Genomic DNA, 57,671 nt, shown 5'->3' on the forward strand with positions numbered 1-57,671 from the left:
GCTTTGCCAAGTGGAACTTGCTGCGTTATAAAAGAAGAAACAATCTATGTCTGTATCGTAAACGAGAAGTCCTTGTGCTGGAGAAAGTATGCCTAAACGCTGAATGGAATTCAATCGTGGGACCAACATTCCCTTTTCGGTAGACGACACATCCAGCACAGAACTTTGGTCGGGAGTTGTAGTTCCGATACCTACGTTATTGTCTTGGGCAAGGCTACCATAAGCATTGACCGTCAAGAATATTCCAAGTAGAATCTGCTTTTTCATGCCTAAATATTGAACTATTTTTTGGATTGTCTTCCAGTGTAGTAGAATCCTTCGGCAATGATGCACCTGAGCGATATCTCCAATCCACCTTGAAAAGTGGTTGCCTGACGAAGTTTGGACACATTCACATCATAGCTTACACCCATCCGCATGAAAAGGTACTCCACGCTTACAATCGGTGTAAGTGCATCGCCCCATCTATAAGTGAGACCCATGCTCATTGCGCCTCCTTTTATAAATCCCGTTACCCTTGCTGCATCTTTAAACAAAAAGCGATAGGATGCACCGAAAACAGCTTCAGTTGAAGGGCCTTGAAGTTGGAAAAGGAACATGGGAACGATGTAACTTCTTCCGCTTCCAACTCCCATCATGGCATCTGCATGAATCGTCCATCGCATATGAAGATGGTCGTCTTGCGACAGGTTGAATTTTTGGACAGGTCTATTCAGATGGAAAAGACCAGTTCCTGCACGTATTTGAAGATCGCGAAACGGCCCTGCACCGTCAGGCTTATTCAAATTCCAGGAAAATCCCAAGGATACATCTGGAGAAATGAACGAATTGAAAGAACTTACTTCGCCTGATCCAATTGTAGGGTCGTAATTATCTCCATCGTATTGACTGCCCCAGATGGCGTTGCTCATATCCACACCTCGGTATAGAATTCCACTTTGAATTCCAGCAGTGATGAACTGTTCCCTCGTCAGATTTAATGTGCTTGCGAGGCTGATAAGTGCAGATGTTGTGTGCAAACCGAGATCGCCCGCATCGTCCCTATAGGCCGCTAATCCCACGGCAAGACTGGCCTTCTTTTTCAATTTCTTTGGAGTGATACGATGATCATAATTCAGTCCAAAGGTTCTATAAGGCGCATCTACCGTTGCCCATTGATCTCGGTAGTTCACAATCACCCGCGCAGTCCCATCAAACACACCTGTCAAACCCGGATTTAGAAGCAGTGGCGTTTCGGTGAATTGCACAAAATGAACGTCTTGTCCACAAACGACCATCGTAACAAAAATGAGCAGATATGTGAAGAGAAATCTCATCTCAATAGTGTGACATTTCCTTTGGATACCAATTCGCCTCCAGCAGTAATGACATAGACAAACACCGCACTGTTCATAGCCTGACCTTTAAAAGTACCGTCCCAACCACGATCTATTTCGGTCGATTCGAACACACAATTTCCCCAGCGGTCGTAGATTTTCATCTCATAATCAAATGGTTCAGTTCCACGAGGTTTAAAAACATCGTTGCGACCATCCTGATTGGGAGAGAAGACATTTGGCACGAACAGATCTGTGGCCAACGCAGCTAGTGCAATTTCGGGTGTACTGAAATCCCAATCTGGCGTTTTGAAGGAAATCAACTCTGGGCCAGAACCGAGCAACGGACCGGCCAAGGTTCCAGTGTTTTCATGCCACAGATCTGATTCTAAGTGTGCCAACGTTTCAAAAAAACCATCTTCCGTTTCTTCATAAAAAACTGTTATTGCCCCTGCTGAAGAACCTTCAGTGCGCTGCATATCGTGGTAAAAAATCGGATTCACGTAGTACAATTCAGAACCCCGTTGTGTTGAATTGGGTGTCGGACCAGGAACGTATCGAACTTTAAAGGTGTTGTCACCACCATTCGGTGCAATGGTTATGGGCCTGATTTTGAAATTATTTATGGTACTACCGACAGGGAAAAAATAATCTTGTTGGCTATTGGTCTTCCTAGACAGACCTCCGCCTGCATTGGCACTCACAAAACCTTGATCGTGCAGCGCAAGAACGGTTGGAGCAGCGGTGTTTGTGTGATAGACGGTATTTGTTCCAGCAGAAAGTTCTCGATCGGTGAGGTCAAGCGTGCCACCGGTTGTGATATCTTGAAGCATGTATTTTATTCCCGTTCCAACCAACGTCAAATTATAGAAATTGAGTTGCTGTGAACCCCTTAGAAACTGGTCATCTCCATAAAGTTCAAATAGACTTTGACCAGGTTGCATTTGGCCATTATTCTCTATGTCGTTCTGCACGCGATAAATCCCAGAATTCGTTCCCCCTGCCAAAAGGCCATCGTTCAAGATACTTCCTTCAACTACCAACTCTCCAGCGTTTGACAGTTGTCCTGCGGCATTTTGCATTCCACCTTCAGCAAAGATTACCTGACAACCTGGGTTAATTCTGATGTCAGTTCCTTTATTGATCACAAACTCGGTCTGGCCACTCACAACGAATGGCAGAACGAACAGAATGATATGAAGCAGATGTTTCATCAGTTTATCCTTCTCCAAAAAATGACGGCAACGTTATCTGGTCGTGTTTCGCTAGCAGTTGTTCCAGTAGCCGCACCATTCACGCTAACATTCAATGCATGAGTATGGTCAGGCAATGTATGTTGATGATTTGGGCCGTTACTCGTAGGGCGCTGCTTGATCCAATGTCGGTGTGCATACAAATCTGTATTATGTGTATGAGAGCCGTCAGCGGTTATCGTGTGATTATGATTCATACAGTTATCACCTAAACGACCAAGGAAGTTTCCAACTGTTTCGTCTCCATTAAAGGTGCTTCCACAAGTGCTTCCGTTGTTTCCAGCTGATGACATGTTCCATGCGTCTCCATCTAAATTGTCATCATAAGGAATCCAAATATTACCTGAGTAGGGATTTGCCCCAGAAGTCGACCCACTATGATTGTGACTTCCTGCAGAAGAGCTTGCACGGCTGGTGTAGTCGGAAGCCGTTCCATTTACCCCGCCCCACCAGAATGAGCCATCAGAAATGGTATTTCCTTGACCGTCTCCATTTCCAGTTCCTGCTGAATACTGTCTCGAATCCTCAATACTCCACCAACCACCCCAATCGTGCGTATGGGCTCCAGATGCTGATGTATTCAACACTCCTGAACCGGCTGTAGAACCCGTGACAGAATGGGTGTGGTCTTGAAACGCGTCAGATTGCACCGCCCCTGTCAATGCACCAGCTGTAGAAACGTTTGCACCTCCACCTCTTGCTCGAATAAAGCTGCCGTTGGAAATGTCAACAAATACCCAAACCGTATTCGGATAGATAACGTTCGGGTCAGCAGCCTGAGACCACTGTATGTACGTAGATCCGATTGGAGGTGTATTGATATTCAACCATGCAAATCCGTTATATACCTCCATCGAACCAAGATCTGTATTCCACCGCATTGCACCTGTAGGGATTGTGCCGGTAGGTCGTTGCGCAGAAGTTCCCGCAGGCACGCCCAACGCATCTGTGGTGGCAATTTGAAATGATACCGTAGCAGTAGTCGTACCAACACCAATGTTGTTAGTATTTGGGTCGTTGTACAGATTGCTTGTCGCTTCCCATGTAGTTCCGTTATGCCTCAACGTTTGGCCAATGGTTCCTGAAGCAATTGATCCCGAAGGGCCAGTTACTCCGGTAGGACCAGCGGGGCCAGTATTTCCTTGTGAACCTGTCGGTCCAAGAAGTCCTTGTGGACCCTGAGGACCAGTAGAACCAGGCGATCCTTGAGCACCAGTTGGGCCTGCAGGACCGGTTGACCCATTCGGTCCGATCAAACCTTGTGGTCCAGTAGGGCCTACGACTCCTTGAGGACCTGCCGCTCCCTGTGGACCTGTTGCTCCGACACTTCCCGATGGCCCAATAGCTCCAGTTGATCCGGTCAAACCAATTGGACCCTGAGCGCCCACTGCTCCAGTAGAACCTTGTGGCCCTGCGGGTCCAGTGGCTCCTTGATTACCGGTTGGCCCTTGCGGTCCAATCGGACCTGTTGGACCCGGAAGTCCAGCACCCGTGGGGCCGACCGCTCCGGCAGGACCGGTTGCACCCACTGGGCCAGTTGGACCCTGAATTCCTGCGCCTGTTGGACCGGTTGCCCCAGTGAGGCCTATAGAGCCTGTCGCACCTGCTACTCCTGGGTTTCCTGTAGGGCCTTGCGGACCTGTTGGGCCAGCTAAACCAATCGGACCAGTTGCCCCTTGATTTCCAGTAACTCCCTGAGGACCTGTAGGGCCAGTCGGACCAGGTAATCCTGCTCCTGTCGGACCAATCAACCCTTGTGGGCCAGTTGCACCATCGATACCATTAGCTCCTGCGACCCCAGTCGGGCCTGTCGGGCCAGGTAATCCTGCTCCTGTCGGACCAATCAACCCCTGTGGGCCAGTTGCACCATCGATACCATTAGCTCCTGCGACTCCAGTCGGACCTATCGGTCCTGCGGCTCCTTGTGGACCAGTTGCGCCAGCAGGGCCAGCTGGTCCAATTGCGCCTGTGACACCGGGCGCACCATTCAATCCTGCAGCTCCTGCTGGACCGGCCGGTCCAGCTGGCCCAGCTGATCCAGGTGGGCCTTGCGGTCCTGTTACACCATTCACGCCTTGAGTGCCATTAACCCCGGGAGGGCCTTGTGGTCCGGTAGGTCCTGTTACTCCATCAACACCGATCGTTCCGGCAATGCCTTGCGGACCTGTAGGTCCTTGTGGACCTTGAGGGCCCATTGGACCAATTGCTTCCACCCAAACTGTTCCATCAAAATACCAGAATGACTGAGTACTTAAATCATAAACCAGCAACCCAGTTGCAGGAGAAGAAATCGCCAATTTTTCAGTGGTGGTCATTCTCGTGACCAAGAATCCCATATCGTTTGCTTGCAGCTCCAATAAGGCAGACGGGTCTGGGTTCAAAGTTCCTACACCCATGTTAGGTTGCTGTGCCTGAACTTCAGCGAGAAGAACCAAACTGAAGATGGTTGATATAACGTGTTTCAATTTCATTTTTGTTAGAATGCGCTTCCTCCACCTTGTGCTGATGCTGGGCGCTGGTCGTCAGTCATTTCAATTTTCACAAACAGTACATCCACGCTCCAATCTTCATCGCTTGGGCTTTCCAGATCTCCTTTAAACCACCATGTTCCTCCACTGGTATACATTCTCGACCTTGTAGAATGCGAATCTCCGTCATCGCCTGTTGGGTAAAACCCAGCAACCCAAGCAACATAATCCGTGGTAGAAACACCTGTATTCTTATTCGGATTATCGCAATTATTACAGTAGAATCGTCTTAGCATAAATGGTTTGGCTCCATCAACCCAAACATCTCCGCTAGATAAAACACGCATACGTTCAGTTGCCGAAGTATTGACATTCAGTGCTTGATTATCGGTTGTACCGAGGAAATTGTTGGTGGGGTTGGTTCCTCCATTTCCAGCTAACACCCAAGCTGCTTGTGTTGCGCTCAAAGTAGAAGACGGGTCTGTCACACTTAAGATGCCGTTTGCATCCATTGCAATAGCGGTGTTGAAGCTTGGAGGTCCCACCGGACCCGTGGGCCCCGCAATTCCAACAGGTCCTTGTGGTCCAGCCGAGCCGACAATCCCGACTGCTCCTTGAGGACCGGTAGCACCAATGGGACCCGCTGCACCAAGAACTCCAACAACTCCTTGTAAACCAACAGCACCGACTGGCCCCTGTGATCCGGTCGGGCCAGTAATTCCAACAACTCCAACAATACCTTGAGGGCCAGTAATTCCTAAATTTCCTTGCGGCCCTTGGGGTCCGGTGACACCAACTGGGCCAATCGGCCCTACAATATTCGAGGACAAGCCGGTAGGTCCTTGTGGTCCGATGGGTCCTGTAATCCCAACAATTCCGACTGGTCCTTGTGGACCCGTAGGACCAAATGGCTGAACCCATTGTATACCGTCAAAATACCAGAAACCAACCGTGGTCACATCAAATACAAGCAGTCCATTCGTTGGATTCGGAATCATCTGTCGCTGCGCGCTGGTCATTCTTGGAATAAGCACGCCTTTATCAACGGACGATAGTTCCAATTGAGCCGTTTGATCCGGTGTCAATGTTCCAATACCAACCCTCTGCTGCGCCATCGCTGGCATCAGCAAGAATAATAGAGCCGTTATGGAAATCAGCAGCTTCATCAAAATCCTGTTCCTCCTCCGTTTGATGACCCAGGGCGTTGGTCATCTACTATTTCCACCTTAATGAAAACGACATCTACACTCCAGTCTTCACTGTTCGCACCTTCGGTATCGCCCTTAAACCACCAAGTTCCACCATTTGCATACATTCTTGCCCGTGTACTTTCCGTATCGCTATTACTGGTTGGATAGAAACCACCGATCACCGCGATATAATCTGCTATGGACACTCCGGTATTTCGGTTCGGGTTATCGCAGCCATTGCAATAAAACCTTCGAATTTGAATGGGTTTGGCCCCATCAACCCAAACATCTCCATTGCCCAAAACACGCATTTTCTCTGTACTGTTGGTTCGGATTACCAAGGGTTGATTGTCTGTGGTTCCAATGAAATTAGTGGCTGGATTTGTGCCAGAATTTCCTGTGGTCAACCAACTTCCCGAAGTGGTGGTAAGCGTTCCACCATCGTCCGTCAGACTGTATGTTCCATCGGGATTAGAGGTAAATGAAAGATTATAGCTAGCGGAACCTGATGGTCCAACCGGGCCTTGAATCCCTTGCAGACCTGTAGGGCCAATCGGACCTTGAATTCCCTGCGGGCCAGTTGCACCAACCAACCCTTGCGGGCCGGTTGGCCCCTGCGACCCCTGTGCTCCTGTTGGCCCTTGGATTCCTTGAATTCCTGTTGGACCCTGTGGACCCTGAGACCCTTGCAATCCTTGTGGGCCGGTTGGTCCAATGGGTCCTTGAATGCCTTGAATTCCCGCTGGGCCTTGAAGGCCCTGAGGACCTGTTGGACCTGGAACAAAAGAATCAGCTCCCGGTGGTCCTACTGGACCTTGGATTCCCTGCGGACCTTGAGGACCTTGAGGGCCTGTCGGACCCGTTGGCCCCAAGGCCTCAATCCATTGCGTTCCGTCATAATACCAGAACGATTCAGTAGTGATGTCAAATATGAAAAGTCCTTGTGCAGGACTGGAAATGGCATTCTTCTGCGCAGATGTCAATCGGGGAAGCAGCACGCCTTTATCTGTGCTTTTCACCTCCAGAATAGCAGATGGATCAGGCGTTAGCGTTCCAATACCCATGTTGTCCTGCCCAAAAACGGAGCAAGAAATCATCAACCAAAAAAAGGTCAGTCGTAAAGTAAACTTCATAATCTCGGGGTTGAGAAGGCATGAAGGTAATAGAATGTCAACAGATTTCACGAAACTGATAACGCAAAATCAGGTTGATGGCTGCTTACCAATCAAGCAGCCAAGCGAAGATCAACGGAGCTACAATCGTAGCATCCGATTCAACGATGAATTTAGGTGTGTTAATATCCAATTTTCCCCAGGTGATCTTCTCGTTTGGAACGGCTCCAGAGTATGAACCGTAGCTCGTTGTGCTGTCAGAGATCTGGCAGAAATAACTCCAAAAAGGAATATCAGTCATTTCAAGATCTTGGTAAAGCATTGGTACTACACAGATTGGGAAATCGCCTGCAATTCCACCACCAATTTGGAAGAATCCAACTCCTTTCCCACTCGAATTTTGGATGTACCAATCTGAAAGCCACATCATGTATTCGATACCCGATTTGATAGTGGATGGGTTCAGCTCGCCTTTGTAGCAATAAGAAGCAAAGATGTTTCCCATCGTACTGTCTTCCCAACCTGGACAGATGATGGGTAGATTGCGTTCGGCAGCCGCCAGCATCCACGAATTCTTCGGGTCGATCTGGTAGTATTGTTCGAGGTCTCCGTTCAGAAGAATCTTGTACATGTATTCGTGCGGAAGGAATCGCTCACCCGCATCCTGCGCATCTTTCCACACTTTAAAAATGTGCTTTTGCAATCTGCGAAAAGCCTCTTCTTCTGGAATACACGTATCTGTAACTCTATTAAAGCCATTTTCTAAAAGGTCCCATTCGTCCTGCGGAGAAAGATCTCTGTAATGCGGAACGCGCTTGTAATGATCGTGCGCCACCAAGTTCATCAGGTCTTCTTCCAAATTGGCACCCGTACATGAAATGATGTCCACTTTTCCTTGGCGGATGATCTCTGCCAACGAGCGGCCCAATTCAGCTGTGCTCATCGCGCCAGCCAGTGTTATCATCATTTTTCCGCCTTCCGCCAAATGGGTTTCATAGCCTTTGGCTGCGTCCATCAATGCGGCTGCGTTGAAATGTCGGAAGTGCTCTTCTGCAAACTTGGAAATCGGTCCTTTCATAGTGGTTTCGAATTACGAATTGGGCGCGAATATCCGAAACGAAGTTCAGCGGAGCTAATTACGAATTGGGGAAAAATGAAAAAGGGTAAAACGAAAAACGTGTTAGAAACTTTCCTGATTAACATTTCAATGCGTTCCATCTTGAAACGGTAAAAGCCAACCTTTGCCTTGTGTCAACATTCACGTTCCTTTTGGTGCTTATCAGTGCGCTGCTGCATGCATCTTGGAACTTTATCGCCAAGAAGCACGCAGGCAATTACAGCATCATTTACCTCTCTTTCTTGGTCAGCTCCATCGCAACTGGACTTTTGTCTATTCCTTTTCTAGCCGATATGGAGTTAAACCCAACGCTGATCACGCTTTTGGTGACCAGCGGTGTGCTGCATGCGATCTACGGTTTCGTGCTCACTTTTACGTATAAGAATGGCGACATCAGCACACTTTATCCGATTGTGAGAGGAAGCGGAATTGCTGGTTCGGTATTGCTTTCGCTGATCATCTTACACGAATTCCTAAATGGCATTTCCGCCTTCGGTGTTCTTTTGGTGATGACAGGAATTGGCGTCCTTTCGTACAAAAGGAACCGCGCAGCCACATCGCCAAAAGGCATTTTCCTCGCTTTGGTCTGCGGAGGGTTCATCATGAGCTACACCATCATCGATAAATTACTGGTTGCTGATATTCACCCGATTCCCGTTTTGGCAGCATCGCAGATCATTTCCACTTTTCTGTTTTTTCCATACGTGCTTACGCAACACAAAACCGAAATGCGTTTGACATTGAGAACGCTGATGAAGCCCGTTCTACTCATCAGCGTTATTGCCACGAGCAGCTACTTGATCATCCTGTATGCCATGCAGATTGCAGATATCAGTCGGATTGCAGCTGTGCGCGAAGCTTCGGTGGTTTTTGGCGCTTTTGCCGGTTACATGATCCTGAAAGAGACCTTCAGCAAAACCCGATTGATCGGTGTCGTTCTTGTGATGATCGGAATTATCTTGGTCAAACTTTGAAGTTTGGAAAAACGGAATGACCTCCGCTAACTCCTTTCGAGGAGAGGAATTTGGCGTAATTTCGAACTTCCGATCAGTAAGCAATCATATCCAATGAGATACATTTTTCTTTTCTCCTTTTTCATTTTCTCGCTGAACCTAGAGGCTCAAAACTGCCGAGGACAGATCAACCCTCGGATGTTCCAAACACAATTGCAACAACTTCGCGGTTTGCCGCAGGAATCTGCCCGATTCAGGACAGCCATGCAGCAATTCGAACCGTTCTGCCTAAGCAGTGCACAGGTTTTTCAGGTATGTCAGATTTTGGGGCAAGATCCTTATCGAATCGATTTTGCCTTTAGCAGCTACCAACGAGTTATCGACCCTGAGAATTTCTATGATGTTTATGATGCCTTGCAATTGTTCAGCAGCGCTTTTCGATTACACGATCTGATCGGAGGCATTGGCATTGAGTTGGTTCCCATTCCTCAGCCCGTTCCAGAACCGCAAGCAGTGCCCATTCCGCAGCCAATTTGTGAGGTTACCCCGCAAGATATGGCCGAAATAAAAGAGCTGATCAAAGCGGCCACCTTCAAAGATTCGATGGAGAAACAGGCCAAGATGATGGTGAAATCGAAGCAATGTTTCCGTGCCGACCAGATCGTTGAATTGCTTGGTGTTTTCACTTATGATGATTCGAAACTGATGGTGGCCAAATATGCGTTCGATTATTGCATCGACACGCAGAATTACTACCGCGTGGTGAACGCGTTTACCTTCAAAAGCTATCAGGACGACCTGACTAAGTTTATTGCGGAAAGGAATTGACCGCAAAAGCTCGAGCCCTGATTCCGCCATTCTTCGTTAGTTTACATGTTCAAATTTTCAGATGGATATTCAAAAACTTCGAGCATCAAAAAACGAATTGGCTGTGCGTGTCGTGGGTGAGGAAACTGTGCTTGTTCCCTTAAAAGGAAATGTGGCCGACCTGAACGAAATGTTTACGCTGAATGAAGTGGGTTCCTTTATTTGGGAATCGCTCGACACGTGCAACACCACCGAAGAAGTGGTTGCAAGCGTAGTGGCTGAATTCGACATTGATGACGAAACCGCAACGAGCGATGTGTTGCAGTTTCTGAACAACTTAAGCGAATACCTCATCAACGACTAAATTCCTGTGGAAGTTCAGATTGCCAATTTCCTTATCCGTATCAACCCAATGGAAGGAGCCATTGTCCAATTGGATGAAGGTTACGAGCCATTTGCTGTAAACGAGCCAAATCGCTTGGCCGACCTGACCGTGAATGCCTTTCCGTATTTGAGCGAAACGCTAGAGTTGCCAGACACGCATCTTTATCGGGCGTTTATGCCAACGGGCGAACTTTGGAGTGTGGCACGTTACGCGAGCGGTTATTGTTTCCGCGTGTACGACCCAGATGAACCGGGAAAGCTTCAGCAGATCTGTACCACCGATTCTGATTTCAAGCATTGGAACGTTTACATCGCTCCAGAAAACGAAACCGGAACGGTCATCTTTCCTCTCAAATATCCGCTCGGGCCATTGTTGATGTATTACCTGACGGTGAACAGCGATTCGATCATGATCCACTGTTCTGGGACTTGCGAAAACGGAACCGGGCGCATTTTCACGGGTGTTTCCGGAAAAGGGAAAAGCACCATGGCGCGCATTTGGTTTGATGCTGGTGCCGAAGTGCTGAATGACGACCGATTGATCATCCGCAAAGAAGCTGATGGCTATTATCTGTACAACACGCCCATGTTTTATGCCGATGAACCTCGGTCGTGTAAACTGAGCGCAGCCTATATCATCCATCACGCTCCCGAAAATCAGGCGTCTGAACTAGGTGGAGCACAAGCTGTAGCGGCTTTGGCGGCCAATTGTATTCAGCATGGTTATAGCAAAACCTTGCTCGAACATCACCTCCATTTTCTAAGCGAACTGGCTGAACATATCTCAACTGTTTCTCTGGGATTTGTGCCTAACGAAACGGTCATTACCGCAATTCATGATCATGAACTCCGACACGCATAAAGCGCTCGGTTTAGAGGAAGCCAAGGAAATTGGCGATCAATTGCTCTCGTCCGGTGTGCTTGTGCGTTTTCGTCTTGATGGCGTAAGTATGTTCCCTTTTCTACGTGCTGGAGATGTGGCTCAGGTGATGAAAACTCCTTTCAACGAACTCAAACCTGGGGAAATCATTGTGTTTGAACAAGAAGGAAGGTGGTTGGCGCATCGCTTGGTCAAAATCGTTTTCACAAATAAAGTAAGGTCAATTATTGCGCAAGGAGATAGCGTTCTACGGCCTGATAAATTGATAGGTGAAGGCAACTACCTTGGAACTCTGAAAACAGTTGAACGGAACGGCCGCGTCCGATCGCTTGAATCTAGCTATTCCCGTTTTTACGCCAGTTTGATGGTTTTTCTGCGACCACTTCCGCAAGTTTTTTGCCGCATACTGGTTCGCTTGCGGTCTTATAGCAAACGCTTGGCTCGGTTACTTTTTGGCCGCAATTCTCCCAATTAGCGCCAATGCCAATTTATAGCTGAGTTGCATTGGTCGATAGATGTACCATGGCCACAACCACTGACCTTCTGGCAAACGGTAAAGCGAACGCATGAATGTTGCGTCTGGAAAAATGATTCCAAACACAACTGCAATTCGTTCGGTTGATGAATCCAAACTCGTAATCCTTCGCTGTATTGTGGTCATTCGAGCTTCATGATAAACCGCTCGATCAGCATGCCTTCCAGTATAATGGTTCACAAATCGTTGATCTGCTTCATAAAAATCAAATTGTCCAAGACTAAATTCAGCAGGCAATACTACGTGCCAATATTTCTGACAGACAAACAGAACCTGCGACACAGGCTCAGCACAATCATACTTCATACACAGATCGCCAAAATACTTCCAATCAAATTCAGGATGCTGAAGAAGGAATTCCCGTATGTCGCAAAAGCTCAACAGCTTCATATCCGGTCCGAAAAGATGCTTGTGTAAATGAAGACACAGATGCTGCGCAAGCAACTCGGGAGAAAATTGATGGATGTAAAAACCTAAGAAATCCTCCGGTTCGGTCTTAGTCCAAAGTTCAATTGAGGTAATTTTCGCGCCCTGATTTCCATCGTAAAGATGTGTGTGTAACTCAATCTGCATACCATTCTTCACCAACGTACAAGGATGGGCTTTGGCGAAGTGCTCAGCCTCGGTCTTCGAATAGCCTTGCGCCCACTTTGCATCCCAACCACGCTGCTGCATTAATTCGCAAACTCGTTGAAGATGCTCTTTCTTAATCAGCACATCAATATCGCTAAGGTGCCTCAAACTCAGGTTACGATAAACCTTCTCGCTCAGGTAAATTCCTTTGAGCGGTACTACTGGAATCTGAGCTTCATTTAGCAGATCGAGCATCTCCAAAAAAACCTGCTGCAATCGCATGTTCCGAACCAGCACCTGATTCTGAAGGTTCGAAAATTTGCTAAGAACGCCAGGTGGAACCAACGCTTTGGTTGATTCTTCTGAAAGCGTCTGAAAAAGTATGGGGGCAATGTGGCTTCCGATGGCACGCGTGACCAACAGATTCCAATCGTTTATTTCGGCACAGCAACGCGCAACTGTTTTGCGTTCGTCTTCGCTTAGTTGCAGCTTGCTGCCTAAAAAAATAAGTTGATCAACGGCCGTTATCTCCACTTCGAAATATAGCACATAAACCCTAGTTGGGCGGCCAACAGAAGTTTCAAATCGAGAATGACGGAATTTCTAAGAATTGGCCTGAATGTAATCGGCCATGGTTTTGATGGAATAGAACACGCTCTTTCCTTCTTCTGGATCCGCGATCTGAATGTTGAACTCTTTGTTCAGAAGCACAATCAGCTCCAAGGCGTCAATGGAATCCAAGCCAATTCCATCATCACCGAACAATGGATCGTTGGCATCAATATCTGCCGGAGTAAGGTCTTCCAGATTGAGGGTTTCAATGATCTGAACTTTCAACTTTTCAATCAATTCTGCTGCCATTGCTTGTTGTGTATTCTGATGCGAATTTGTTTAAATAAATCTAATCCCCCGCCTTGTTCCTCGGCACCCCAATTAAAAGTGGGAACCACTTACGCTTTTGTTCCTTGATTTTCCTGACTCAAGAATATCTTCATTTCACAGCTTGCTATCACATTTCTACCACACTGAACCGAAGCTTCTACCACTTGCATGCCCATTACTTCGTGCATTACCGTTACATTGGTTTTCAGCACCGAACCAACTGAAGGCAAGTCCTGTACAAGGAAGTTTTTTAGTGCGCCTATAAAGCCGATGGGTGGTTCTTTCATCTCTCCACCAACTTGTATTTGTTGCGAGAAATGATAACCAGACCGCAAAGCCGAAGTTTGAGCGATATTCTCCATTAATCCTGAAGGCAACAATTTTCCGTCACGAACAAAAAGATGTCCTTCTTCTACATGAAATTCGGAGATGGAGATGTTTTCCGAATGAGAGATCAAGCCATGAACGACTACGATCGGTGCTCGTTGCGGGATGAACTTCAGAACGTCTTCTCGGCCAACGAGCATGTTTTCAGCAAACAGTTAGAAGCGCGTAAGCGTAGGAGAAACGGGCACTTTCAGGCACCATAAGAAGCAATTTTTGCCCTTTCTGAAGCTTTCCAGAATTAAACAGTTGCTCAAGCATGATGTATATGGAAGCAGAACCAACGTTGCCAACCTCTACAAGATTGGTGTACCACTTATCCTCCGTTATTTCCATACCATCTGACACCAATTGATCGTAAACCTGCTTACGAAAGAAGTTTGAAGAAAGATGAGGAAGGAAATAATCTACCGATGAAACATCCAGGTTTCTGCGCTTTGCAATTTCTGTCAGGTACTTTCCGCCCAAAGGAACGATGGTGCTTCCAAGCAATTTCACATCCTGTTTCATGGCAAACACAGAATGATCCAGCCATTCTGTAGGTTCAAATTCTTTCCAAGATCTGACCGAACCATCTTCGCGTTTATCAGAAGCCGAATACATGCACGTTTCGTACTCATGTGCGTAGGATCTGCTCTCAATCCACTCTATTTTCAAGGAAATTCCATTCTCGTTCGGCTTGTCTTGCATGAGGGCTGCACCAGAACCATCTGAAAGCATCCAGCGCAGAAAATCCTTTTCAAAACCGATGAATGGATTGCTTTCCAATTCTGATTCTGAACGCGATTCTGCTTCAAAGTTCCGCGCCATCATCATTGGCGAAATGAGCTCAGAACCGGCAGATACCGCATTGCTGGTTTCCCCAGCTTTTATGCTCAGATAACCGAATTTCATGGCGTGAATTCCAGAGCAGCACGCACCAGATGGTGACATGATCTCCATTTGGCTGTTCAACAAACCATGAACCATAGCGGTGTGCGATGGAAGCGTCTGATCAGAAGCAGATGTTCCACAAGACAACAATTCAATCTCTGATTCTGGAATGCCAAGGGCACGAACCGCCTCTACCACCATTTCTGCATTGGTATGCGTCAGCGTTCCGTCTGCTTTCAGTGAATAATACCTTGATCGGATGCCATTATTACGCAGCACGATCCTGCGTGCTCGAGATGGTTTTCCACCTATCATGCCCAAATGCGACTCCATTTCATCGTTAGAAACAGGTTCGTTCGGCAAAAACTTGGCTAATGCTGTAATGTAGACTTCCTTCAACTTCGCAATCTAAATGGGGCGGCTAAAAAGCCGCGCAAAGGTATGTTTGGTGAACGTTAAATTCAAATAAGTAGATTCTCGTAAAAATGTTCACTCATTAAGCGAATTCTGTTTGTAGTAACGAATCTCGGCAGACAATTCTTTTCGCTTAATGACAGAAATCAAGAATGAAGAAATTGTTGTGATGGGAGAAAGGATGAAAGCCCCAATGGGCAACAGATAGGACAGCAGACTGACGCGGCCCATTCGAGCCCTGTCGTAAAACCCGCCTTTCTTACTCAGAAAACCGGCATACATACCAAAAAGCTTGGTGGCTCTTTTTTCAAGAATCACCAATGATGGATTAATCTCCACGGCACCAAGCGCGTTCAGTTCTTGCTGCATGTCGGATAGATCATTGCTCTTCAAGCGATTCAAAATCACCTTGCCAAATCGGCTGCTTTTTTCAATGTCATCTTGAATTATACCAGCGCGTGGAAATCCCCAGAAAGGGTCTTTCTTTCCATAAAACATCCACCTTATAATAGTAATGATGCTGACCAGGTTTTTGTTCCTATCTATGAGAACGATGTTTCCGATGAGGTCGGCTTGCAGATTCTTTAGATGTCGTTTCACCTTTTCTTGAGCCAATACCCACATGTTGCGCGACCCCAAGAGCGTGATCACCTTTTTACCATTGAATATCCGTTGCGCGGCTGGATGTTGCAGTAAACTTGAAATTGGAATGCTCGGATTGAGATACCAAACGGTGTAAGCAAGAACAACGAGGTCGTAATTCTTTGAGTCGTCCACTTCTATCGGTTTCAATTTAAACGGAGTTCCATAGACAGATTCGGGAAATGCATTAAAAAACTCCAAGCGGGTCCAAGGAAAAGGAAACGTGTGTTCCGTTTCAACTTTGACGAAATCCACTTCTGTTAATGGGTCGCTTACCAACGGAGAAAGACAATTTTTGGCAATCTCTTGCAATTGTCCGGTCTGCGAATAATAGAGTACGAGAATCTTCATTTTCTACAGCAACAATGATATTCACTTTTTATGGTTTACGGCCAAATTGGTCGCTCATCAAATTAAGCATGTCGTTTGTCGGTTAATGGAAACAGTAAAAGCAAACCACCGTTAAGAAATCCAGAACGCATCGAAACAATAGAAAAATATAAAGATCATGGAAACAGGAACAGCCACTAAACGATTGACAGCTTCAGAGCAGCGATTTGCAAACGAAATTCGCGTGATGCTACAAATGTCACTCACCGAGCTTTTGTTGGTGGAAAAAACAAGAATGCCGATTGGTATTTGAGCCTAAATCGGAAAAAGGAACTGTGTAAAAACGGCCAGAGACGATTCTCTGGCCGTTTTTTGTTCCCAAAAAATGTTGTTTGATAATTAGAATTGGCTTTGGAACATATTGGTTTTATATCTTTGGCCTACACTTAAACAAAAATCAACTCCAGTAAAATGAAAAAAACTCTACTTTCTATTTTGACTTTGGGATTTGCATTGGGCGTTAACGCTCAGATGTACAATCCATCTGCATCTGCTCTTCCAGCAGGAACAAAAGATGTTGCTTACGCAGGTCAAGTGATCAACTTCACCGTACCAGCAGTATCTACTGTTGATGGTGCAACTGTTGGCGCTGCTGTTGCTGCTGCATTTCCACAAGCTGCTGCCTTCACTGGTTTCCTTGCTGGTCAGAACTTTCCGTTGAACGTTTCTTCAACTACACTAAGCGTTTCTGGCCTTCCTGCAGGAGTAACTGCAACTTGCGATGCAACTCCATGTACTTACGTTGCTAATGCTGCTGGAAGCATCACTTTGGCTGGAACTCCAACTGCAGCAGGTATGTTCACAATTGACATCACTACACTGACTTCTGGAGAAGCTGACCTTTCACAATTTGCAGGTCAATTGGCAACTTTCGGAATTCCTTCTTCATTTGCTATTCCACAACCGATTCCAGGAGCTTTGGATGAAACTGGATACACAATGAATGTGGCTGATCCGAACGGGATTGAAGAAAACAATGAGGTTTTCTCATTAGGTCTTTACCCAAACCCAACTGATGGTCTTGCTACATTGAACATCAATTCTTCAGTTGCTGGAATGACTACTATTGAAGTTTATTCTATCACTGGTGCATTGGTTCAAACAAGCACCAAAGCAATCCGTTTGGGTGCCAACCGTTTGAATCTGGATCTTACTGGTGTTCCTGCTGGAATCTATTTGGTAAAAGCTGACATCAATGGTCACCAAGCTTTGATCAGAACTCAAAAGAAATAATCTGAACACATTCAGGTGTAAAAAGGCGGTGAAATTTCACCGCCTTTTTTATTTCCCTCAGATCAACACATCACTCGGCCACTAAGTATTATTTTTACCCACCATGTTTCTGAGATACGGTTTCATATTGCTTTTGGTGCTTGCGTCTGTTCGCTTTTCATTCGCACAGATCAATTGTCCGCCACATCTTCCACTGACGCTTTTGGGAAACACTTCTTATTGTGTTGGTTCTCCAGGTTCCGAACTGAGCATCGAACAGAGTTATGTCGGTTACGAGTGGCTTCCAACATCAGAGGTCAGTCAAAATGTGCTCCTCACTGCCGGTAGCTATCAGGTTGTGGTAACTCATTATACAGGTTGCACAGATACATTGGCATTTGTGGTTGAACAGGTTTCCAATCCACCTCAGCCTACCATAGATGTAAGTGGGCCAACCGAATTCTGCGAAGGCGGCAGCGTCACACTTTCAGTACCTGTGTGGTATCCATATTATGAATGGAGTACTGGGTCTGTGAGTGAAGAGATCACCGTATTTGAAAGCGGAACCTTTATCGTTTCCATTGAAGATTGGATCGGTTGCGTTAGTTCGTCCAACTCGGTCCAGATAATTGTGAATCCGCTTCCAGTTGCTGCGTTTTCGCCAAACTTGGAGATGTATGACATTCAATTCAACAATCTTTCACTGAATGCAACTGATTACGAGTGGAATTTTGGTGATGGCACTTTCAGTACCGATTTTGAACCAACACATTCTTACACTTCAGGCGGAACACTCCCGATGTGGTTGGTAGCAAACAACGATTGTGGCAGCGACACAGCATTTTTAAATCTTGAAAGTGTCGGTATTAATGCGGCAGTCAATCAAACGGATTTCAGCATTTACCCGAATCCGAACAACGGACAATTCTTTATTCAGATGAATTCAGATATTGGTGATGATCTTGTGCTTTCCGTTTACAACTGCGTAGGGCAAACTGTTTATACTCGGTCAATTCAAAATGCCGCTGGAATAATTACTGTCGATTCCAAGCAATTTCAATCAGGTGTTTATATGGTACAGATTGAAACCACAAAAGGTATTCACGCTGAGAGATTCATTGTCCAGAATTGATCATGGTTTGGTCAAATTGGTTCCAAATTATCTGGCATGAAGAACCTTTTACAACGACTCTTTCTAAGCTTTAGCCTTTTATTGCCGTGTCCAATTTCGTAGTTGTTGGAGAAGCCGAAGTTGATAGGATAATTGAAGTTGTCTTTCGCACTGCCAACATCAATTATTCAGAGTATTCAAGGGATTCAGTCACAAGAAGAATTCAGCGGGTCGTTGACCGCACTTCGTGTGTAAACGTTGATGAGCTCATTTTCAAAATTGAAAATGAAGCCGAGTACTTGGCATTTTTCCTGAACGAAATGACAGTGAACGTCACGGAAATGTTCCGCGACCCCAGTTTTTTTACTGTGATCCAAAATCACGTTATTCCTAAACTGTCCAAAAAGAATCCATTAAACATTTGGCATGCGGGCTGCAGCAGCGGAGAAGAAGTTTATTCGCTAGCCATTATGCTACATCAAGCAAACCTGCTCGAACGTTCAGACATTACTGCTACCGACATAAACCGGACTGTTTTAAAGCAAGCAGCTGCGGGAAAATACTCAACCGCCTCATTGGTTTCATTTCAACACAATTACGATCAGATTGACGGCAGTCATCCTCTTTCCGATTACTATTCTAAAGCAAATGGGAATGCCATTTTCAACGACTTCCTGAAAAATCGTTTGACTTTTCTTGAACACGACCTAGAGCAAGCGAAAATCATTGGAAAATTCGACCTTATAATGTGCAGAAACACGTTAATATATTTTCAAAAATCTCTTCAATCAAAAGTTATCCACTTGTTCAAAGAAAGTTTAACATCTGGCGGATACTTGTGCCTCGGCTCGAAGGAAAGTCTGATTTTTTCGGATGACCGATACGCCTTCGAAGTGGTTGATGCCAAGGAGAAAATCTACCGAAAAATCTAGGTCAACACTCATGGTTTGTATTCAAAATGAGTTCGGTAAAGTGAAAATCCTGTCCGCCAATTTGTCAAAACAAATGCTCCAAACACTCACTTTTGTCGTCATGTTGCATAATCGTAAAAATTGTACTTTAACCCCTTGATTTCAACCATGATTCAACCAGTCATAACATTGACTTTCCTAATCAACTTACTGACATGAAGCGAGCTTTACGCGAACTACTCTCATTCGGACTTCCACTAATTACGATACTTCTTCTTTCTACGGAAGGCCAAGCGCAGTGTCCCGTGGTCATCGATTCCATAGTCACAACCGATGTAACGTGCAGCGGGGCCAACGATGGTCAGATATGCATTTACGTGTCTGGTGGATTTCCCGATTACACCTACCAATTGTTCAATGGTCCATTGGTTCTTTCCTCAGGTCAACAAACGGCAACTAGCTATTGTTTCACTGGGCTTGGGTCCGGTGTTACAAACTATCAGGTAATTGTAGTTGGAGAAGATGGATCTGGAGGAAGCTGTCAGGCCGCCATCACATTTACTGTAATCAATGACCCACCACCGTTTAGCATTACGGTAAGCACAACAAATGACAGTTGTCCGGACGGGAACGTAGGAACAGCTGTGGTTGATGTAACCGGAGGTGTTGGCCCTTATACTTATTCATGGCTTCCATTTCCTGGCTCAACAGATTCAATTTTCGGATTAAATGGTGGCTCGTACAGTGTAGAAGTATCTGACGCTAATGGCTGTTCGCAAAGTGAACCATTCACCATTACTTCTCCTGCTGATTGGTCTGGTACGCTGACGCCAGATAACCCGATTTGCTTTGGCGGAACAGACGGACAAATAACTTCTTCAGGAATTACTGGAGGAACGCCTCCGTATACATTCTCATGGACAGGTACAGCGCAAACAACTGAAGACATAACTGGGCTTGCGGCCGGTCCATACACGCTTACCGTCACAGATGCTATCGGTTGTACGCATACCTTTCCAACAGTTGTTATTGTCGAACCTACTGAGATTTCAATCACTGAAACGCATCAAGACGTTTCATGTAACGGTTTGGTTGATGGATCAATCAACATCTCTGTTTCAGGTGGTGCTGGTGGATATACTTATTTGTGGTCTCCAGGCGGGGGTACATCTCAAGACACGTCTGGCTTGGCTCCAGGAACCTACACAGTGGTTGTTACCGATGCTGCTGGTTGCCAAAATTCTTTGGCTGTTGACATTTTAAATCCTGTGGTTCTAGTTCTGAATCCAGCAAGTACTGATGCTTCTTGCGGTGGGCTGTGTGATGGTTCCGTAAGCGTGTCTCCAACTGGAGGAACCTTGCCTTATACCTTCAGTTGGTCTCCAAATATCACCAACGGCCCAAGTTCTGTTTCAGTATGTGCTGGAACATATGACGTTGTTGTTACCGACAACAATGGTTGTCAGGAAACCGCATCTTTTACAATCACTGACAATCAGCTTCAGCTTAGCGTTGTTTCTACAGACATCAGTTGTAATGGATCTTGCGATGGAACTGCCACGGCAACTGTCACCGGAAACAACTCTCCATTTACTTATGATTGGCAGCCAGCCGGTGGAAATGCTTCTTCGGCCTCTAACCTGTGCGCGGGAAACTATACACTTACTGTAACAGACGGAACTGGTTGTTCAGTTGTCGAAAATTTCACCATCGTTGACGCTGACCCTATCGTTATCTCTCTTGCAGTTACGGATGTGAGTTGCGAGGGTGGTTCTGATGGTGCCATCGACCTTACCGTTTCCGGTGGCGTTGGCCCATACACCTACCAGTGGTATCCATTGGGTCAGACAACGGAGGATATAAATGGTCTTCCAGCCGGAGATTATTCGGTAGTGGTAACAGATGCAAATGGTTGTACGTCTAGTGCAGTAACGCTTGGTGGTGCCTTTACTGGAGGCACCTTGGCTTTGCCTGATGGAACTGGAGCTACTTACAATACAACCATTGCCATTACCGGATTCCCTTCAACAGGAACATTGACGGACATCAACGACTTCCAAGGAGTTTGTCTCACAATGGAGCATAGTTGGTTGAGCGATTTGGACATTGAACTTAGCTGTCCGAATGGGCAAACAGTTCTCCTTGAGGGTTCATTCCCAACTGGACAGACTGGCGCAAGCGTTTTCTTGGGTGATGCGAACGATAACGACAACGTCACACCTGTGAATGGCGTAGGTTTCCAATACTGCTGGACCAACACGCCAACCTATGGAACCATGGAATTTGAGGCTGGCATTGGCAACACGGTGACTGTGAGTCAAGGTCAAGCATTACCTGCTGGCGTTTATTCTTCAGTTGACCCACTTTCCGGTTTATTGGGCTGTCCACTTAACGGAGATTGGACAATTACGATTACCGACAACTTCGCTATTGATAATGGATTCATTTTCGACTGGAACATTGGCCTTAGCGGTGGTGGAAGCAACGATTCATTGGCAACAGTTAACGAACCTGGCCCAATTACAATTAACAGCAATGTCACCGAAGCTAATTGTGGTTCATGCGATGGTGCCGTGACAATTACTCCTGTTGGAGGCGCTGCACCATACACGTACCTATGGAACACTGGAGCCACTACGGCCACCATCACAAACCTATGCGCAGGTGTTTATAATGTCATTGTAACCGATGCGAATGGATGTACCGCGAACTTCTTCGTGCCTGTTGACCACATTGACGGTCCAACTGGAGCGAACACGGTTATCGTTGATGCTTCCTGTTTTGGTTCTTGCGATGGCGAGGCTACAGTAACGGGAATTGGTGGAACTGCTCCTTATACGTATCAATGGGTACCTGGAGGTTACAACACAAGTAACGTGACTGGATTATGTGCAGGAACGTATTTCGTTCAAATTCAGGATGCGTTGAATTGTATTTACACCGAACCAGTGACCATTGGCGAACCTGCGGAGATTCTCATAGGTCAAACGGTCATTAACTCAATTTGCGGCCAGTGCAACGGTCAGATCCAACTGACGCCTATTTCTGGCGTTGCACCTTTTACTTATTCTTGGTCGCCATCTGTTGGAACAGGAACGAATGCAACAGCTCTTTGTGCTGGGGTCTACAACATCACGGTTACTGACGGAACGGGCTGTTCTGAAGTTGTAACCTCGCTTGTTAACGACATTCCTTCAGCTACGATTACCATGACCGGGACTGATCCACTTTGTAACGACTCTTGTAATGGTCAGGTAATTGCAACACCAACTGGAGGCACTGCTCCGTTCAGCTACCTGTGGGATGACCCTTCTAACCAGACGGATTCAATTGCTACAGGATTATGCGAAGGACTTTATACTGTTACCCTGACAGATGCCAACGGTTGCGTTGCTGTTAATCAATTATCGCTCGTTCAGCCTGCTCCAATAGGACTTTCTATTCTTATCATTGATAACGGAACCTGCGCTGGAAATTGTGATGGCGCCATCACTGTTATTCCTTCTGGCGGAACCATTCCTTTCACCTATTTGTGGGACGATCCTTCCACACAGACAACTGCCACAGCTTCCAACCTATGTGCTGGCATTTACACCGTTGAGGTAACCGATGCTAATGGATGTACCGACATCACAACAGGTACTGTTAATAATCCTGTAGGATTTACAGCTAGTGCAGTTGGAACCGATGCAAGCTGCAACGGCACTTGCGATGGCGAGGCAACAGTATCTATCGTTGGTGGAACTGCTCCGTTCAGCTACCTGTGGGATGACCCATCTGGACAAACAACAGCTACTGCTGTTGGTCTATGTGCCGGTTCATACACGGTTACGGTAACAGATGCAAACAATTGCGATTTCATTGCACCAGTGACCATTGCCGAACCAGACCCTATCATCATTACGTTCTCAGGAATTGTTGATCTTCAATGTGACGGAATATGTATTGGAGAAGCAACAGCTGATGTAACGGGCGGTACAGGTCCATACACATATCTATGGGATGATGCTTTAGCTCAAACTACAGCAACAGCAACAGGCTTATGTGCAAGCACCTATACGGTAACAGTTACAGACGCTAATGGATGTGTGGCTTCTCAAAGCGTTACTATTTCGGGACCGAACGGACTTTCTTCAAGTGTTACAAGTTCTACCAACGCGCTTTGCTTTAGCCAGTGTAACGGTTCTGCTACAGTTACGCCAACTGGCGGTACTGCACCATATACGTACCAGTGGAACGACCCAAGTAACCAGACCACTGCTACGGCAACTGGCCTTTGTGCTGGGACTTACAGCGTGGTGGTTACAGATGCCAACGGATGTATCTCTACGTCAACAGTCATTATCACAGAACCTCAATTACTTGTAGCCAACACTACCGCCAATGACGTTAGTTGTTTTGGTGAGTGTGATGGTACTACTAGTGTATTCGTTACGGGAGGTACTCCTCCGTACACATATCAATGGAATGATCCAAATAACCAAACTACGGTAACTGCTACAGGCCTTTGTGCTGGAACCTATACCATTTCGGTAACTGGAAGTAACGGTTGTGTGGCAACTGCTACAGAGACCATCTTTCAACCACCAACTCCTGTTGCTATCGATACGGTAGTTACAGACGCTACCTGCGGTGTTTGCAATGGCGAAATAGAAGTGATTCCTAATGGTGGTGTTCCTCCTTACACGGTTCTTTGGGGAGATGGTCAAACAACAACAACTGTTACTGGTCTTTGTCCTGGTATTCATACCGTGGATGTGACCGATGCTACTGGGTGTACGCAGAATTTTGACATTGCAGTAAGCAACACAAGTGGACCTACAGGCGCTACAGTAGCAAGCACAGATGCTTCTTGTTTTGGTGTTTGCGATGGCGAAGCTGCAGTGACACCGATAGGTGGTGTTCCTCCTTATACCTACCTATGGGTTCCTGGTGGACAAACGACTTCTTCTGTTACAGGTCTGTGTGCCGGATCGTACAACGTTCAGATCAGCGACTCTTTGGGCTGTATCTATACCCAGCTTGTAATCATAAATGAGCCGCCACAGATAAACGGTAACGCCAATACAACTCAAGCTACCTGCGGTCAGTGTAATGGTGAAATTGCCCTTTCAACAACAGGTGGAGATGGTGGACCTTATACCTATGTATGGTCTCCTAACGTATCTGTGAATGAAACGGCATCTGCTCTTTGTGCAGGCATCTATGCAGTTACTATCACTGATGGAAGTGGCTGCGAAACAGTAGAAACCATTCCAGTAAGCAACATTGATGGACCGGTGGTAACCGTTTCATCTACCGATGCAACTTGCGATGGAACATGTGACGGAACGGCTTCTGTTCTGATCAACGGAGGTACTGCGCCATTTACCATTCTTTGGGACGATCCGAGTGCGCAGACCAATGCCTTGGCCACAGGCCTTTGTGCTGGCACCTATAACGTAACAGTAACGGATGCTAACGGATGCCAATCTACTCAACAAGTGGTGATAGATGCTCCAGACCCGATCTCGTTAAGCCTTCAATTGGTTACAGATGCTACCTGTCCGGGCGCATGTGATGGAACAGGAACCATTATCGCTTCTGGTGGAACCTTACCATACACCTATTCTTGGTCTCCAAGTGGAGGCACAGCTTCAACTGCTACCGGTCTTTGCGCAGGTTCTTACACAGTTATTGTGACAGACGCCAATGGTTGCACAGCTACAGAAACAGTTGTTGTGGATGAACCACCTGTCATTGTTATCAACACGAACACCTTGGATCCAACATGTTCTGGTCTTTGCGATGGTGAAGCATACGCTGATGCCACTGGCGGTTCTGGCGGATTCACTTATCAGTGGAACGACCTTGCCAATACAACTAACGATACCGTTGTAGGGCTTTGTGCAGGAACTTACACCGTAGTTGTAACTGATCTTGCTGGTTGTACGGAATCGACAGATGTGACGATCAACGATCCAGCTCCTATCACCGTAACAATTACTCCAGAGTCGGTTACGTGCTTTGGAAATTGTGATGGTTCTGCTGTAGCAGTGGCCGTGGGCGGAAATGCTCCATACACATATCAATGGAACGACCCTGCTTCTACTGTAAATGATACTGTGACAGGCCTTTGTGCAGGAATTTACGGATTGGTTGTAACGGATTCACTTGGATGTACTACCACGTCTTCAACAGTTATCACTGAGCCATTCCCTCTCACATTGCTTGACTCCGTTCAGAATATCACTTGCGGTGGTTCTTGCGATGGAATTGCAGGAGTGCTTGTACAAGGAGGAACGGGTCCGTACGACTACCAATGGAATGACCCAAGTAATCAGACCACACCGCTCATTTTTGGTCTGTGTGCTGGAACCTACCAAGTGGTGGTGACCGATGCCAATGGTTGCTCTGACTCTACCAGTGTAACCATCATTGAACCAGCAGAGCTTGATGCACAGGTTTCTGTTCAGAACCCAACATGTGGTGGTGTTTGCGATGGTGAAGCTACGGTTACACCAATTGGTGGAACAGGACCATTCACTGTGCTTTGGTTGCCAGGACTTGAGTCTACTAACACCATCACTGGTCTTTGTGCAGGCTCATACACGGTTATCGTGGTAGATGCTTCTGGATGTTCTGACACGACTACCATTAACTTGACTGAACCACCGGTACTTACTGCCGATATCACCTCCACTACACAAGTACTTTGTGCTTCTGGATGTATTGGTGAGGCAACAGTAACAGCTGCTGGAGGAACGCCTCCATTCACATATGCTTGGAACACGAGCCCAGTACAGACAACAAGTACTGCAACGGGACTATGTGTTGGTATCTGGGCAGTGACAGTGACGGATGATATAGGTTGTTCAGCAAATGCTGTTGCGGTTATTTCCGATTCGGCTGCGTTAACTGCAACTATTCCTATCTCTACGCAAGTAACCTGCAACGGTGCATGCGATGGAACAGCTACTGTGTTTGCTAATGGCGGTGTAGGTCCTTACTCTTATTCTTGGGACGATCCGAACTTCCAATCTACCCAGACCATCACTGGTCTTTGTCCTGGAGTGTATACCGTTACAGTAACCGATTCTCAATCTCCAGCTTGTACTACACAGGCTACGGTCATTATTGTAGAACCATTGACCTTGACCCTTACTGCTACAGCAACAGATGTAAGCTGCGGCACCGACTGCGATGGCGTTGGAACAGCTATTCCACTCGGTGGAACTCCTCCTTACGTAGTTACATGGAACGACCCAAGCGGACTAGGCACCAACCTTTGTGTTGGAACTTACACAGCTACTGTAACCGATGCTAATGGTTGTACGGCACTTGCAAGCGCCACGGTAAATGGTCTACCAGCAATTGTTTCGAATGCAACAAGCGTTGCTTCTAGCTGTAGCAATATTGCTGATGGTTCCATCAACCTAACGGTTGTAGGAGGTGTACCAGGCTACAGTTTCGACTGGAGCCCTGGTGGTGCAAACACAGAAGACCTGAATAACGTGATATTCGGTGCTTACACAGTAGTAATTACGGATGCAACTGGTTGTTCTATTACGGCCACTTACAGCGTGGGTACGCTAGTAAACATAAACGCTGATGCTGGTCCGGATGATACGGTTTGCGTGGCAACACCGATCGTGCTGAACGGTTTTGGTGGCGGAACGTACCTGTGGAGTCCATCCACTACATTGAGTGACCCAACGATCTCCGATCCGACTGCCACTCCTTCTGATACCACCACCTACTATTTGACGGTGTCCATCGGAGCATGTACAGATGTGGATTCGGTTACCATCTACACCTACGGAATTCCTCCTGTTGATGGTGGAAACGATGTACAGATTCCAACGGGTGGTTCTATCGGTCTGAACGCCAATGGTGTTGTTACTGGTTGGACCTACAGCTGGGAACCTGCTGATTTCTTGGATAACCCAGACATCACCAACCCTACGGCTAGTCCAGATGAGACAACCATGTTCTACGTAACAGTGGTGGATGCCAATGGATGTTCTAGCACTGACTCAGTGCTGGTTGAAGTCTTACCTGGAATCGTATTCCCTGACGGTATATCGCCTAATGGTGATGGTATCAACGATACTTGGATCATCGACAACATTGAACTATTCCAAGATGCGATTGTGGAAGTTTACAACCGATGGGGACAACAGTTGTTCCAATCAGCGCCCGGATATCCTATTCCATGGGACGGACGCTTCAAAGGAAAAGACCTTCCTGTAGGCACCTATTATTACGTAATCCATTCAGTGAATTTTGCTGAGCCATTCACAGGGCCTATCACTATAATTAGATGATGATGAAGAGACTTCTATACATATCAACCCTTTTTCTGGGCTTGTCGTTCTCGTCTTACGGACAGCAGATACCGCAGTACAGCCAGTACATGCTGAACGACTATATCCTGAATCCGGCAACTACCGGACAGTATGACTATTGGGAAGTGAAATCGAATAATCGCCTTAATTGGATAGGCATTACCGATGCTCCTCGAACCTTCATACTTTCTGCTCACGGGCCCTTCAAGAAGTATAATATGGGCATGGGCGGTTCGGTGTTTGCCGACATTACCGGGCCAACCAGCCGTGTAGGGTTCTACCTATCGTATGCCTATCACCTAAAACTTTCCAAATCATTGAAATTGGGGATGGGATTGAGCTTCGGACTTTTACAGTATCGTATTGATGGTACCAAGGTTACGCTTCGTGAGAACGGTGACCCAGTATTCCCGAACCAAGTAATGACGGTGTATACGGCAGATGCAACCTTTGGTCTGAATCTGAAACACAAGAACTTCAACTTCGGTATCTCATTACCACAATTGATCGGCAACAACCTTAAGTTCTTGGAGAACCAAACAGATCCGCAAAGCAAATTGGCCAGACATTACATGGCCATGGGTGGTTATACTTTCCATGTGGGCGATTTTGGCATCATGCCAAACCTCTTGGTGAAATACGTTTATCCAGCTCCTGTGCAGCTTGATTTTGGACTGAAGTTAGATTGGAGAGACCAGTTTTGGCTTGGGGCTTCATACCGCCACAAGGATGCCGTATCTTTTATGGGAGGAGTTACCGTGAAGGATTATCTTGTGATTGCCTACAGCTACGATATGACCACCTCTAACTTGCGCAACTATTCAAGCGGTTCGCATGAATTGATGATCGGTGTACGTTTCAGACCATGGAAGAAAGTGGCCACCGAAAGCACGGAAGCCGCTCCTGCTGGAGAGAGCGAATAATTAAATTACTCATGATATTTAAAAGGCTCACTTAATCGTGAGCCTTTTCATTTTGAAGCAATTAACATTCTTTGATATGTTGGAGCAAATGTTCCGACCTTTGGGCCGTTCGTCTACCAACCAACACAGACCGGATTGTCCATCTTAAAAAAGCTAGCAGGTCAGACAGCCATTTATGGAATAAGCTCCATAGTGGCGCGGTTCTTCAATTACCTGGTGGTTCCACTTCACACCGCAGTGTTTGTGCCGCAGCAATACGGCATCATTACCGAGATGTACGCCTATGTGGCCTTCCTCATTGTGCTGCTCACCTATGGAATGGAAACGGCCTACTTCCGTTTTTCCACCAAAGAAGGGTTTACGCCTAATGGTATCTTCTCCACGGTGCTCAGCTCCTTGGTAAGCAGCACGGGCCTCTTCATTCTTATGGCCATCATGTTTGCCCAGCCCATTGCCGACTGGCTCCTATATCCCGACAATAAGGAATACGTGGTGTGGTTCGCCATCATCGTGGGGCTCGATGCGGTTTCGTCCATTCCACTGGCGCGACTACGTACCGAGAACAAGGCCAAGACCTTTGCAGGCATCAACATTGCCAATGTGCTGGTATACGTGGGTTTGAACCTCTTTTACCTCAGCTATTGCCTGCCCTTGGTGGCCTCAGGTGGCGGAAACTGGCTTACCGATACCTTCTACTACCCAAGCACAGGCGTAGGCTATGTGTTCATTGCCAACCTTATTGCCAGTATCGTCAAGTTCCTACTGCTGGCCCCAACCATGTTGCGCGGACTCACCAAGCCGCAGCTCACCCTGCTCAAACCCATGCTCATCTATTCGCTGCCTTTGTTGGTGGCAGGTTTGGCAGGCATGATGAACGAAATGTTCGACCGTGTGATGCTGAAACGCCTACTCTATCCCATTTTGGGCGAGGATGGCGCCATGTACCAACTAGGCATCTATGGTGCCTGCTACAAGCTCTCCATCGTTATCAGCCTCATGATTCAGGCCTTCCGCTATGCGGCCGAACCTTTCTTTTTCTCGCAGGAGAAAGAAGAAGGAAGCCGTGCCCTCTATGCCAAGATCATGACCTTCTTTGTATGGGTGCTGGCCGGAACTTTCCTGATGGTGATGCTCTACATCGACCTTTTCAAGCACTTTATTCCGAATGAGGAATACTGGGTGGGCCTTAAAGTCGTTCCTATCCTTCTCATGGCAAACATCTTCCTCGGCATCTATTACAATCAGTCGGTGTGGTACAAACTCAGCGAAAAGACATCCTTTGGCGCGGGTCTCGCCATCTTCGGGGCCATCATTACCCTGGTACTCAACATGCTTTTTATACCCAAATACGGCTACATGGCATCGGCCTGGGCCACCTTTGCCTGTTACGGTTCCATGATGGTGGTGTCTTACCTGTTGGGCAAAAAATACTACCCGGTTCCTTACGAAGTGGGCAAGGTGGCCGCCATGATCGGAGGCTCGGTGCTCCTCTATTGGGCAAGTGCAACGCTGCACGTGTCCGAAATGCCTTACGGCTTCCTGCTCAATGGGCTTTTCCTCTTGACCTATGCCGCATTTTCGCTGGTCTTACTCCGCCCCAATTTTAAGTAGTTTTGCAGCGCTTTTTGAGAACAGAGAAGGGAATGGAAGTACTGATCATTAATGCTTCAGACCACGCACTGCCGCACTACGAAACGGAGCTTTCGGCAGGTATGGACCTGCGCGCCAACATTGCAGAAGACATTGAACTGAAAAGCCTTGAGCGCGCACTCATACCAACGGGTCTTTTTATCGCATTGCCTAAGGGAACAGAAGCGCAGATCCGCCCACGAAGCGGTCTCGCCTACAAGCACGGGCTAACGGTGCTTAATTCTCCGGGAACCATCGATGCCGATTACCGTGGCGAAGTAAAAGTGCTGCTCGTAAACCTTTCCAATGAAGCCTTTGTTGTGAAGAACGGAGAGCGCATTGCGCAGATGGTAGTTGCCAAGCACGAACAGGTGCAATGGTCAGAAGTAACAACATTGGATGAGACCGTGCGTGGTGCCGGAGGATTCGGACATACTGGAAAGCATTGAGTAGATTCCTTCACATAGCATTGATCATCCTGCTGACGATTTCCGTCAGCGCTGCTTTTGGGCAGCGTAAGAAGAAGAAGAAGGAAAAGGAGCTGAGCTATGATGACAACCGAAAGATAACCGAGCTCTTCATAGACGCCAACAAGCAGAAGATGTTGGGCAATTATGAAGATGCAGCTGCGCTCTACCACGATTGCATCAAGATATCTGCAGATCATGCGGCCTCTTACTACGAACTGGCCAACCTACTCACCACCAGCGACCACGTGGCCGAGGCCCTGCCCTTCGCACAACGGGCAATGGAACTGGACCCCGCGAACGAATGGTACGCGCTTTTTACCGCCAACATCTTACTTGGGGTGAACGATTATCAATCGGCTGCCAAGATCTACGAGGATCTTACCGAACGCTATCCGACCAAGGTCGATTACCGCTACGAACTGGCCACTTCTTACCTCTACCTCAATAAATTGCAACCTGCCATTGATGCCTACAATAAGATTGAGGAGCAAATGGGTGTGAATGAGGAGATTTCGGTTCAGAAAGAAAAGATCTACCTGCAAATGGACCGCTTAGATGATGCGGTGAAGGAACTTGAGAAGCTGATTGAGAATTTCCCAGGAGAGCAACGCTATTTGGGCATGTTGGCAGAGGTGTATACAGCCAACGACATGCTCGATAAGGCTTTTGATGTCTACGAACGGATGTCGAAGAACAATCCAGAAGACCCGATCCTGCATCTCAACCTTGCAGAATATCATCGAAAGAAAAAAGACTACGAAGCTTCGTTTATTGAACTGAAAAAAGCCTTTGCAAGTCCCAGTCTAAACATCGACAACAAGATTCAGGTGATGATGTCGTACTACAACCTCACCGAAGGAGATGATAAACTGCTGTCTCAAGCTTACGAACTGTTGGATCTGCTTACCACCGCCCATCCAACCGATGCGAAAGCCTTTGCTATGAAGGCCGATTTCCTGCTGCGCGATGGTAGACTGAAAGAATCGCGCGATTCGTTTTACGAAACCGTCAAATTGGACAGTAGCCGGTTCATGGTTTGGAGTCAGCTGATAAACACCAGCTACGAACTCCGCGATTTTACTGCCATGGAGGCCGACAGTAAAGTGGCCATGGAGCTTTTCCCGAATCAGGGTTCGCTTTATCTGATGAACGGTATTGCCAATAATGCCTTGAAGGATTACAACCAAGCCGCTGCTGCGCTCTCTGTAGGCGAGGTTTTCACCCGATCAGACACGTACTTGAACGTTCAACTGCTATCCGTGCTTGCCGATGTATACAATAACATGAAGCAGTACAACGAGTCGGATGATGCCTTCGAAAAGGCCATCAAGAAAGACCCGAACAATCCGCTTATCCTGAACAACTACAGCTACTTCCTTTCGCTGCGCAACGAGAACTTGCAACGAGCAGAGGAAATGTCGAAGAAATCGAATCTCCTACAACCACGCCAAGCTTCTTACGAAGACACCTACGCATGGATCCTGTATCAGCAAGGAAAGTTCGAATCGGCTTTGGAGTGGATCCTAAAGGCCATGGAGCATGGCGGTAGTCAAAGCGGTGTGATCATTGAGCATTATGCCGACATCCTATATAAGATGGGCGAGACAACGAAAGCGATGGAAGAATGGAAACGAGCCTTGGAATTGGGCGACCACAGCGATGAGCTGCTAGACAAGATTGAAGGAAAAAAACTTCCATGATGATGAATTCGTTCCGATCATTGATCCTTTTTGGGCTGTTGCTAAGCTTCGCGCTAAGCAGCTGCAAAACCTTCCAACCCCTTGCTGGAAGTTCAGCGCTCCCTGCCTTAGATGCTGAGGCCATACTCGATTCAACTTTCCGCAAAAGTCAGTTCAACTACCTCAGCGCAAAGATCAACGTAACCTATCAGACAGAGAACGACACGAAGAACTTTTCCGTTCGGGCAAGGCTCAAGAAAGACAGCGTGATCTGGTTGTCCGTTACTCCGGCCATGGGCATCGAGGTGTTCCGTCTTTGTCTCACACCCGATTCAGTCAAAATGCTGAACCGGATGGATCAGAAATTCATTACCAGTACCTTTGAAGAAGCAAACGAACTGCTGAAACTGAAAGAGGATTTCAGCGTCATTCAATCGGTCCTTACAGGCGCGTTCACCAAGGTCTATGATATGAGCGATTACGCTTCATCCATCGTTGGAGACCATTATGTGCTAGCGGCCAATCCATCGGAAGTAAATCCCGAAAAGGCTGCTTCTCCTATAGAACATATCAGCGATATCTCTCCGCAGAATTGGCGCGTAACCAAAACCTTTTTGAACAGCGAGGCTACCGGAGATCAAATAGTGGCCACCTATGGAGGATTTGAGCCGGTGGGTACCATGATGTTTCCAACCGAAATGCAATTCAACCTTCAAGGAAAAGGAAAGCTGAGCATTGAGCTGAAATGGTCGAAGGTGGAAGAAAGTGATTCCCTCAAGTTCCCATTCAACATCCCAAACAAGTACGTTGCGTATTAGTCGCTACATAGCCGCGTTGGTTTTTGTGCTGATGGGCCATTGGGCCATCGCGCAGAACAAGACCGAACTCGAACAACAGAAAAAACAGCTGTTGAAAGACATTGAGTTCACCAATAAGCTGCTGAACGAAACAGAGGCGAACAAGAAAGCCACGCTCAACGAGTTGAATCTGCTAAGCACCAAGATCAACAAGCGGCAGCAACTCATCAATACCATTCTTCGCGAAGTAGATTTTATCGAAGCGCAGATAGACGAGACCAAAGGCGTAGTAAAATCGTTGGAAGACGACCTGAAACGATTGAAGGACGAGTACGCCCAGATGCTCTATCATGCCTACAAGAATCAGAGTCAGTACGACCGTCTGATGTTCATTCTTTCTTCGGAAGATTTCAATCAGGCCTACAAGCGCGTCAAGTATTTTCAGCAGTATGCCAAGCACCGCCAGCAGCAAGTAGAAGCAATTGATGCTACGCGCAAAGCCTTGGAGTCGCGCACAGAGGAACTGGCCGATAAGAAGTTGAAAATGGCCTATCTGGTAGAGGACAAGGAGAAAGAGAAGATCCAACTCTCTACCGAAAAGGAAGAGCAGGACAAAATGGTCATATCGCTTAAGCAGAAGGAAGGTCAACTCCGAAAAGACCTGAAGGTGAAAGAGCGTGATGCCAAGAAACTGGAAAGCGCCATTGCGCGGATCATTGAAGAGGAGATTCGTAAAGCAAAAGCAAAAGCGGCAAAAGACAATACCACAACTACCACCAAGTCGGGGTTTGCGCTTACCCCAAAGGAATTGGAGCTTTCGGGCCAATTCAGTGGCGATATCGGCAAACTACCTTGGCCTTCAGAACGCGGAATCATCACTTCAACATTCGGAGAGCATGCGCACCCAACCCTGCGGGACATTAAGATCGAGAACAACGGTATTGACATTACCACCGACAAGGACACGAAAGCGCGCGCTGTATACGAAGGAACTGTTTCGGCTGTTGTATCCATACCTGGTGCACACAAAGCGGTTATTCTGCGGCATGGCGAATTCCTGAGCGTATACGCTAACTTAGAAGATGTGCTGGTGAAAATGGGCGATAAAGTGAGCGTTAAGCAGGATCTTGGTTCGGTAGTTACCAGCCGCGAAGACGGAAAGACCATTCTCCACTTTGAGATATGGAAAGGCGCTATGAAACTCGATCCTTCCAAATGGATCGTGAGTAAAAAATAAATACCTTTGACCACATGAAAATCGGCTCCATTCTTCTCTCTTTTGTAGGCCCACAGGAAGTCATCATCATCCTGATCATTGTTCTTCTTCTGTTCGGAGGGAAAAAAATTCCTGAACTGATGAAAGGTCTTGGAAAAGGCATCAAGGAATTCAAGGATGCTTCTAAGGGTGAAGAGAACGACAGAATTTCTGAAAAGAAAGATTAAGCCCTGACCATTTATTGAATGGCCAATATTGCTTCCTATCATCAAGCGCTTAAAAACGGTTCAACCACAGTAAGAAAAACGGTTGAGGCTTTTTTGGCACAAATTGCCCAAACCAGCGAACTGAATGCATATTTGGCTGTATATGCCGATGATGCCTTGGCCGCTGCCGATGCCGTTGACAAAAAGATCGCTTCCGGAACAGCCGGACGTTTGGCGGGAGTTGTAGTGGGAATTAAGGACAACATCTGTTACGAAGGTCATGGCGTGCAAGGCGCTAGCAAGATCCTCACAGGCTTCGAATCGCTTTATAGTGCCACTGCGGTGGAAAAACTATTGGCTGCAGATGCCATTATCATAGGTAGACTGAACTGCGATGAGTTTGCGATGGGAAGTTCGAACGAGAACTCCGCATTCGGAAACGTATTGAACCCGATCGATCGATCAAGGGTACCTGGTGGGTCTTCTGGTGGTTCGGCTGTGGCTGTAGCTGCCGATCTGTGTCATGTATCTCTTGGTTCTGAAACGGGTGGTTCGGTGCGGCAACCTGCTTCTTTTTGTGGCATTGTGGGTGTGAAGCCTACCTATGGTCGTGTTTCGCGGCATGGACTGTTGGCCTTTGCCTCCAGCTTTGATCAAATAGGCGTTTTCGGCAAAACGGTGGAAGATGCTTCGTTGGTTTTGGAAGTCATATCGGGCAATGATGGTTTTGACAGTACTGCATCTAGTAAAGCGGTGCCTAGCTTTGAGCCGAAACCCCTTAGCACCAAGAAATTCGCGTATCTGAAAGAGTGTTTGGAAAGCGATGCGATTGACGCAAGCATCAAAGTGCGGTTTTTGGCCGTGGTGGATAAACTGAAAGCCCAAGGGCACACGGTGGATGCAGTGGATTTTCCGATTCTGGACTATTTGATACCAACCTATTACGTTCTTACTATGGCCGAAGCCTCTTCGAACCTATCGCGCTATGATGGTATGCGCTACGGATACCGAAGCGAGAAGGCAACAGACCTCGAAAGCACCTACAAACTATCTCGATCGGAAGGTTTTGGAACCGAAGTGAAGCGCAGGATCATGTTGGGGACCTTCGTGCTTTCTGCCGGATACTACGATGCCTACTACGGCAAGGCGCAGAAGGTGAGAAGACTGCTGAAGAACACTACGGAACAATTGTTTGCCTATTATGATCTGTTATTATCTCCTACCACGCCTGACGTGGCCTTCAAATTCGGAGAGAACACAGACGACCCGATAAAGATGTACCTCGAAGACATTTACACGGTATTTGCCAACTTGGTAGGAATTCCGGCCATATCTGTGCCGGTGGGTGAGAAGGACGGCCTTCCTTTTGGAATTCAGTTAATGGCCAATCGCTTTGAGGAACCGCAGATGTTTGCTGGAGCAAAACAGATAATGGAGGACTGGGCTGTTTGATGTTCCGTCTTTTTGGACTGTTACCATAATTACCAGAAGCTTTATTTGATCGTATGATGCGCCCCGGGCCGGCCGTGCGTTAAGGATGGAAGCGGCATCCTTTTTCCCTTTGCTCTGCCTTGGACTGCACTCAGGCTTTGGGCGTGCACTGGAGCTATGCCTTGGACCGCCACCGATGTTTGAAGGGAAAAAGATAGAGCGGACAGCCTGACCCCGCTTGCGTAGCCTGCGGAGCAAAGCAGGGGGAACGCCCAACTAGTAATTCAGACACGATGGTTGATAGCTTCTTGTGCCAACTGCCCGTTGGCTGTGCATGTTAAATAATTTTGTAGGATATTGCCCGTTAAGATCAAGGATACGAAAGGATGATGTGGAGAAGTTTGAATATGTTAATGCTGATGCTGGTTTCGGCTGTTGCGTTGGCGACCGATCCGGACACATCGAAGGTGAAGTTGCTGAAGGATGATCCTATTTTGGTGATGCTGGATAGCATGGCATTATCGAAATGGCTTAAAACGAGCAAGTTTACCACTGACGTGAAGGTGCTGAACAAACGTAAATGGAAGGAAGGTGAGGTACCTACCTTCACAAAGGAGCATTATGTGGCTGCGCTGAAGGAACTGGACAAGGCAAGCCCGTTTGATCTGGTGTACAACGAATCGGTAAAGGCCTATATTGATGCTTACTTGGTGAAGCATAGGGAAAAGGTATCGCAGATGCTGGGTTTGACCGAGCTCTATTTTCCAATATTTGAGGAAACGCTTGACCGATACGACCTACCGATTGAACTGAAGTACCTGGCGGTGATCGAATCGGCCTTGAATCCGAATGCGAGGTCCAAATCGGGCGCTACGGGTCTGTGGCAGTTCATGTATAGGACGGGAAAGATCTATAATCTTAACTCCACTTCGTATGTGGATGACCGCTGCGACCCTTACAAATCGACCGAGGCGGCCTGCCAGTATTTCCGTTTTCTGTACGACATGTTCGGAGACTGGCAGATGGTGCTGGCGGCTTACAATGGTGGCCCCGGAACCTTACTAAAGGCCATAAGAAGGGCCGGTGGCAAGCGCGATTACTGGGAAGTGCGCCCATTTTTGACCAAAGAGACGCAGGGCTACGTGCCGGCATTCATAGCGGTGAATTATGTAATGACCCACGCCTCGGACCACAACCTCTATCCGATAAAACCCGACTTCTTCCACTTTGAATTGGACACCGTGGTCGTGCACAAGCAGACCAATTTGGCCACGGTGGCCTCTGTTTTGCAAATGCCCTTGGAGCAGATCCGGTTCTTGAACCCGATATTCAAAAACACCACCATCCCCGAAACGAAAGAAGGCATTGCGCTGATCTTGCCTAAGCAGAAAGCAGGGCTTTTCATATCAAACCAGAAATCACTTTACGACCTGAACGCTCCGAAGGTGAATGAGGCTTACGCCAACCAAGGCGAGATCATGCAGGAAGTGCGAAAAACGCATAAGGTAAGCCGAGGCGAAACGCTGAGCGGCATTGCGGCACGCTACCGTGTGCGCGTAGATGACCTAAGGGATTGGAACGGGATTCGGGACAATATGATCAGAGAAGGACAGAACCTAGTGGTGTATTCCCGTTCGGCCAATGCCACTTCTACCAGCACAACCACCGTTTCTGAAGCGTCTGATAAGGAACCGAGATACCACATGGTGAAGGCAGGCGATACCCTTTGGGATATTGCCAAGAAAAACGGGATCACGGTAGAAAAGCTGAAAGAGCTGAACAATATTGACGGCCATTTTACGCTAAAGATCGGAACCCGACTAAAAATAGGCTGATATGTATACCCCATCAGGCAGTGGCGCTAAGGCGCTCGTTCAGAAAAACCCCTATCGGAACCCTTTGGTCTGGCTTTTTCTTGTTCTGACAATGGTGGCCTGCAACATGCCTGATATGCCTCTACCGGGAATAACGGGTAAGGCAGGAGAACTGGTGGTGGTAATGGCTGAACAGCAATGGAAGGGCGCTGCAGGAGATACTGCTTTTGCGGTTTTGAACCAACATGTGTACGGACTACCTCAGCCAGAACAGATGTTCAATGTGGTGCACGTGAAGACAGATGCCTTCACCAAGATATTCCAAACACATAGGAACATTGTAGTGGCCAATATTGATAAGAAGTTAAAAGCACAGATAGAACTGAAGAACGATGTATGGGCAGCACCGCAAGTGGTGATTGAGATCTCTGCTCCTGATGCAGCTTCGTTCATTTCCATTTTTGAGGCCAACGCCTCCAAGATAGTTGGACATGTGCTGAAGGCCGAGGATGCTCGCATCCTTAAGAGCTATAAGGCCCAGCTGAACACGGAAGTGGTGAATGCGTTGGCAACCAAAACAGGACTGAAGCTCAGCATTCCCAAAGGTTATGATCTGGTACGCGATGAGGAAGACTTCTCTTGGATACGTTACGAAACAAAGGATGTGACGCAAAGCATACTCGTATATTCTGAACCATACACGGAAGTGAACACCTTTACGGCCGAAGGAATGATAGCGGTAATGGACCGCTATGCCCAACGCTATATTCCGGGGCCGGAAGAAGGCTCTTTCATGACCACCTACATGGAGTATCCGCCACTGATGACAGAAACCGCCATCAACGGACGTTATGCCACACAGCTAAAGGGACTTTGGAGAGTGGAAGGTGCCCTTATGGGTGGGCCTTTCATCTGCTACGCGTTTCTGGATGCCGCTGAGAAAAAGGTGTATTACGTACACGGTTTCGTGTTTGCCCCCGGAAAGAACAAACGCAACTACCTCCGCCAGGTGGATGCCATTCTGAACAGCGCCAAAGAAGGCTGATAGGAAAAAACATCTGTTTGTTTCTCCGTTGTCCTTTTATATCAGGTCAACATATAACTTTAAGGCTTTCTAACCAAACCTTACTGTAATACCATGAAACACATTTTACTTTCTTTTTCTGCCCTCCTTATTGCTGCCAGTAGTTGGGCGCAGTGTACCATTGACCCCCAGTATGCCAATGCTGCCCCTGGGCTTTATCCACAAGGTCCGTTGGGCCCATCGTGCGATCTTATTGCACAGAAGACCATTGTCAGTCTGACCGATACCCTTATCGATACCGGAGTACTTGGTGTGTTGACGGCCTACATCGATCAATTAAAGGTTGACTCTGTATACGGTCTTCCGGCTGGCCTAGATCTGCATACAGATATTGAGACCGCAGCGCCTCCATATAACTGGGGAACCTACGTGAACCAAGGAACGGTGCCTAACCAGACTTCTGCCACAGGTTGTGCCTACATCGCTGGTTCTCAAGGTGCTTGGGATGCTGCCATTGGTGGTGGACCGAACAACGATGGCGAATATCCATTGGTTTTCGTTATTGATGCACGTATCCATTCTACAAATAATGGAACTGCCAATCTTGTGATAGGCGTACCAGCTTGGGTAAGTGCTGTAAGCCCTAACTTCGGAGGTGGCCGTTTCTATATTCTTGATACCTTGGTTGTAGCTTCAAACTTCGCAGATATCAGCACCAGCATTTCTGGAAGTTCCAATGTTGACCCTTCTACCCAATACACCTATTCTGTTGCTCAGGATGCGAACCATACTTACGATTGGAATGTGACCAACGGTACCATCGTTTCCGGACAAGGAACCAATTCTATTGAAGTAACTTGGAACGGAAGCGGAAGCGTTGAGGTAGACGTTACAGAAGGTGCTGCTTGCTCAGGATCTGATGCATTGAGCGTAACTGCCAATCCTACAGGAATGGACGAGGTTGCCGGCATCAATGCAAGCGTTTACCCTAACCCAAGCAACGGCATTTTCACCCTTCGATTGGAAACTACCGATGCCATCCATATCCGTATCATGGATGTATCGGGTAAGGTGGTGCGCACGGAGAAATTGGCCGGTAGCACGCTTTACACCATCGACATGCAAGATGCCCGTATCGGTGTTTATGTAATGGAAATTGAAACGGCAGAAGGAAGAACCTTCAAAAAGCTCATCAAGAACTAAGCGGCCTAGCTGTTTGTATAAGAAAGGCCGCTCTTAGGAGCGGTCTTTTTTGTTGCGTTCAATAGGGCTTAAATCAGCACAGTGAATATGGTCATTGACAATTAAAAGCGTACTGTATTAATGAAGAAGAAATGTTGCTGGGGTTTTGTTAGTTTAGTTGCCTATACAAACATTATATATCTCCCTCTCTGTAATCAACAAACCCTAAATAATATGAAGTACCTTCCTTTCATTGCCGCAGTAGCTGTAACGCTCAGCTCCTGCACACTCACCAAACGGACTGCTTACCAACAGGCAGTTGCCCCTACCGCCATGATTCAGGCTCCGCTTATTGCAGAACTGGCTGTAGACCCGACAAAAAAGGTAAGTGCCACCTACATGGCACATAAAGTGAACGAAGAACAGGCCAAGAGTTCAGCATTGTATGCTGCCATGGACCAAAATGGCTGTGATGTAATTGTGCAACCAGTGTTCGAACTCAAGATCGGGAAGAAAAGCATTGAGGCCACGGTAAAAGGCATGTGCGGTAAGTATACTGTAATGCGCAAACCTACCTTGGAGGATGTGACTTTGCTTCAGGAACTGAATGATGCCATGCCGATGTTCGATTCGAGTATCCGTGTAATTGAAAAACGTGAGTCCATCTTTCGGAAATAGCCTGCATTTGTGCTAGATGGAGGTTTCTGAACAAAGAAACCTGCATTACATACACCGTTTAAAAGAACCCCGCCTCCCAGCGGGGTTTTTTCATCCCTTTAAGCGCAATTCCTTCCCTGCTACCATGCCCCAAGACATGGATTTGAACTCCCCTTTTATCCATTTATCGCTCAGATCGTTGTAATGCTTGCTGGCCACTTGGCCGGAGTTGCCAGGGGCAAACATATTGAGGCTCTGTGACAGATCGCTCATATCCACGATCTGCCTGTAGCTAGGGCAAACGAGCTGGCCCGCATATCCACGTTCGCGGAAGAAGGCCGTTTGGTGTACGGTATCCGTATCGCCACCTATGGGCAGTGGCCCCACGTTAAAGACCTTATCAAAAGGCTTTTTCTGTCCTACTGGATGTTCGAAAAGCAACTGATGCAGCTTGCCCCATTGCCACTGGTGCTGGTAAGTGCCCAATTGCGCTTGCAACCATTGCACACTGGCGGTCAGTGCGCGCTGTAGCAGGGCCTTCCGTCCGCCCGCTTCCTTCATCCACAGCGAATCTTCATCATCAAGCAGGCGCATCAGCATGTTCAGGTCGTGCCCATACATTTCGGTAATGCCCGATAGCAGCGGATGGAAGGGTTTGCCCACCATATCATACATCAGTTCCTTGCCTAAAGGCTGTAGCAACAGCAACTCCACCACCTTGCTGCGCAGCACTTGGTAAATGGTGCCGCCAACCGTATCGGTACTCAACTGGCCGTCCCATTGCAGGTACGTTTGCAGTGCCTGTGTCTCTGCGGCCGAGTTTCCGACCACATCATGCCAGTAGGCTTGGAACTGAACGCCCGGATCCGAATAAAGATCCATCATAAAGCGGCCCATGTCCTGCTTGGTGTATGGGCGGTCTTCAGCCAATAGTTCTCCTACGCGCTTAGCCCGCGAACCGCTCATCCACGCATTGCCCAGAAAGTAGGGATAGTCGTCTGTAACGATCTTGTGGTTGCAAGAGATGACCCTTCCGCTTGCGGGATTGAGGCAATGCGGCATTTCCTCGAAGGGAACCGTGCCTTTCCACTCATCCTCGCCCGTAAAACCATTGTATGGCAGCATGGTCTTTTCCCTCGCCCGTATCGGCACCTTGCCCGTTACCCAATAACCGATGTTTTCGTGTACATCGGCATAGACAATATTGAGCGCAGGCGATGTAAGATGGCTTACGCCATGCACAAAGTCGTTCCAACCCGTGGCCTTGTTTATCTCAAACCATCCACGGAACAAAGGGCCTGCCTCAAAGCACGAGGAAGCAAGCGCCACCCGTTTTTCGGGATAGTCGGTCACATCCGAAATGATGGGTCCATGGTGCGTTTCCACCACTTTCTCTATTACAGCCTTTCCTCCTTTTATATGGATCACCTCTTCGGTAATGGTGGCCTTGCGTTCTTCGTTTCCGAAACGGTAAGTGTCTTCGGATGTGAATTCTTCCACAAAAAGGTCCTGTATATCGGTGTAGGCAAGGGTAATTCCCCACGCAATGTGCCGATTGTGGCCTATCAAAACCAAGGGCAGACTGGGAATGGAAACTCCGCTGACCTCCGTTTCGGGGCAATGCAGATGGATCTCGTACCAGATGCTTGGCATAAGCATGGGCAGATGCGGATCATTACATAGGTAGGGCTTGCCGGTGTCCGTAAGCTTGCCCGAAACGGCCCAAGCATTGCTGCCACCCACCTGATTCAGGTAAGGACCATTGATGGCCTCGAAGGCACCATTCACATTCAGCGCATACATCTCATTGCCGTTGGGCAGACCTACCGGATTCCCGATAGGGTAACGTGGGTCTATCTCCTTGGCCTTTTCGGACCCAACTTTGGCTACCAACTTGGCGCGGGCCAGTTCACCTTGCCAAGCAAAACTCATCTGCCAGCTCATCATCCTCGAAAAAGAAAGGAGATGGTTGCGTGTCCATTTCTCGGGTTTGGCCCGCAGCATCGAGAACTCTATCGGAAGCTTCTGGTAGCCGCTTTCGATGTAGGTATTGATGCCCAGCAGGTAGGCATCTAGCAATGTAGCGATCTCTTCGTCCAAGAATTCCTCATCCTTTTTGGCTATACGATGAAAGCCGAAGGTCCGAACGGCCCGGTCCGTGTCCACAGCCTCTACACCCACCAACTCCGCTAATCGGCCAGTGGCCAAGCTGCGGTTCAGCTCCATCTGAAACAATCGGTCCTGCGCATGCACCACGCCTTGCGCAAAGGCGAGGTCGTGAAGGTTATCTGCATAAATGTGCGGCACTCCATGTTCGTCTCGAACTACCTTAACCTCCGCTTTAAGTCCCTTCAGCGTCAGTGTTCCCTCCACTTTGGGCAGTCTGCGCTTAGACAGGCCGTTTATCAGTTGCTTTAATACCGTTGTGATCATGTGCTGAAAGTACGTTTCCCGCTTAAGCTGTGAAAATTTAATACTGACCGCTTGGTCATTCTAAAAAAATACCATTCCTTTGACTGACCAAACGGTCAATCATCCATCCGACCATGCAAATAGCAACATCCGAAGCAACAGAAGGGGCTTCCATTGAACTGGAAGCACTCCGCCACATTACCGTAAGGGAAGAAAACAATGGTTTTGTGGTTTCCCTTACCGATGATATGGGTTTTGAAACCGTAAGAGGATACGGCAACTCGCCCACCGAAGCCTTGAACGACCTACACCGTAACTTGATCTAATGTCTCCACGCTCTCCAGAACAATTTGCCGAACTCCGCGAAGAACGTAAGCGGCAAATATTGGATGCAGCCCTGCAGGTTTTTGCGCACGACAGCTACCACGGTGCTTCCATGGCGGCCGTGGCCAAGCAGGCCAAGGTATCGAAGGGCTTGATCTACAATTATTTCGAGAGCAAGGAGGAAGTCCTTAAAACCATCATCATCGATCTGTTTGAAGAATTGATGAACCTACTGGAAATAAACCCCGATGTGCCGCTGACCCGCGATGGCTTCATTAAAGTAATTGAACTGAGCATCAATGAGGTGATCAAAAACCCGCAGCGCTGGAAACTGTACATGTCGCTGTCGTTTCAGCCCGATGTATTGCCCATTCTGCTGTCGGAAATGATGCCCAAACTGCAACCTTTCATGATCATGATGAGCAATTACTTTATTTCCAAAGGCCATAAGGACCCCATGGCCATGATGAGGTATTATTCAGCGGTGTTGGATGGCGTTCAGATGCACCTGCTTATGGACCCAGACAATTTTCCGATTGAAAAAGTGAAACAGATGATGATCGAACAATTCGCGTAATAGAACACAGATGGCTCGGATTGAATGGATAAACACAGATCTTAACTACAACTATGATGAACATCAACGAAAATAGATCACAGGTTCTCGCTACTACAAGGAGTACCGACAAACAAGCCGCAGCCCTTCCCCCTTCTAAAGGGGGTGCCGAGGAACGAGGCGGGGGATTCATTTCCTCCAACACCAACACCAACAAACAAGGCGGGGGATTCATCTCCACCCCATTCCAAACTCCATTTACCGCACTAGCACCCCTTCTGCGCCCTTTCCTTATGCTTCTTTTCCTTTTTCCCCTTTTCTCCTCTGGCCAAACTGCCTTAGAGATCATTAAAAAGGCCGATGAGCTCACCCGAGGTGCTTCCTCCGAAGGCGAAATGACCATCAAGATCGTCCGCCCCAAGTGGGAACGCGAAATGAAGATGAAAACATGGTCGTTGGGCACCGATTATTCCATGATGCTGATAACTGCCCCGGCCAAGGAACAAGGAACCGTGATGCTAAAGCGCCAGAAAGAGGTATGGAACTGGGTTCCATCCATCGAGCGCACCGTTAAACTTCCTCCGAGCATGATGATGCAAAGCTGGATGGGCACCGACCTGACCAACGATGACCTTGTACGCCAGTCTTCGGTGGTTATCGACTACACGCACCAGATCGTGAAGGACAGTACCATTGATGGGCGCCTTTGCTGGAAGCTGAAACTGACCGCCAAGCCCGATGCTCCGGTGGTTTGGGGACATATCATGGTGTGGGTAGATAAGCAGTATTACATCCAGCTGCGCACCGAGTTCTACGATGAGGATGGCTTCCTCGTCAACATCTTCAATGCCTACGATGTGAAACAAATGGGCGGCCGCACCATGGCCACACGCATGGAAATGATACCTGTAGACAAACCGGGCAACAAGACCATCCTTATTACCAATGCCATCAAGTTCGACACAGGCGTTAAAGAGGATTTTTTCAATACCAACCAGATGAAGAAGATGAAATGAGGGTTTAGGTGTTAGGTATTAGGACTTAGCTTTTAGCCCATGCCAACACAAAAACATATTAGAGAGCTATGAGAAACTTTAGAGAATTACTGGTTTGGCAAAAAGCCATGGAGATAGGGGTCAAAACCTATCAATTGACACGTTCTTTCCCTCCAGAAGAGAAATTTGGTCTGGTTTCTCAACTCAACCGAGCTGCGGTTTCTATCTCTTCAAACATTGCGGAAGGTGCATCTCGCGGGACAGATAAGGATTTCAAGAGATTCCTCGAAATAGCTATCGGTTCAGCTTTCGAAATGGAAAGTCAGATCATCCTTTGCGAGAAACTACAGATGGTGGATACGATTCAATCGGCAGAGTTACTCAAGGAACTCAACGACATACAACGAATGCTTTCCGTTTTCATCAAAAAGTTAAGCCCTAGTAGCTAAAAGCTAACTCCTAATACCTAACACCTAAATGCTACTAAAACTTGCCTGGCGCAACATATGGAGGAACAAACGAAGAACCGCAATTACCATTGCTTCGGTGTTCTTTGCCGTGTTCTTTGCTGTATTCATGCGCAGCATGCAGCTGGGTATTTACGGTAAAATGATCGATAGCGTGGTACGCTTTTATGCCGGACACGTGCAGGTGCACGGAAAGGGCTATTGGGACGATCAGACCATGGACAATGCCTTCTCATTGGATGACCCAGCGCTAGATAAGATAAAGGAGAACAAGCATGTGCTGATTGCTGCCAAACGCTTGGAGGGTTTTGCGCTGTCATCGAAGGGTGACGTGACCAAAGGCGTACTCATGCTGGGCGTTCAGGCAGATGTGGAAGATCAGCTGATGGGCCTTTCAGAAAAGATACAGGCTGGGGCGCTCTTTAAGGAAGATGACAAGTCCGTTATTGTAGGAGAAAAGCTGGCCGACTACTATAAACTCAGCATTGGCGATACCTTGGTGTTCATCTCGCAAGGTTATCACGGATCCAGCGCTGCGGCCAAGTATCCGGTGGCGGCCATCGTCAAGTTTACGGCTTCCATCCTCAACGAAAAGGCGGTTTTGTTCCCATTGAAGGAGGCCCAATACTTCTTCAGTGCCGAAAACATGGCCACTTCCATTGCCACCATCATCGATAACCCTAATCGGATGAAGAAGGTGAAGAAGCAGATCACAGCCGACATCGATTCCGCCAAGTATGAGGGGCTCGATTGGGAAGAGGCCATGCCCGAACTGGTGCAGGCCATCCAAGCAGACAGTGCCGGAGGGCAGATCATGCTGATGATACTCTACATGGTGGTCTCCTTCGGCATTTTCGGAACGATGCTGATGCTCATGCAGGAACGGACCTACGAATTCGGGGTGCTACTATCCATCGGAATGACACGATTCAAGCTTTGGGCCGTTGTTTTCTTGGAAGGATTGATCACCACCATTCTTGGAGCCATCTTGGGCGTGCTCGGAGTCTATCCCTTGGTGCTCTATTTCTTCAATCACCCTTACGAACTGACGGGAAAGGCGGCTCAGGCCATTGCGCAAGATGGTTGGGACCCCGTGCTCCCAGCCTCGCTCGACCCAAGCATTGCCATTACTCACATGCTCATCGTCATTCTCGTATCATTATTAATTACACTTTATCCAGCATGGATCATTTACAAGCTAAAACCCGTTGAGGCTAGAAGAAATTGAATAAAGCGATGAGCTATGAGCATTGAGCCACGAGCGATTAAACAAATGAAAGAAAGTATACATATACACAAGGCATCGAGAACCTTGCGACTACCGCTCAGACCTGTTGAGACGAGAAGGAATTAGCTTATTAGGGAATTAGGATATTAGATAATGAGAGACTACAAGGAACTTAAGATCTGGCAAAAGGGAATGGAGGTCGTTACGGCAACCTACGATCTCGTTAACGAACTACCTGATGTGGAAAGGTTCGGTCTTCGCAGTCAATGTAGCCGTGCAGCGGTGAGCATACCGTCAAATATTGCAGAAGGGTCTGCTAGAAAGAGTACCGCACACTTTCTTCAGTATCTCGAGACTGCTCTAGGCTCAACGTACGAGCTTGAAACCCAGACTATCATCATCCAGCAACGGTTCAAGCTTCCTATTGAACTGACAGATAAGCTTCTTACCTTATTGGATGAGGAAAAGAAAATGCTTGGATCATTCATGGCCAAACTAAGAACCCGAACACCTTGAACAAAGCCAAACTCCTAAATCACTTTTATGCCTCAACCAACTAATTCGCTAATCCCCTAACGACCTAATCAGCTAAAATGCTTTTCAAATTAGCTTGGAGAAACATCTGGAGAAACAAGAGACGGAGTCTCATCACCATCACGTCCATACTGATGGCGGTGTTTCTGTCAAACTTCATGATCAGCGTCAACGAAGGTGTCTTCGGCAACATGTTGGATAGCATGACGCGCTCCTTTCTGGGTCATATTCAAATTCACGCCAAAGGTTTTTGGGAAGACCAGAGTCTGGACAATACGATGGAAGAAGATGGGGCCTTGCAAACTGCTTTGGCTGGAGTAAAACACGTTCAGGCTGCTACCCCACGTCTTCAAAGTTTCGGATTGGCATCTTTCGGCACACAGACACGTGCTTCGCAAGTGGTAGGGGTCGATCCCGAGAGCGAGCAACAGCTCATGGATCTGGAAAAAAGGCTCTACTCAGGCCGCGTCATCACCAAAACAGATAACGGCATCATGCTTGGCTACGAATTGGCCGATCTGCTTAAGATAGAAATTGGTGACACGCTCGTCATCATCGGTCAAGGCTATCACGGAGTAAGTGCCGCGGGCAAATATGAGGTGGTCGGTCTGTTCAAAATGGCATCGCCCATGCTCAACCGTGGCACCATCGTCATGCCGCTGCCTTTGGCGCAATACCTTTTCTCTTCGGAAGGAAGAATTACGGGTTACACGCTCGTGGTAGATGATACGGATGCACCCGAAAAAGCTACGGCAGGCATCTTTCCTTTGGTCGATACAGCAAACATTGAAGTGATGACCTGGCCAGAGCTCTTGCCAGAGATGGTACAGATGAAGACCACCAAAGTGGCAGGCACTTTCATCTATGTGGGCATCCTCTACATCATTGCCGCCTTCGGAATTTTCGCCACGGTACTTATGATGATGGCCGAACGTTCGTATGAGTTCGGAGTGATGCTCTCGGTCGGTATGTCGCGCGCCCGTCTCATGCTCATGATGGTTGCCGAGACCATCCTGATAACCGTCCTTGGGATTTTGGCGGGTACTGCCGTCTCCTATCCGCTCATGTATTACATGAACGTCCATCCCATTCCGCTCACAGGTGCCGCTGCTGGAGCATACGAGAACATCGGCTTCGAACCACTCATCATGACCTCAACCGCACCCAACATTTTCATCGAGAACGGCCTCATTCTCTTCTTCATGTCGTGTTTCATTACCCTCTATCCTATCTATGTCATTTGGAGAATGAAACCCGTAACCGCGATGCATAAATAGTTTGAAGGAGCAATTAGACATTAGCAATTAGCAATGAGAAACTACAAGGAATTAAGCGTTTGGCAAAGGAGCATGGAGATGAGTGCTTCGGCTTATGTCATTACCAAGAACCTACCAGCAGCAGAGAAGTTTGGAATCGTATCTCAACTTAACCGCGCAGCCGTTTCTGTCGCTTGCAATATTGCCGAAGGGAGTGCACGCTCAAGCGATAAGGAATTCAAACGCTTTCTTGAAATCTCCTTAGGTTCCGCTTACGAGTGTGAAACCTTGATATTGACTTGTGTGAAAGTTGAATTGATAACAGAAGCTGACTCGGAGGAGTTCAGGTCACTTCTGACTGAAGTACAGAAAATGCTGTATGTTCTGATCCGGAAGCTAAATGCTAATAACTAATATCTCATTGCTATGTTAATCAAAATCGCTTGGAGAAACGTGTGGAGAAATGCTCTCCGAAGTGGCGTGGTCATCACATCCATTGCCCTTGGTATTTGGGCGGGGCTCTTCGTCATCGCAGTATCATCCGGACTGAACCAACAACGGACCGAAGATGCGCTGAACACCTCCATTTCGCACATCCAGATACACGATCCTCGGTTCGTAGAAGACAATAATGTGGAGTTCCGCATCAAGAACGAAGAAGAACTTCGGGATGCGCTCAAAGGAAATCCTGCCGTCAAAGCTTTCACAGAACGAGTGGTTCTGAATGGGATGGTTTCTTCATCCACAGGTGGTTATGGCGTGCGCATCACAGGCATCGATCCAGAAGAAGAAAAAGCGGTGACCACCATGCACGAGAAAATGGTAGAAGGAGAATACCTGACGGGCATGAAAAGCAATCCGGTCATTGTAGGAAGGAAGTTGGCCGAAAAACTGAATGTCGATCTACGGAAAAAGATCGTCCTCACCTTCCAAAAGGATAATGGCGACATCATTACTGGCGCTTTCCGCGTGGCGGGAATTTTCAAAACATCGAACTCGAAATCAGATGAGTTGAATGTTTTCGTCAAATCGGATGATGTGAACAGTTTGTTAGAAGAAAGTGCAGGTTTTCACGAAGTGGCAGTTCTCCTCAACGATGTTGCGCAGGCCGATACCACAGCTTCAATCCTTGGGGCGGAATTCCCATCGCTTTCTGTCCGTTCTTGGAAAGAAGTGGCGCCCGAGCTGGGTTATGCGGATGAGATGATGCAACAGATGCTCTACATCATCATCGGTATCATTCTTTTGGCGCTCTCCTTCGGCATCATCAATACCATGCTGATGGCCGTTTTGGAACGTAAGCGCGAACTCGGAATGCTGATGTCGGTCGGAATGAACAAGACCAAGGTGTTCTTCATGATCGTGGTCGAAACCGTGTTCATTTCTATGGTCGGAGGACCTTTAGGTGTTGCTCTCGGCTTCCTCACCGTCAGCCACTTTGGCGCTGCTGGCATCGATCTATCCATTGTCGGTAAGGGATTAGAAGAGTTTGGAATCTCCACCACCATCTACCCAAGCCTCGACCCTTCATTTTACTTGAATGTGACCATCATGGTAGTGGTGGCAGCCATTCTTTCATCCATTTATCCAGCCATCAAGGCCTTGCAATTGAAGCCTGCCGAAGCGGTCCGGGCCATTTAGAGGCTGATACGAATTACGAATAAAACACGAATATGACGAACGCTACTGAATGAGACCTCCAGTAAATCGCACCGACCTACTTTATCCAGAACTCAGCTATGACATAATTGGATGTGCTTATGATATCCATAATGAACTTGGCGGAGGACTTTTGGAAAAGGTCTATCAAAAAGCCATGAAAGTTGGTTTTGTAAAACGGGGCTTGACAGTCACAGAACAGGTTCATTACCCGATAATCTATGAAGGCGAGAAAGTTGGGAGTGGTTTCTTCGATTTCCTAGTTGAGGAGAAGGTGGTAGTTGAACTAAAAAGAGGAAGCCATTTTTCGCGGACCCACATCAATCAGGTACTGGCTTATTTAAAACAATCCAACCTGAAACTTGGAATTCTCATTCACTTTGGGCTTGAAGAGGTCCGATTTAAACGAATTGTAAACGATTAATCATTATAAACCAGATACGCACATTCGTAATATTCGCGGGTATTCGTAATTCGTATCAGCAATAGAAAAATCATGTCAGCAATAATCAGAACAAACGAACTTCAGAAATACTACAATCCAGGCGAAGAATTGGAAGTACGTGCCCTTGATGGCGTAACCATTGAGATTGAACGCGGAGAATTCACAGCTATCGTTGGTCCATCGGGTTCCGGAAAAACCACCTTGCTCAACATCATCGGTGGATTGGATCACCAAACGGGTGGAACGGCACATATTGGCGATACCGAGATAACTGCTTTGAACGACAATCAACTCATTGATTTCCGCTTGAAGAACATCGGTTTCGTTTTCCAGGCTTACAATCTCATTCCGGTTCTTACTGCCGAAGAAAATGTTGAGTTCATCATGCTCCTACAGAAGCGTCCTAAAGAAGAACGACATACAAGAGCGCTAGAACTGCTCAAAGCCGTAGGACTGGAAAGCAAAATGAACAATCGTCCGAGCGAAATGAGCGGTGGACAGCAGCAGCGAGTGGCGGTAGCTCGCGCATTAGCTTCCAAACCACAGTTCGTGCTGGCCGATGAGCCAACTGCCAACTTAGACAGTCAATCCACTGCTGACCTACTGGACATCATGTCTGACCTGAACAAGAAAGAGCACGTCACCTTCCTCTTTTCTACGCATGATCAGCGTGTCATTGACCGAGCAAGAAGAGTAATTACCCTTGAGGACGGAAAGATCATTTCTGATGAGACGCGATAGCTCCGGTTCCCCCTTTTAAAGGGGGTGCCCGCAGGGCGGGGGATTGAATGATCACTTACCAATGAAGCATATTCCATACAACACAAACCTGAAGGAGTTCTCAAGAATATTGAGAAGTAACCAAACACTTGGTGAGACTTTACTTTGGATGCAATTGCAGAAAAGACAGGTTCGAGGATATCAATTTAACCGTCAGAAGCCGCTTGGAAACTACATCGTTGATTTCTACTGCAAAGCGTTAAACTTGGTAATTGAGATTGACGGTGGAAGTCATCATTTTGAAGAGATAATGTTGAAAGACATTGAAAGGCAGCGCATTTTAGAGGAACTTGGAATGCATTTTTTCCGAATTGAAGGTGTCATCGAAAACTTAGAGAATGAGCGTGTTTAACGACTTCAAATCCCCCGCCTCGTTCCTCGGCACGCCCTTTAAAAGGGGGAACTGGCTGCGCGCATTTTCCTCGGTGTTTCTCCTCTTCTCAATCTTTCTCTGTGGAATAGTCAATGCGCAAGACACTACCGAAGTCAAACCAAAGCGAAAGTTCAAGGACATCGTTCAACTGCATGGTTATCTCAAAAACTTGAACATCGTTTCGTTTTCTGCTAACCCGATCATCGGAAATTCGAACGAACAGTTCCTACATAATCGTCTCAATCTGCGCGTTTATCCAACCAAAGGATTGACGATAGCAGCCGAATTGCGAACGCGTTTCTTCTATGCTGGTGCCACGGCCAATTCGCCTGCGGCCAAAGACGCCATGAATAAAGACGCTGGCCTCGTTGATATGAGTTGGAACATCGGGAACAACATCAACCCAGTTCATCTCAACACCACGTTAGACCGACTTTATGTGGATTATGGAAACGACAAGATTGGCATCAGAATAGGTCGGCAGCGCATCAATTGGGGCATCAATACAGCTTGGAACCCGAACGATATTTTCAATGCGTTCAATTTCGTGAACTTCGATTATGAAGAACGACCTGGAACAGACGCTGTACGTTTCCAATACTTCGGCAAGAACATGAGCGGCTTTGAAGTGGCCGTAGCTCCACAGCGGACTTGGAAGCAATCAACAGCCGCATTCATGTACAAATTCAATGCGAAGGGCTACGATTTTCAATTCATCGCAGGGCAATACAAAACGGATGTAACCGCAGGTTTCGGTTTTGCCGGCAACCTGGGCAATGCTGGTTTTAAAGGTGAACTGCAATGGTTCGGGCCTTACGAAGGTTTTGTGGACAGCTTGCATACCATAACGGGCTCCATCACGGCCGATTATTCCTTCACCAATTCACTCTATCTGAGTGGCGCGATCCTCTACAACAGCAACGGAATTGACGACAGCAATCCGCTCAAACTCGCTTCTTTCTTCAGCGGTTCGTCACTCACTGCCAAAAATCTGATGCCGACTAAATATAATGCGATGGTCTCTTTGACCTATCCCGCAACGCCACTCATCAGCTTAAGCTTTTCTGCCGTGTATGGCTACGGGCCGAATCTTCTTTTTCTAAGTCCTGGGATTGGCTACTCCATTGTGGAGAATTGGGACGTTTTTCTCGTTGGGCAACTCTTCTTCTCTGACTTTCCTGAACTCACCTCCAGTGGTTTGGAAAACAGGTATCAGAATTTGAGCAACAGCGTTTTTCTGCGGTTGAAGTGGAGTTTTTGACAACCGATCCTCCCTTCTAGTATTTGTCTTTGTGACCAAAGTTCCCATTCACCGGAAACACACGCTGCACATTTGTACCCAACATTAGGGCGGATGTCCGCATCTAGAACAACAAAGTCACTTAAAAACTATTCAAATGGGAATCTTTGACACCATGTTTGGAATCAACGCGGCTAATAGCCCAGTGAAACAAATGATAGACAACGGAGCTGTAATCATTGATGTGCGCACAGTCGCAGAATTTCAGGGCGGTCACGTAGCCGGTTCGCGCAACATTCCGCTTCAGAATATCCAGCATCATGTGGATGAGATCAAAAACATCAATAAGCCAATTGTGCTTTGCTGCGCAAGCGGTGGTAGAAGCGGGCAGGCAACCAGTTTTCTAAGCCGACACGGTATTGAGTGTATGAATGGAGGCGGTTGGACACAGGTGAATGCACTTGTGAGATAATAAACACTCAAGCCAAGAAACCCGGTCTGGTCAGATGGATCAGGTCGGGTTTTTCATTTACTGAAACACACCAAAATGAGATTGCTGAATAAACTGAAAGAACCTTGGGGTTTTATGCGAATGCTGCGCCTTGCCTTGGGTCTATTTACGATGATTGATGCCGTTCAACATCTCAATTGGCTGCTAATGGCAGTATCAGCGGTTCTTCTTTATCAAGGCGTCATGAACGTATCGTGCGTTCCATGCCAAGTTGCTGGTAATTGCGCAGTGCCCGAAAAACAGGCTTCAGACCAAGATTCGGAAGAGGTTGTTTTCGAGAAGGTGAATTAGTTTCGGTTCTTAAATTCTAAAACCGACAGAATTTAGCGAAGCACGGTTTTGCCGATATTGGCAGCATGAAGTCCTCTCGAATTATTGCACTTATGCTATTGGCACTTGGTGTGGCTTTCAACGAGTGGGCTTTCAAATTCTTTTTACCATTAGAGCCAATTAACAGCTTTTTGAGGCTGATGACGCTTGTACTTGACGGGTTCCTTATCGCGTTCATTGTTGCCTTTGGATGGAAGAACCTTCGTTTTTCAGAACGGTTTAGGCAACTGACCCGAATCTGGCCAAAATCAACCAACCTATTCTTGGGGTTATTTGTGGCGTATTGCACGCTGATGGCAGTGGAATTCAGCTGCCGCTTTTATTTTAAGCATGGGTACAAAGCTCCGTATTCTGAACAGACCTTTTGGGAGCCTGGAGCCTGCGAGCGCGATTCAATATTAGGAAGTCGACTACCAAAAGACGCCACACTGAGCCATGCTTATGTGGTCAACGATTCGCTCATCTACAAACAGTATTATCATACGGATGCATTTGGAAGACGCATTACTCCGCAAACAAAACCCGATTCGATTTACCAAGAATTTGCCATGGTTGCTGGCTGCTCTTTTGCTTTCGGTTATGGATTAAACGACCACGAGACATTGAGCTATTTTCTCGATAGCATTACCTCGATGCGCGGCTACAATTATGGCGTTTCTGGTCACGGAACACAACAGACACTCACGTTGCTTCAAACTCGTGATCTGCACGAGGAGATTATTGAATCTAACGGAATCCTGATCCATCTTTTTATTGATGATCACATTAAACGCATGATTGGTTCGCGAAGGTTGATCAAGCTTTGGGCCATCAATTTCCCCTATTACTATTTGGATGGCGATGAATTGAAACGTGATGGAAGCTTCTGGACCGGCCGCCATCTGCTTACGCGATTCTATCGCGCCATCAGCCAAAGTGCATTTCTCGACCTGTTCGATATTGACATTCCGTGGTGTGTAAGTGATGCTCATGTAAAGCTTTTCGGGGCGATTGTCCGCCAATCAAAAGCTGAGTTTCTGAAGCAATATCCGAATGGTCGATTCATCTTGGTAATCGGGCCAAATTCTAAATTGGCAGGTCGGATAATGCCCGTTTTGAAATCAAACAAGGTTGAAGTCCTTGACCTTTCTTCGCTTCTCGATAAGGAGCAAAAGAAGTACAAAATACACTGGACAGAAGGTCATCCGAACGCGAATTACTACTTGGAAATGGCCAAAGCCATTAAAACAGAAGTGAATACTTCGGAGCCCGACCGAAACTGATTGATCTTTTCTGATATTGACGCCTACAATGAAGGACTGGTACCTGAGCACGGTTAGCAAGGAATTGGATCATTTTATCCGATTCTCAATAGTTGGTGCCGTTTGGACCGTAGTTAACATCGCTATTATGTGGCTGCTGATTGATGTGCTAGGCCTAGCAGGTTGGCTGGGTTCCACCATTGGCATTGCCGTTCTTTACATTGGTCGTTATTATAATTATCTGTGGCTGAAAGTAATAGAGCCAAAATTTTGGAAATACGTTTATGCAAGTGGCTTATTCTCACTTTTCATGATAGCAGGAATGACCGTTGCTGTGGATGTTCTCGGCTACAAAGCGTTCTATCCATCAATCATCCTCACTGCGCTCAGTTTTATCCTCAAGTTCCTTTTTTTCAAAAGAATAAAACTGCTGAAGGGAAATAAGCACAGAGATTAACCCAACACCTCTTCTAGCACTTTGTGCGCACTGATCTCCTTCATTCCGTGCAAATGAAGCCGATAGTAATCAATCAGCTTTTGAAGCAATATCCTACGGGTTTGGCTTCCTATTTTCACTTGATGGAATGTTTCCATACTCGTGGGTAGAAGTTGGCGAAGACCTTCAACGACAGCATCTTCCATTATGTAAGGATGAATGGGCTCGAATGGGGTGAATTCTCCTTCCAGCAGGTCGAAATATCGATTTCCTACATCTTTTACCTGCGGGTAGAAACCTAGGAATCGCGAAAATTCCAACATGAATTTCAGATGGAAGTTGCTCACGGATTCTTTTGTTTCATCCAGCAAGATTACCGCTTCGCGTAAGAAAGCAAACAGTTCCTCGTTCTGCTCTTCTTCTCCAATGGACCGCGCAATCACTTCCGCTACAAAAAGCGCAACGCACGTTTTAACCGTATCAAACGGAATGGCATTGAGCATCTTTTCTCGCTCAATGGTACGCACCGTTCGCATCGTTTTCCTGTCATCATCAGTGAAGGAAAGTTGCACCAGTCCGAGTGGTTGAAGCAGCACCAGTTTTGCCAATGCGGCCTTTCCAGATCCTGTTCTCACCATAAATGGCCGTAGGCCCAGCTCTTCGGTATAGATGCGTGTAATCACCGAACTGTCTGAATAACGTAGCGTATTCAGCACAATTCCTCTTGTGACGATCATCTGATCTTTAGTTGATGAAAAGAATTTTGGTGACGAAGGTTTCCTTGCCGTCTTCGTTAGCTGCAAAAACCATATAAACACCACTTTTAGCTCGGTCTCCAGTAAGTTTGTTGCCATCCCAAATGGCCTGCCCACCATACGCAGTGGTCGCAAAAACCACATTTCCGGCAGCGTCCGTAATTTTCACATCGGCATCTCTTACCAGACCTTTAATAGCAATTGGACCATCATAATTCGCCTCAACAGGATTCGGATATGCATAAACATCCTCATTTACGAATTCTGGAACGCCCCAAGTTGCCGTTCCCCTAAAAGAAATAATCCCTTTGTCTGTACCGATGAACACTTCTCCGCTGAGCTGATCGATGCCCACTGCGGTTATCTGATTGCTGAACAGCGGACTGTTCTCTGTAGTGAAATGATAGATCTGCTGTGTACCATCACTCGACATGAGGAATATTCCTGCACTTGCCGTTCCTATCCATTTCCGATTGGCCCCATCAATGGCCATTGCAGTAACCGATTCGTTTGCAAGCAGATATTGTACGTAACCATCTTGCTCTACCAAAATCTGCTGCGAATCGAAATTTCCTCCAGAGAAAACACTTTCGGGTGAGTAGAATACGGAAACGCCATTATCAGTTCCAACCCATATTTCACCGTCCAAGTCGTTAAGGATGCAGAAAACCTCATCGCTGGCAAGATTACCATTTCCAGCATTTTGAGTTAACCTTCTTGATTGGTCGTCATTAGTGTTTCCAAGTGAGCCATTGTCGTTAAAAACAACCACGCCTCTTCCACGTGGGGCCACAACCCATTTCTGTCCGCTGTCGTCAATGGCAATGTCTCTAAGCGTGATATTTCCGATTCCAGGAATGGTGTAAGCATACCAATTTCCTGTATTGTCTTTGGCATAAAGCAGTTTTTCGGTTCCCGAACCCGAAACCCAAAGTGTTCCATTTCTCCTGTCTATCTGCAAGCCCGAAATACGAATGTTTCCCGGATTGCCAGGTAAGGCTTGAAATGTGCTATTAAGCGTATCATAAAAGGCGACAAATTGGTCGTCATAATACTCCACCAACCCATTACCGTAAGCAGACGCATACACTCTTCGGCTATCAAAAGGATCTACCAGAACACGATAATAGTCTATCAGATTGTTAGTCTCCTCAAACGAATAGGCGGTAATATTAACCCATTCATTGTTTTTGAAAGTGTACATACCATTTCTGTTATAGGCGTTGGCTTCCGTTTCAGAAACACCTCCAGACGCGACATAGCACCGACCGTCCCAAATGCTGATGCACGTACTGCTTACTGCAGATGGCCCATTTACAGATATAAAACTGAAGGTCAGGTTTTCGGGATGCTTGACCAAACCAGAA

Annotated in this window: 53 protein-coding genes (1 of these 53 running past the window's edge); 38 read left to right on the top strand and 15 right to left on the bottom strand. The window is 47.1% G+C overall.

The genetic code is table 11. The features are described 5' to 3' along the window. The 7 genes from K9J17_01265 to K9J17_01295 form a co-directional block, all read right to left on the bottom strand. On the bottom strand, positions 1-267 hold a 267-nt coding region (locus K9J17_01265; GenBank protein ID MCF8275334.1), incomplete at its 3' end, for a hypothetical protein. A 14-nt stretch (positions 268-281) separates the two neighbouring features. Further along, on the bottom strand, positions 282-1,316 hold the full coding sequence (locus K9J17_01270; GenBank protein MCF8275335.1) for a PorP/SprF family type IX secretion system membrane protein: 1,035 nt from the start codon (positions 1,314-1,316) through the stop codon (positions 282-284). Then, positions 1,313-2,530: a gliding motility-associated C-terminal domain-containing protein gene (locus tag K9J17_01275; GenBank protein MCF8275336.1), complete on the bottom strand. Its 1,218-nt coding sequence runs from the start codon at positions 2,528-2,530 to the stop codon at positions 1,313-1,315. Before K9J17_01275 ends, K9J17_01270 begins: the two co-directional genes overlap by 4 nt. Then, positions 2,530-5,034 carry a hypothetical protein gene (locus K9J17_01280; protein ID MCF8275337.1) on the bottom strand — a complete coding sequence of 835 codons (2,505 nt, stop codon included), beginning with the start codon at positions 5,032-5,034 and terminating at the stop codon, positions 2,530-2,532. The genes K9J17_01275 and K9J17_01280 overlap by 1 nt, the downstream gene beginning before the upstream one ends. Positions 5,035-5,045: 11 nt before the next feature. Beyond that, complete coding sequence (locus tag K9J17_01285) at positions 5,046-6,203, bottom strand: collagen-like protein (GenBank protein ID MCF8275338.1); 1,158 nt, start codon at positions 6,201-6,203, stop codon at positions 5,046-5,048. Continuing rightward, positions 6,203-7,360, bottom strand: coding sequence for a collagen-like protein (locus K9J17_01290; protein MCF8275339.1), 1,158 nt, complete (start codon positions 7,358-7,360; stop codon positions 6,203-6,205). Before K9J17_01290 ends, K9J17_01285 begins: the two co-directional genes overlap by 1 nt. 85 nt (positions 7,361-7,445) lie before the next feature. After that, on the bottom strand, positions 7,446-8,417 hold the full coding sequence (locus tag K9J17_01295) for a deoxyhypusine synthase family protein (protein ID MCF8275340.1): 972 nt from the start codon (positions 8,415-8,417) through the stop codon (positions 7,446-7,448). Positions 8,418-8,587: 170 nt separating this feature from the next. Between K9J17_01295 and K9J17_01300 the strand changes: the two genes are divergently transcribed. From K9J17_01300 to K9J17_01320, 5 genes are all read left to right on the top strand, one after another. Beyond that, entirely contained in the window at positions 8,588-9,430 is an 843-nt protein-coding gene (locus tag K9J17_01300) for a DMT family transporter (protein ID MCF8275341.1), read from the top strand. Positions 9,431-9,523: 93 nt separating this feature from the next. Further along, on the top strand, positions 9,524-10,237 hold the full coding sequence (locus K9J17_01305; GenBank protein MCF8275342.1) for a DUF4476 domain-containing protein: 714 nt from the start codon (positions 9,524-9,526) through the stop codon (positions 10,235-10,237). A gap of 61 nt (positions 10,238-10,298) precedes the next feature. Beyond that, the gene (locus K9J17_01310) at positions 10,299-10,580 is read left to right on the top strand and encodes a PqqD family protein (GenBank protein MCF8275343.1); all 282 of its coding nucleotides are present in this window, start codon (positions 10,299-10,301) and stop codon (positions 10,578-10,580) included. 6 nt (positions 10,581-10,586) lie between these two features. Continuing rightward, the gene (locus K9J17_01315; GenBank protein MCF8275344.1) at positions 10,587-11,462 is read left to right on the top strand and encodes a hypothetical protein; all 876 of its coding nucleotides are present in this window, start codon (positions 10,587-10,589) and stop codon (positions 11,460-11,462) included. Next, positions 11,443-11,955: a hypothetical protein gene (locus K9J17_01320; protein MCF8275345.1), complete on the top strand. Its 513-nt coding sequence runs from the start codon at positions 11,443-11,445 to the stop codon at positions 11,953-11,955. The genes K9J17_01315 and K9J17_01320 overlap by 20 nt, the downstream gene beginning before the upstream one ends. Here K9J17_01320 and K9J17_01325 read toward each other — a convergent pair. The 5 genes from K9J17_01325 to K9J17_01345 form a co-directional block, all read right to left on the bottom strand. Further along, positions 11,926-13,137, bottom strand: a complete 1,212-nt coding sequence (locus K9J17_01325) for a nucleotidyltransferase family protein (GenBank protein ID MCF8275346.1) — start codon at positions 13,135-13,137, stop codon at positions 11,926-11,928. The genes K9J17_01320 and K9J17_01325 overlap by 30 nt on opposite strands. A gap of 54 nt (positions 13,138-13,191) precedes the next feature. After that, positions 13,192-13,449 carry an acyl carrier protein gene (locus tag K9J17_01330; GenBank protein MCF8275347.1) on the bottom strand — a complete coding sequence of 86 codons (258 nt, stop codon included), beginning with the start codon at positions 13,447-13,449 and terminating at the stop codon, positions 13,192-13,194. 89 nt (positions 13,450-13,538) lie between these two features. Then, entirely contained in the window at positions 13,539-13,997 is a 459-nt protein-coding gene (locus K9J17_01335) for a hypothetical protein (GenBank protein ID MCF8275348.1), read from the bottom strand. A 4-nt stretch (positions 13,998-14,001) separates the two neighbouring features. Continuing rightward, positions 14,002-15,126, bottom strand: a complete 1,125-nt coding sequence (locus K9J17_01340; GenBank protein MCF8275349.1) for a beta-ketoacyl-ACP synthase III — start codon at positions 15,124-15,126, stop codon at positions 14,002-14,004. 90 nt (positions 15,127-15,216) lie between these two features. After that, positions 15,217-16,134: a dialkylresorcinol condensing enzyme DarA gene (locus tag K9J17_01345; GenBank protein ID MCF8275350.1), complete on the bottom strand. Its 918-nt coding sequence runs from the start codon at positions 16,132-16,134 to the stop codon at positions 15,217-15,219. A 450-nt stretch (positions 16,135-16,584) separates the two neighbouring features. Here K9J17_01345 and K9J17_01350 point away from each other — a divergent pair, with 450 nt between their 5' ends. From K9J17_01350 to K9J17_01425, 16 genes are all read left to right on the top strand, one after another. Further along, the gene (locus tag K9J17_01350) at positions 16,585-17,406 is read left to right on the top strand and encodes a T9SS type A sorting domain-containing protein (protein MCF8275351.1); all 822 of its coding nucleotides are present in this window, start codon (positions 16,585-16,587) and stop codon (positions 17,404-17,406) included. 103 nt (positions 17,407-17,509) lie between these two features. Beyond that, entirely contained in the window at positions 17,510-18,517 is a 1,008-nt protein-coding gene (locus K9J17_01355; protein ID MCF8275352.1) for a T9SS type A sorting domain-containing protein, read from the top strand. A gap of 86 nt (positions 18,518-18,603) precedes the next feature. After that, the gene (locus tag K9J17_01360) at positions 18,604-19,428 is read left to right on the top strand and encodes a protein-glutamate O-methyltransferase CheR (GenBank protein MCF8275353.1); all 825 of its coding nucleotides are present in this window, start codon (positions 18,604-18,606) and stop codon (positions 19,426-19,428) included. A gap of 194 nt (positions 19,429-19,622) precedes the next feature. Then, entirely contained in the window at positions 19,623-27,713 is an 8,091-nt protein-coding gene (locus K9J17_01365) for a gliding motility-associated C-terminal domain-containing protein (protein MCF8275354.1), read from the top strand. A gap of 2 nt (positions 27,714-27,715) precedes the next feature. Then, positions 27,716-28,657: a type IX secretion system membrane protein PorP/SprF gene (locus K9J17_01370; GenBank protein ID MCF8275355.1), complete on the top strand. Its 942-nt coding sequence runs from the start codon at positions 27,716-27,718 to the stop codon at positions 28,655-28,657. Between the two features lie 135 nt (positions 28,658-28,792). Continuing rightward, positions 28,793-30,268, top strand: coding sequence for a polysaccharide biosynthesis C-terminal domain-containing protein (locus K9J17_01375; protein MCF8275356.1), 1,476 nt, complete (start codon positions 28,793-28,795; stop codon positions 30,266-30,268). Positions 30,269-30,300: 32 nt separating this feature from the next. Then, a complete protein-coding gene (dut, locus tag K9J17_01380; GenBank protein MCF8275357.1) occupies positions 30,301-30,735 on the top strand; it encodes a dUTP diphosphatase in 435 nt (144 codons plus the stop codon). Continuing rightward, the gene (locus K9J17_01385; GenBank protein MCF8275358.1) at positions 30,732-32,456 is read left to right on the top strand and encodes a tetratricopeptide repeat protein; all 1,725 of its coding nucleotides are present in this window, start codon (positions 30,732-30,734) and stop codon (positions 32,454-32,456) included. The genes dut and K9J17_01385 overlap by 4 nt, the downstream gene beginning before the upstream one ends. Before the next feature lie 2 nt (positions 32,457-32,458). Beyond that, positions 32,459-33,253: a DUF4292 domain-containing protein gene (locus K9J17_01390; protein MCF8275359.1), complete on the top strand. Its 795-nt coding sequence runs from the start codon at positions 32,459-32,461 to the stop codon at positions 33,251-33,253. Further along, positions 33,243-34,469 carry a peptidoglycan DD-metalloendopeptidase family protein gene (locus tag K9J17_01395; GenBank protein MCF8275360.1) on the top strand — a complete coding sequence of 409 codons (1,227 nt, stop codon included), beginning with the start codon at positions 33,243-33,245 and terminating at the stop codon, positions 34,467-34,469. Before K9J17_01390 ends, K9J17_01395 begins: the two co-directional genes overlap by 11 nt. A gap of 14 nt (positions 34,470-34,483) precedes the next feature. Then, a complete protein-coding gene (locus K9J17_01400; GenBank protein ID MCF8275361.1) occupies positions 34,484-34,675 on the top strand; it encodes a twin-arginine translocase TatA/TatE family subunit in 192 nt (63 codons plus the stop codon). Between the two features lie 18 nt (positions 34,676-34,693). After that, positions 34,694-36,106, top strand: a complete 1,413-nt coding sequence (gene gatA, locus K9J17_01405; GenBank protein MCF8275362.1) for an Asp-tRNA(Asn)/Glu-tRNA(Gln) amidotransferase subunit GatA — start codon at positions 34,694-34,696, stop codon at positions 36,104-36,106. A gap of 398 nt (positions 36,107-36,504) precedes the next feature. After that, positions 36,505-37,920 (top strand): LysM peptidoglycan-binding domain-containing protein, encoded by a 1,416-nt coding sequence (locus K9J17_01410; protein MCF8275363.1) that lies wholly within the window; start codon positions 36,505-36,507, stop codon positions 37,918-37,920. A 1-nt stretch (position 37,921) separates the two neighbouring features. After that, the gene (locus K9J17_01415) at positions 37,922-38,944 is read left to right on the top strand and encodes a DUF4837 family protein (protein ID MCF8275364.1); all 1,023 of its coding nucleotides are present in this window, start codon (positions 37,922-37,924) and stop codon (positions 38,942-38,944) included. A gap of 93 nt (positions 38,945-39,037) precedes the next feature. Further along, positions 39,038-40,126, top strand: coding sequence for a T9SS type A sorting domain-containing protein (locus K9J17_01420; protein MCF8275365.1), 1,089 nt, complete (start codon positions 39,038-39,040; stop codon positions 40,124-40,126). Positions 40,127-40,339: 213 nt separating this feature from the next. Then, entirely contained in the window at positions 40,340-40,783 is a 444-nt protein-coding gene (locus K9J17_01425) for a hypothetical protein (GenBank protein MCF8275366.1), read from the top strand. Positions 40,784-40,873: 90 nt separating this feature from the next. On the opposite strand, the gene K9J17_01430 is transcribed toward K9J17_01425, so the two are convergent. Then, entirely contained in the window at positions 40,874-43,195 is a 2,322-nt protein-coding gene (locus K9J17_01430; GenBank protein ID MCF8275367.1) for a penicillin acylase family protein, read from the bottom strand. A gap of 113 nt (positions 43,196-43,308) precedes the next feature. Here K9J17_01430 and K9J17_01435 point away from each other — a divergent pair, with 113 nt between their 5' ends. From K9J17_01435 to K9J17_01515, 17 genes are all read left to right on the top strand, one after another. Continuing rightward, positions 43,309-43,500: a hypothetical protein gene (locus K9J17_01435; protein ID MCF8275368.1), complete on the top strand. Its 192-nt coding sequence runs from the start codon at positions 43,309-43,311 to the stop codon at positions 43,498-43,500. Next, the gene (locus K9J17_01440) at positions 43,500-44,075 is read left to right on the top strand and encodes a TetR/AcrR family transcriptional regulator (GenBank protein MCF8275369.1); all 576 of its coding nucleotides are present in this window, start codon (positions 43,500-43,502) and stop codon (positions 44,073-44,075) included. The genes K9J17_01435 and K9J17_01440 overlap by 1 nt, the downstream gene beginning before the upstream one ends. Before the next feature lie 56 nt (positions 44,076-44,131). Next, positions 44,132-45,070, top strand: a complete 939-nt coding sequence (locus tag K9J17_01445) for an outer membrane lipoprotein-sorting protein (GenBank protein ID MCF8275370.1) — start codon at positions 44,132-44,134, stop codon at positions 45,068-45,070. 68 nt (positions 45,071-45,138) lie between these two features. Continuing rightward, the gene (locus K9J17_01450) at positions 45,139-45,498 is read left to right on the top strand and encodes a four helix bundle protein (GenBank protein ID MCF8275371.1); all 360 of its coding nucleotides are present in this window, start codon (positions 45,139-45,141) and stop codon (positions 45,496-45,498) included. A 28-nt stretch (positions 45,499-45,526) separates the two neighbouring features. After that, complete coding sequence (locus tag K9J17_01455; protein ID MCF8275372.1) at positions 45,527-46,744, top strand: FtsX-like permease family protein; 1,218 nt, start codon at positions 45,527-45,529, stop codon at positions 46,742-46,744. A gap of 153 nt (positions 46,745-46,897) precedes the next feature. Then, positions 46,898-47,260, top strand: coding sequence for a four helix bundle protein (locus K9J17_01460; GenBank protein ID MCF8275373.1), 363 nt, complete (start codon positions 46,898-46,900; stop codon positions 47,258-47,260). 77 nt (positions 47,261-47,337) lie between these two features. Further along, positions 47,338-48,555 carry an ABC transporter permease gene (locus K9J17_01465; GenBank protein MCF8275374.1) on the top strand — a complete coding sequence of 406 codons (1,218 nt, stop codon included), beginning with the start codon at positions 47,338-47,340 and terminating at the stop codon, positions 48,553-48,555. A gap of 33 nt (positions 48,556-48,588) precedes the next feature. Next, on the top strand, positions 48,589-48,948 hold the full coding sequence (locus K9J17_01470) for a four helix bundle protein (GenBank protein ID MCF8275375.1): 360 nt from the start codon (positions 48,589-48,591) through the stop codon (positions 48,946-48,948). Between the two features lie 12 nt (positions 48,949-48,960). Then, positions 48,961-50,175, top strand: coding sequence for an ABC transporter permease (locus K9J17_01475; protein MCF8275376.1), 1,215 nt, complete (start codon positions 48,961-48,963; stop codon positions 50,173-50,175). Positions 50,176-50,224: 49 nt separating this feature from the next. Further along, positions 50,225-50,617: a GxxExxY protein gene (locus tag K9J17_01480; GenBank protein ID MCF8275377.1), complete on the top strand. Its 393-nt coding sequence runs from the start codon at positions 50,225-50,227 to the stop codon at positions 50,615-50,617. A 69-nt stretch (positions 50,618-50,686) separates the two neighbouring features. Continuing rightward, positions 50,687-51,379, top strand: coding sequence for an ABC transporter ATP-binding protein (locus K9J17_01485; GenBank protein MCF8275378.1), 693 nt, complete (start codon positions 50,687-50,689; stop codon positions 51,377-51,379). 61 nt (positions 51,380-51,440) lie between these two features. Continuing rightward, positions 51,441-51,770: an endonuclease domain-containing protein gene (locus K9J17_01490; protein ID MCF8275379.1), complete on the top strand. Its 330-nt coding sequence runs from the start codon at positions 51,441-51,443 to the stop codon at positions 51,768-51,770. Continuing rightward, positions 51,757-53,052 (top strand): hypothetical protein, encoded by a 1,296-nt coding sequence (locus K9J17_01495; GenBank protein ID MCF8275380.1) that lies wholly within the window; start codon positions 51,757-51,759, stop codon positions 53,050-53,052. Before K9J17_01490 ends, K9J17_01495 begins: the two co-directional genes overlap by 14 nt. A 136-nt stretch (positions 53,053-53,188) precedes the next feature. Continuing rightward, the gene (locus K9J17_01500) at positions 53,189-53,503 is read left to right on the top strand and encodes a rhodanese-like domain-containing protein (GenBank protein MCF8275381.1); all 315 of its coding nucleotides are present in this window, start codon (positions 53,189-53,191) and stop codon (positions 53,501-53,503) included. Positions 53,504-53,578: 75 nt separating this feature from the next. After that, positions 53,579-53,833: a hypothetical protein gene (locus tag K9J17_01505; protein ID MCF8275382.1), complete on the top strand. Its 255-nt coding sequence runs from the start codon at positions 53,579-53,581 to the stop codon at positions 53,831-53,833. Positions 53,834-54,012: 179 nt separating this feature from the next. Next, on the top strand, positions 54,013-55,134 hold the full coding sequence (locus K9J17_01510) for a hypothetical protein (GenBank protein MCF8275383.1): 1,122 nt from the start codon (positions 54,013-54,015) through the stop codon (positions 55,132-55,134). 28 nt (positions 55,135-55,162) lie between these two features. Beyond that, on the top strand, positions 55,163-55,570 hold the full coding sequence (locus K9J17_01515; protein ID MCF8275384.1) for a GtrA family protein: 408 nt from the start codon (positions 55,163-55,165) through the stop codon (positions 55,568-55,570). On the opposite strand, the gene recO is transcribed toward K9J17_01515, so the two are convergent. Both recO and K9J17_01525 read right to left on the bottom strand, forming a co-directional pair. Next, entirely contained in the window at positions 55,567-56,286 is a 720-nt protein-coding gene (recO, locus tag K9J17_01520; protein ID MCF8275385.1) for a DNA repair protein RecO, read from the bottom strand. The two genes, K9J17_01515 and recO, sit on opposite strands and share 4 nt — an antisense overlap. 7 nt (positions 56,287-56,293) lie before the next feature. Further along, positions 56,294-57,671 carry the 3' portion of a hypothetical protein gene (locus K9J17_01525; GenBank protein MCF8275386.1) on the bottom strand. Its footprint extends 938 nt past the window's final position, so 1,378 of the gene's 2,316 nt are visible here — the last part of the coding sequence; its start codon lies beyond the right edge, outside the window; the stop codon is at positions 56,294-56,296.

The organism is Flavobacteriales bacterium (assembly GCA_021739695.1).
Taxonomy (GTDB): Bacteria; Bacteroidota; Bacteroidia; order UBA10329; family UBA10329; genus UBA10329.

Bases quoted from the DNA above. Each gene is read 5' to 3' on its own strand.
- dut (MCF8275357.1), top strand. From the start codon at position 30,301: ATGGAAGTACTGATCATTAATGCTTCAGACCACGCACTGCCGCACTAC.
- K9J17_01515 (MCF8275384.1), top strand. From the start codon at position 55,163: ATGAAGGACTGGTACCTGAGCACGGTTAGCAAGGAATTGGATCATTTT.
- K9J17_01335 (MCF8275348.1), bottom strand. From the start codon at position 13,997: ATGCTCGTTGGCCGAGAAGACGTTCTGAAGTTCATCCCGCAACGAGCA.
- gatA (MCF8275362.1), top strand. From the start codon at position 34,694: ATGGCCAATATTGCTTCCTATCATCAAGCGCTTAAAAACGGTTCAACC.
- K9J17_01465 (MCF8275374.1), top strand. From the start codon at position 47,338: ATGCTTTTCAAATTAGCTTGGAGAAACATCTGGAGAAACAAGAGACGG.
- K9J17_01475 (MCF8275376.1), top strand. From the start codon at position 48,961: ATGTTAATCAAAATCGCTTGGAGAAACGTGTGGAGAAATGCTCTCCGA.
- K9J17_01275 (MCF8275336.1), bottom strand. From the start codon at position 2,530: ATGAAACATCTGCTTCATATCATTCTGTTCGTTCTGCCATTCGTTGTG.
- K9J17_01425 (MCF8275366.1), top strand. From the start codon at position 40,340: ATGAAGTACCTTCCTTTCATTGCCGCAGTAGCTGTAACGCTCAGCTCC.
- K9J17_01490 (MCF8275379.1), top strand. From the start codon at position 51,441: ATGAAGCATATTCCATACAACACAAACCTGAAGGAGTTCTCAAGAATA.
- K9J17_01295 (MCF8275340.1), bottom strand. From the start codon at position 8,417: ATGAAAGGACCGATTTCCAAGTTTGCAGAAGAGCACTTCCGACATTTC.
- K9J17_01345 (MCF8275350.1), bottom strand. From the start codon at position 16,134: ATGAAGATTCTCGTACTCTATTATTCGCAGACCGGACAATTGCAAGAG.
- K9J17_01455 (MCF8275372.1), top strand. From the start codon at position 45,527: ATGCTACTAAAACTTGCCTGGCGCAACATATGGAGGAACAAACGAAGA.
- K9J17_01270 (MCF8275335.1), bottom strand. From the start codon at position 1,316: ATGAGATTTCTCTTCACATATCTGCTCATTTTTGTTACGATGGTCGTT.
- K9J17_01505 (MCF8275382.1), top strand. From the start codon at position 53,579: ATGAGATTGCTGAATAAACTGAAAGAACCTTGGGGTTTTATGCGAATG.
- K9J17_01350 (MCF8275351.1), top strand. From the start codon at position 16,585: ATGAAAAAAACTCTACTTTCTATTTTGACTTTGGGATTTGCATTGGGC.
- K9J17_01460 (MCF8275373.1), top strand. From the start codon at position 46,898: ATGAGAGACTACAAGGAACTTAAGATCTGGCAAAAGGGAATGGAGGTC.
- recO (MCF8275385.1), bottom strand. From the start codon at position 56,286: ATGATCGTCACAAGAGGAATTGTGCTGAATACGCTACGTTATTCAGAC.
- K9J17_01390 (MCF8275359.1), top strand. From the start codon at position 32,459: ATGAATTCGTTCCGATCATTGATCCTTTTTGGGCTGTTGCTAAGCTTC.
- K9J17_01370 (MCF8275355.1), top strand. From the start codon at position 27,716: ATGAAGAGACTTCTATACATATCAACCCTTTTTCTGGGCTTGTCGTTC.
- K9J17_01480 (MCF8275377.1), top strand. From the start codon at position 50,225: ATGAGACCTCCAGTAAATCGCACCGACCTACTTTATCCAGAACTCAGC.
- K9J17_01365 (MCF8275354.1), top strand. From the start codon at position 19,623: ATGAAGCGAGCTTTACGCGAACTACTCTCATTCGGACTTCCACTAATT.
- K9J17_01310 (MCF8275343.1), top strand. From the start codon at position 10,299: ATGGATATTCAAAAACTTCGAGCATCAAAAAACGAATTGGCTGTGCGT.
- K9J17_01450 (MCF8275371.1), top strand. From the start codon at position 45,139: ATGAGAAACTTTAGAGAATTACTGGTTTGGCAAAAAGCCATGGAGATA.
- K9J17_01285 (MCF8275338.1), bottom strand. From the start codon at position 6,203: ATGAAGCTGCTGATTTCCATAACGGCTCTATTATTCTTGCTGATGCCA.
- K9J17_01415 (MCF8275364.1), top strand. From the start codon at position 37,922: ATGTATACCCCATCAGGCAGTGGCGCTAAGGCGCTCGTTCAGAAAAAC.
- K9J17_01410 (MCF8275363.1), top strand. From the start codon at position 36,505: ATGCTGGTTTCGGCTGTTGCGTTGGCGACCGATCCGGACACATCGAAG.
- K9J17_01435 (MCF8275368.1), top strand. From the start codon at position 43,309: ATGCAAATAGCAACATCCGAAGCAACAGAAGGGGCTTCCATTGAACTG.
- K9J17_01320 (MCF8275345.1), top strand. From the start codon at position 11,443: ATGAACTCCGACACGCATAAAGCGCTCGGTTTAGAGGAAGCCAAGGAA.
- K9J17_01305 (MCF8275342.1), top strand. From the start codon at position 9,524: ATGAGATACATTTTTCTTTTCTCCTTTTTCATTTTCTCGCTGAACCTA.
- K9J17_01430 (MCF8275367.1), bottom strand. From the start codon at position 43,195: ATGATCACAACGGTATTAAAGCAACTGATAAACGGCCTGTCTAAGCGC.
- K9J17_01470 (MCF8275375.1), top strand. From the start codon at position 48,589: ATGAGAAACTACAAGGAATTAAGCGTTTGGCAAAGGAGCATGGAGATG.
- K9J17_01495 (MCF8275380.1), top strand. From the start codon at position 51,757: ATGAGCGTGTTTAACGACTTCAAATCCCCCGCCTCGTTCCTCGGCACG.
- K9J17_01290 (MCF8275339.1), bottom strand. From the start codon at position 7,360: ATGAAGTTTACTTTACGACTGACCTTTTTTTGGTTGATGATTTCTTGC.
- K9J17_01355 (MCF8275352.1), top strand. From the start codon at position 17,510: ATGTTTCTGAGATACGGTTTCATATTGCTTTTGGTGCTTGCGTCTGTT.
- K9J17_01330 (MCF8275347.1), bottom strand. From the start codon at position 13,449: ATGGCAGCAGAATTGATTGAAAAGTTGAAAGTTCAGATCATTGAAACC.
- K9J17_01500 (MCF8275381.1), top strand. From the start codon at position 53,189: ATGGGAATCTTTGACACCATGTTTGGAATCAACGCGGCTAATAGCCCA.
- K9J17_01400 (MCF8275361.1), top strand. From the start codon at position 34,484: ATGAAAATCGGCTCCATTCTTCTCTCTTTTGTAGGCCCACAGGAAGTC.
- K9J17_01445 (MCF8275370.1), top strand. From the start codon at position 44,132: ATGAACATCAACGAAAATAGATCACAGGTTCTCGCTACTACAAGGAGT.
- K9J17_01440 (MCF8275369.1), top strand. From the start codon at position 43,500: ATGTCTCCACGCTCTCCAGAACAATTTGCCGAACTCCGCGAAGAACGT.
- K9J17_01510 (MCF8275383.1), top strand. From the start codon at position 54,013: ATGACGCTTGTACTTGACGGGTTCCTTATCGCGTTCATTGTTGCCTTT.
- K9J17_01420 (MCF8275365.1), top strand. From the start codon at position 39,038: ATGAAACACATTTTACTTTCTTTTTCTGCCCTCCTTATTGCTGCCAGT.